Source organism: Psychrobacter aquimaris, from assembly GCF_016107525.1.
Classification (GTDB): domain Bacteria; phylum Pseudomonadota; class Gammaproteobacteria; order Pseudomonadales; family Moraxellaceae; genus Psychrobacter; species Psychrobacter aquimaris.
The window spans coordinates 346,029-403,699 of the sequence record NZ_JABASR010000001.1 but is presented as its reverse complement, the minus strand read 5'-3'; the positions used below and the strand labels follow the sequence as shown (position 1 = coordinate 403,699).

Sequence of the window (57,671 nt, the reverse complement as noted above, 5' to 3'; positions counted from 1 at the left end):
CGGCTCAGGTTGAAGTTAATGGCCGTAAAAAAGTAGTCAAGCTTGGCATGAAGACGGAAATGCGTGACGGCATTGAGTATGAATTTACCACGGTGATTGATATTGACCATGAAACCAATGGCGCGGCAGTCAGTAAGGATCGCACTCATGTTTTCAAAGGACGCGATCACTTGGTGTTAGACGAAGGTATCGGTGAGGCGTTAATGACATGGCTCATGGATGGTGTTGAAGAGGTCTTTGTCACTCCTGAACAGTTGAATACGCTTAACAATATGTTTGCCACGATAACTGACGAAAGAGCTCGCGCAAAAATTCAAAGAGAACAGCCCGATTTGTCGAGAGTCTTGTCTAAGAATTATGAGTCAGTAGCCGATAGATTGACGAAGGTTATTGACTGGCAGGCAATGCAAGCTCAACCAAGCCAGACAGTTAATAACAATCAACAGGCGGCTTAAATTAAACCAAAGAAATATATAACCATTTTCTTCTTTTCACGACGGTCGGTTTTAATCTGATCGTTCAATAAGCATGTCAACCGTAATAAAAACCCAACCCACAAGGAAATATCAAAATGACTATTCAAACGAACGTAGAAAACTTCATTGGTGAAGTAAATGCTGGCGTACTTGCCAAGCAAATTGGCCACGCATTATCTGATGTCGCTGAAAGCGTAATCGCCCATGAAGACAAAGGTGAGATCACTCTTAAGATCAAGATGGCACCTTCTAAAAACATCAGTCAGGTCGAGCTTGATTACCAACTGAGTTATAAAGCGCCAAAAGCACGCAAGGGCTTCCGCTCTGAAAGTACACCAGGTGACACATTGATGTATGTCGGTCGCGGTGGTCAGTTATCAACCTTCCCTGAACATCAAGGCGATATCTTCAAGCAGAACGCCGATAGCTAACTCAATCCATCCCTAGCAACTGTCCGGATATTCCGGACAGTTCATTTATTAGAAAAATCAAACAACCCAACCAATCAAACGGAGTATTACCCATGCCTAGTACAGATAAAAACGTTGCTCAAACCGTCGCTGAATTGGCTCGTCAAAATGACATGCAGCTAAAAAATAACAAGGCCTCATCTTTGGTGACTGTGCCAGAAGGTTATCGATTAGAAGACACTGAGAAGCATCAAGAGAACCGCAACCGCTTCCGTGGCCGCTTCAATACCAAATCAAGCGCTGCTTTTGCAGAGTACGTCGCTGATCGCAATACCGCAGATAAATGCTTTATCGATAATACCAATCAAGACTTCTTAATTTGTCAGGCTATCTTTAACTTAGGCGACGAAGAAGTCGCTGGTCACGCTGACGACACTGCCTTGCTAAAGCTACCAATCACTGATGAATTTAAAGCGCTAAGCAATCTTGGTCGTACCAGCCAGCGCAACATTGTAGATTTTATTCAAGACTACGCACATTGTCTGACTTTTAGTGATAGCGATGAAGACAGTGACGAGCTTAGTGACATGAGTTTTAGTCACGCACTAAAAGCTTTTCGTAGTGTGACAGTTAAGTCCGCAGGTGAGATGACTAGCAACGTCGGTGATCTAAGCTCCACCAAGTCTGCAATGGAAAGAATTGAAGCAGATTCATCTATTCGATTGCCACGTTTCATTCACATGGAAACATCGTTATACGAAGATCTACCAAAAGTTAAGGTGACAGCGCGTGTTGCAGTCATTGCTGACAGTGACAATTTGGGTTTTAGTCTCCGCATTATTGGCCAGACCAAGCAGCTTAATGACGCGGCTGATCGCTTTGTTGAAATGGTGAAGGCGTTATTGCCTAGTGATCTGCCTATCTACGTTGGTACCTTCACAGCTTAACGCCAATCAACCATCAATCGTTTAGGTAACTTGTATCAGCTAGTTGGTGAGGTGATGGCTCAAAAAAAGCGTGTCTGAGATCAGGCGCTCCAAGGCGACGACGCAGGGATAGTCTGCAAGAACGACTATCGACCTAAACCCCTATTTTATCTACTACGGAAGAATGATTATGAGAGATATCAGCGATGACCAATTGGCGCAATGCTCGAATTTTAATCACTTAATACTCTTCAATAAACCACCTTTTAAAAGAGGCAGCAAGTTGCTTCATATCCCAACCACTAATTATAAGTACGATCTGTACTTTCATGTCTATGACGACGCCACTGTCAGGGTTTCTTTATGGCGCTATTTTAGTAGTAGTTGGTATAGCGAAGAGCAAGAGCACTACTTGATATCAAAAAATGATTATCTTAAAAACATACATATAGTCGATAACGCCTTGTCGAAGGTTAAAGTAAACCTTCTAACCAATTGCGCATGGCTTGAACAGAGCGACTTACAGGCTATCTTCAAAACATTGAAAAAAGTTAGTCAAAACGATGTGTCAGATAATCAAATGGATATGTTCGCATAGGAGCTAATTATGGCAAAGACTAAAAACCGCGACAAGCGCAAGAAGGTGGCGCAAAAGAAAGTTAATCAAGCCAGCGCTGGCAAGCCTGAAATGTACGAAGGCTTTATGCGCGTTCCCCTCAACAACTCATTCACCAGTGATGAAGTTAGGATTCACACTGAGTACGAAGGTGATTGGGTGAGCCGCAAGATGCGCAAAAAGATCATGAATGAGCCGCGCATATTCGTTGTGACAGCGCATGTCTTTATGAATGACGGTAAACGATATTGTGCGACTATCGAATATCAAAGCTATGGTGGTCGTGAAACGATACCGGATGCCGCAAACATGGCATGTGACGCAGCACGCAATGGTAGTGGCCTTATGAATCTAAAAGAGTCCTACGTCATTATTCGAGCGCAAAAGGATATGACTAAGTTTCCAAAGGAGATTGATGTGGAAGCACTCAAGGCGAAGCAGAAAAAGAAAGTGCCAATCATGGGGTTGGTTAAGCCATTTGATTATGACTACTTATGGGAAGAGATGGTATGAGCGACCTCAAAGGAATGTCAGACTTTGCCAACGATCTAATGGAAGAGCGCCAGCAGTCATTCCTAAAGAAAAAACCTATTGTTGGCCAGCGAATGTTCCTAACAGAGCGCCAAAGAAACGCGCCGCCTATCACTAGAATTGTGACTGTTGAAAGGGTTGGTAATAGGTACTTTTTGCTGAAGGAGTTTGCCCGTAGAAGATTTTATATTGACTCAAAGCGTGAGGCAGACACCTTTAATTCCCACTTAACCTTATACGCCAGTATTGATTGTTACGAGTATGAAGAAGATAAACTAAAACTCACGTATGAAATAAAGAGCGCTATTAACCAGATTAGCCCTAACCCATTACGGTTGCTGACAATGGTAGAGCTTGGGGTTATCGCTAATCTTGTACTGAAGAATAATAAGGATGATAAAAAATGAACACGCCAGCAATGATTATAGATTTTGAAGCAACCGACGTGAGCAAAGAAGCGGAAGCGACACAGCTTGGGTATTACCACGTCAAGTTTATCGATGGCGTTATATCAACGGATGATTATTACCACTACGGCGAGACAAATATCAGCAGCCCTACTATTGATTGTAGACCTGATCGCGTTATTAGCTACGGTGCTATGGCGGTCAGTCACATCACTCCTGAAGATGTTGACGGTTATCCAAGTCACAAAGAAGTGGTGCTGCAGCACCTACCTGAAGGTGAGGCTTACATCATTGGACATAACGTAGATTTCGACATCCAAGTCGCTGCTAACGCTGGTGTCGATGTTAGTCAGTATAAGGCTATCTGTACTCAAGCGCTGGCACGTGAGTTGATACCTTGCCTAGACAGTCACTCTTTAGGTGCTTGCCTTTATTACATAGACCAAAAAGCAGCTAAGCGATATTGCCGCCATGCTCACAATGCTGGATGGGATGTCACCTTTACTTTGTGGTTGTTAGATTATCTATGCAAGGTCGGGAGCATAACTAATATGCAAGATTTGCATAATGCTAGTGAGCAAGCGCGTATTCCTAAGATTATGCCAATAGGTAATGATCATAGAGGCAAGCTAATTGCTGACATGGCAAAAGACCCTAAAGATCGCGGCTTCTTGCAGTGGGTAGTCAGAACAATAAAAGATAAGCCTTATTTAGTTGAGGCTTGTCGTCAAGCGCTAATCACTAGTATCAACCCTAATGTGTCAGGTATGGAGCGATAATCATGATTAATACAAAAGAACGTCCAATAGCTTTAACGGCGCAAGAAGTCAACGCAGTGCTGGCAGGTGATAAGACGCAGTATAGGGTGCCTTTGTCTTCACAGCCTTACATTAACTCACAAGGTTACTGGGAGTGGGAAGATAACGATGTACGTGTATCCGTCCACTCTAAATCAGACAAACCTTTCTTTGATGCGATGCAGCGGAGGGCTGTAGGTAGTAAGGTTGCACCATTCAAGGTTGGCGATAGGATTTGGGTGCAAGAAAAACACAGACCTATTAGCTGGGCTTTTGAAGATGGCGAGGTAAAGATTGAGTATAAAGACGGCTACTCTGCTTCTTACAACTATTTAACCGAAGAGGAGATGGAGACAAATCCCAATGACGATTATCCGCTTGAGGTAGCACAGGAATTGATAGATCGTGGTGTACCTTGCGTACCTGGCGCTGATCGATTCGATTTTAGCAACCCTCAAGACCTACCGTATTGGCGTAACGCTAGCGCAATGCCACGTTGGGCAAGTCGTTTGCTTTTAGAAGCAACTAATATTCGCATTGAGCGTGTGCAAAATACATCACATGCTGATGCAGTAGCAGAAGGTGTTCATCATTTTGATATTGGTGCGCGTCTACGTGACCAACCCCTATCAGTTGCCCAAATTGTATTCTCTCGTCACTGGGATGATAAACATCAAGACGACGATGTTGTTTGGGAGTATAACCCTTGGGTTTGGGTTATTGAGTTTAAAGTGGTTGAGCCAAGCGCAGTCAGTTACAAGCATGAGGCTGCGGGTAGAAATTACCAGCAGGAACTAATTACCCTACGGCAAAAGGTTCAGAACTTGGCTAGCGAAAATATCAAGTTGCGAGCTGCTATTGGTAATGCGCGTGAATGTTTAGATGAGGTGTCCAATGCGAACTAAAGAAGATATTAAAAAAGAGCTGTCCGAGGCTTTTAAAGGCAAAGAGATTGCTGTCTCTCAGGGTGAGGAGCCTTGGTTATTTACCGCTGCCGTGGCTGATATGATTTATTGTGAAGATAAATATTTCAGTGGTTGGGCGCAGATAATGGCGAAAGTTGATATTGACTTAAATGAACGTAGTCGCTTGTCATGGCACAAGCTTCAATTGGAAGTAGACTTGCGTGAAAACATGTACGAGCGACTTGGATTAAAGGAGAGTAACAATGGCTAAAAAGCTATGGAAGGACGTCACTGAAGACGAAAAAATGAAGATGAAGCAGTTTGTTATTAACAATCCACCGAACACACCGCTGACCCCTGAGTATGCAGCGAGCTATCTTGGTGTATCAACAGCAACCTTGCAAAAGATGCGCTGTGAAGATACCAATGGCATAGCATTTTTTAAACCACGCCCACGTTGCGTAGTGTATTATAAGCGCGATCTTGATGACTACCTTACCGACGAGCCAGCCTACCACTGCACGGCACAATACGCTTGATAGGTATTGGTTTGAGAATCTTTCTTAGAGTGCCGTTACCGTTTTCCTGCCTTGGATCGCGCTCAAGGCAGGGGCTGGTATACTGTCAAAACCTCGTACATGCCAGCAAGTATACTATTGATATACTTTTTAATTATCGTTACATAATTCTTATTACATTCTAATATTGTATAACTTCTCTCAAGCCCCTGATAAATATAGCTTTGTATTGTTTGATACGCTTTAATACCTTTTAATATTGTCATGTATTTCTACCGAATATAAGACTCATAATCCTTTGGTCGTAGGTTCAAGTCCTACTGGGCCCACCAAATTTAAATCCTTACAAGCCAATGCTTGTAAGGATTTTTTATTGTCTAAAATTTAATGGAAAACAATCATTGAGCTATGCTGAAGAAACGGTAAAAGCAAACTTGGTAAACTAATGGATTTAATAGAAGTAAAAAAGGTTGCCAACACTATATATAATATAGCATTAACAACCTTTTTTCATTTAGTATTTTACTTAGATTATATGCTTAATATTAGAATGTACTATATCTAATCTATAAAACTAGAAAGAAGTACGGCGATAATTACGATATTCAGGTAACCAAAAATTCGCTTTTAATCGGCGTTGTAAATTCTCTACCGTGATAGGTAGTGCCAGCTTATCTTGAACTGCTTGCAATGCCACTGCATAAGCTATTTTTTCACTAATCTCTCTGATAACTTTAATAGGCGGTAGTATGGCACCTGGTGCTTTTTCGTATTCCATTGATATATCTGCAAGGGCTTGGCTTGCCGCCATTAGCATATTATCGCTGATACCCGTCGCCCGTGCTGCTAAAACACCCAGACCGATACCGGGAAATATGTAGCTGTTATTACACTGAGAAACTTCAAAAGACTGACCGTTAAAAGTGGTATGGGGAAAAGGACTACCCGTTGCAATAATTGCCTTACCCTTACTCCAATTAGTCACTTCTTGCGGCGTTGCTTCCACACGAGAAGTTGGATTTGAAAGCGGTAGTACAATTGGGTTTTCAGTATTAACACATAATAATTCGATCACCTCTTGGGTGAACAGACCTTTTTGTCCACTGACGCCGAATAATACGGTGATTTCTGCTTGTTTGACCACTTGCGCTAAACCCAGCTTTTGACTTTTGTCCCAGTGCTCAATAGCAGATTGCTTTTGCACTAACGGTTCTTGGAATTTTTGTAGCTCTGTCATGCTATCAGTAAGCAGGCCATAACGGTCAACCATAAATACTTGACTGCGAGCCTGCTCTTCAGTCAACCCTTCACGCTGCATTTGACGAATGATATGCTCAGCAATACCACATCCTGCCGATCCTGCCCCTAAAAATGCTATTTTTTGCTGACTTAGTTTCTGACCTTTATTTAGGCACGCTGCAATCAAAGCACCGACCGAAACCGCAGCAGTCCCTTGAATATCATCATTGAAGCAGCATAACTGGTCACGATATCTGTTCAATAAAGGGGTGGCGTTTTCCTGTGCAAAATCTTCAAATTGTAATAACACCTCTGGCCAACGACGCTTAACGGCTTGAATAAATAAATCGACAAACTCATTATATTCATCACCAGAGATGCGTGGATTTCTCCAACCCATGTACATAGGATCGTCAAGTAGCTGTTGGTTATTGGTGCCGACATCCAGCAAAATAGGTAGACAATAAGCTGGGCTGATACCACCACAAGCCGTGTATAAAGCTAATTTACCAATGGGAATACCCATACCACCAATACCTTGGTCTCCTAGGCCCAATATACGTTCGCCGTCAGTGACAACGATTACTTTGACGTTTTGTTTGGTGGCATTCTGCAGCATATCATCGATTTGATGGCGCTCAGGATATGAGATAAACAAACCCCGTTTACGGCGATAAATTTGCGAGAATTTTTCACACGCTTGACCAACTGTTGGGGTATAAATAAGCGGCATGACTTCCTCAATATGCTGCTCAATTAGATGGTGAAATAAGGTTTCATTGGTATCTTGTATATTACGCAAGTAAATATGCTTATCCATATCATTAGTGAATGAGCGCAGTTGATGATAAGCACGTAATGATTGCTCCTCAATCGTCTCAATATTATGAGGTAATAGCCCGGTTAAATTAAAGCTATCACGTTCTTCTGATGAAAAAGCACTGCCTTTATTTAGTAAAGAGGTCTCTAGTAGAGCTGGTCCAGCAATGGGAATATATAAAGGACGTTTGTTTGACATAATGGAATCTTCTTATTAAGGACGTATGAGTGGAAACTATGCTAGTGCTGCATTATACATAGCATCAGCCCATATTTAACAATAGATAACAAATCATTTTGAGTAAGCATGGTTCTAAACTTGATGACACTGATACATTTACCTATAAATAATATCATTTTCTATGGAGATGCCTAAAAGGAATCAAATGCCAAGTTGATCTTAGTCAAGCACATGAAAACTCTGTATCTATCCCAACAGAGCCTAGGAAATGGTGTAGTGTATGCATGAACAGATAGGATGCTAGTACATATTGAATACAGAATAAAGCCTACTTGCTCGATTGCTACTTAGAACCAAAGCTTTATCGATTATTGCTATTTATTTTGATACTCTAAATTTATTGATAGGTATATCTACTTGTTGATAGATGTATTTAGCTTTTACCCTAAATTTTTATAAAAAGGGTTTTTTATTATCCATACAATATTTTTAATTATTCAACGTATCACTCTCAATACGACCATCAACCAAATTAATCGTTCGATCGCAGGATGCTGATAAACGTGGATCATGAGTGACCAGCAATACTGCGCAATCACGTTCCTGATTGACCTTGCGGAACAGCTCAAACACCTCGGCAGCTGTAACGGTATCAAGATTACCCGTAGGTTCATCAGCCAATAACAATGCCGGCTCAGTTATCAAGGCTCGTGCAATCGCCACACGCTGTTGCTGACCGCCTGATAGCTCGTTAGGCTTACTACCAGCGAATCGCTCTAGACCAACAGCTGCCAATAGCTCTCGCGCTTTTTGAATAGCAACCTTATTCGGACGACCCTGTGTCAACGTTAGAGGCATTAAGATATTGTCTAATGCGCTAAAAGCTTGAATCAGATGATGGAACTGAAAGACAAAGCCAATACTACTGCCACGTAACGCGGTGCGACCGGCATCACTCATAGCACTGGTTGCTTGACCCAAAAGATATAACTCACCGCTGGTTGGCTGATCCAGTAAACCTAGTATATTTAGTAGAGTGCTTTTACCCGAACCTGAAGGACCAATCAGTGCTGCAAAGTCATTAGTACTAATAGTTAAGTCAATACCGTGAAGCACTTCAATCTCATTAGGTTGACCGATGTTATAAGACTTTTTTAGTGCCTCTAAACGCAAGACTTCGTGAGATTCACTAGGCATAAGGGTTGACGTCTTATCAAAAGGACTAGCAGAATGATTATTAAAAGTGGCACTGGAATCATGATTAGACATAACGAATAGCCACCACTGGATCGAGTGCTGCTGCTCGCCGCGCTGGGATAGCTGCTGCTATAACACCTGTTAGCGTTGCTAGCGACATAGTCACTAAGATTAAGTTTATCGATATTGGAATCGTAAATATATTGGGTCCAAAAGTATTAAAAGACCAGACCAATACATAACTGACACCACTACCAACCATGGAGCCTAGCAAGCCAAATATGGCTCCTTGAATCAAGAATATTCGTAGAATTTGCTGACGGGTTGCGCCCATTGCTCGTAGAATACCGATCTCTCGCGTACGCTGTACCACGCTAACTGATAAGACACTGGCAATGCCAAAAGCCACCGAAATTGCCACAAAAACCACAATCATATTGCTAGATAAACTTTGAGCAGTGAGACCATTTAGCAGTTGGGCGTTGGTTTCAATCCAGCTTTCTGCTTGCAACGAGGTTAAGCGCCCGACTTGGGCAGCGATTTCTTCCGCCTCAAAGATATCTTCAACCGTCAAATCAATGACTGTGATACCGCCCGGTAGGTTGAGTAATGACTGCGCTTGTTTTAAGTCTAGATAAACGTAGCGCGCATCAAGCTCTCGTACGCCGAGCTCAAATATACCAGCGACATTGACGACAGCGCTGTTACTACTAAGGTTGCTACTCAGATTGTTGCTGCTATTATCACTACTGTCTTGACCCGTGTCCAAACGTAACTTACTGCCGACTTCTACTCCCAAATCTTTAGCCAGCTCACTACCAATCAACACATTATCTGCGCCCACTCGCAGCTCACCACTGATTAAGTATTCATCAAGTGGGATAATGTTCTGATAGCGCACCAAATCAGTACCCACTAATATCACCGACTCTAGTGCCTCACCACGCCTGACAAAACCTGGACCAGATACGTTTGGTGATACTGCGGTCAATAAGGGTAATTGATCTAAAGTGTCAGTGATTTGCTGCCAATTATTGATTGAACGCAAGCGTTGCGGACGCTTGTCTTCTTGTATCAGTTGCAGGGTATCAGCAGCAGGCGGTGCTATTAGGTTGACTTCGTCTGGCGGTAATAAGCGAATATGTGCCTGACTGCCGAGGGTACTATCGATAAGATTAGTCTGTAACCCTTGAATCAATGCCGTTATGAATATAATAACGGCAACACCTATCGCCACTCCCAGAGTAATCATCAGCGACTGTATGCGTCCCTCGCGTAAAAAACTGATGGCAATAGTAGCGTTAATCCAAAGTTTACCGAAAAAAGCCGTCAATTGACTGTCTCCGCTGCTTGGCTCTTATCAGGTGCCGTCGTCATCTTGTTAGCCTCAGTATCGGCAAAAGGTGCGGCTTGCAGCGTAGTTCTAACTCTTTCGCCATCAGCCAACGAGGCTGTCGCATCAACCAATATCTCATCACCTTCACTCAGTCCCGAAAGTACCTCTGATGCTGCCAACCCGCGCAACCCCAATCTTACTCGCTGGCGCTGGACTTTATCATCACGCAATAGTAAGACTTCGGCGTTGTCTTCTTTAACATTGGCCAGTGCATCATTAGGAATGACTAAGGCTTTTGCGCGTTGATCCGTTTCGATATTCACTGATACTGTCATATCTTGACGCAAAAAATCAGGTACAGGATCGACGGATAATCTCACCTCTACCGTACCGCGTTGCGGATCTATGCTTGGTGCAATAAAACTAATACGTACTGGGAACGGTTTATCCGGATAGGCATCGGCAATAGCGACAGCTGGTTGCTGCAAAGCCAGTCGAGATAAATTACGTTCATCAAGCGGTACTCTTATTTCAGTCTTACCATCGAGGGCAATAGTAAACAAGCTCTGACCTGGCTGCACCAAATCACCTATCTCAACATTACGTGTCAGGATAGTACCTGATACTTTGCTACGTACTTGCGCTTTGTTGAGCTGAGCCTGCAATGCTGCAATACGAGCACGTAATAAATCTTCTTCAACACCACCAGATGAGAGTGCATTTGCTCTCAGGCGTGCATTTTCAAGGTTATTGCGGGCTTGGGCTTGGGCTTGAATCGCCTGCTCCAGTTCTTCATCAGAAATGGCCGAGATGGCCGCCAATTCACGCCTACGCTCGACATTACGGTCAGCTTGCGCCAACGCTACTTCGGCATTGGTCAAATCCACCACTGCTTGTGGACGAGTGCTACTAATCAATTCAGCCAACTCGGCTTCTGCTTGACGCACTTGGGCTGCAACGTCATCGGAGCTCAATACCAACAATAAATCTCCTGCAGCGACTTGTTCGCCTTCTTGCACCAGCCGCTCTAATACGATACCTGATATCTCACTACCAATGTCAGTATTTGATACGGCGACGACCCGTCCAGTCGCTACTACCGTCTGCACCAAAGGCATCGAAGATATTCTATAGCTTGGTAATAGTGGTCCTTGCCACCAGCGAAAGGCAAAAAATCCCGCAACAATGATGAGCAGTAGTGCGCTAACGATAAGTTTATAAGGAATAGCGCGCAATGAGTTTCTCCAGTTCAGAACAAATACCTAGTGGTTTACAGTTTCTACTAAATCCGATCGTTATGCGAGTTTACTTCAAATATTTTACTAAAATAATAGTGGTTGGTGGATTTTTTTGGGAAAATGAGCAAATGATTTACATTAATTAACCAGATAATAAAGTGACTTTCTGACTAAAATAGAGGGTATCAACTCATAATTTTTTAGATTTAAAATTATTTTTTAACTGAAAATCATCCTATTTGTATGGTTATATTAGGAGCATTTGCTTCATTACAATAATTAAGATGTGAAAAAACCCTTCATGCTATTATTTATATAGCATGAAGGGTTTTTTATTACCGAATAAATCAGTGCGATATAAACAGAGTAAAACGCTCATGTTGTCCAACCCAAGCGATATGACCATCATTCATGACCTCGTTGATAGGCTGACCGTAAATCGTAATGTGACCATCCGTTTTAAGCGCAGTTTCTGTGTGTTGACCCAAAACTGTATGCAGCAACGTGCTTTTACCCGCGCCATTTGGTCCGATAAAGGCGACCAGCTTTTGGCTTGGCACGGTTAGCTTGTCTATTCTTAACAATGCTTTATGACCGTGCGAGATATGAATATCTTGCATCGACAGTAACTCACCTGCATCACTACTTATACGACTGTCTCGATTCGCTAGCGATGTCTTTGATGTAGCCGTAAAAAATGAATGAAACATAAATACCCTCTCCGATTAACGGCGGCTACTACGCACGAACAGCCAAATAAAGAATGGACCGCTAAGCAACGCTAAAACGATGCCAACCGGTACATCCATATGCATCGTTTAAGAGTCACGATTGCTGATCTTTACAAGAAAAATATCAATCATCGTAAGACACCAGCCCGTTTATGATTGTAAATAAATTAACCTATGGTATATTATCGTAATAAAAACCTAGGTGACATTAATAATCATTAGCATTTGAATTTGAATTTTTTTATGCATAGCAATTATTACATTTCTATCTCGCCCTTAATCAGTAGCCAATCATTCATTGATTAAAAATTTCTGCTTAACGATTATTTGAATTTTGGCTTGGATGACATTTTATGGCTCAATCACCTGCTCAGTACGATTTCGATAAAACACCGCTAGACATGGCTGACAAAGACCAGTTTATGAGTCATGTCAATGAAGAGCATCAAGATGAACTCGCTATGTTTATCAATGCCTTCACTACCACGACAGTGAGTGAGCACGAGATCGCCTCGATAAAAGAGCTGTATACTGATGGAATATTGATGGATGTCACAGCCACCAACCATGACAACGACACCTTAACAAACAGCACCATGCTTAGAAGTCAATATTTTATCGATTTTACGGCTCCTATTAGTGAATCTATGACGCTACAAGAGCAATATATAACGCTATTGCAAACATCTGCCAATAAGCTTGGCAAGCGCACTATCAAGCTTAAAGAACAGCGTTTTACGGTCATTGATGGCTATTACGCCAGCCCCAATATGTATCGACTGGTGGTAACCGCACCCGATAGTACGCCACTCACTCATCCTGGCTACGCGTATTTGTTTGAGCTGGATTCGGATGGTCTATCTGCTACAAAAAATCATTCAAAAGATAGCGACAAACCTTTACAGCGCTACTATACCTTGCGAAAAGCATGGCGAGATTCGAGCAGCTCGTCCGTCCAAGCATGGATAGACGTTTACATTCATGGCGACACGGCGGGAGGCATTTGGGCGCGTGCACTTGACTGTGGCAGTCAAATCAAAACGGTACGTGAATATCCAGAGAAAATAGAACATCTCAGCACTGGTCAGTGCTTACTCATCTGTGATGAAACCTCTTTGCCTACGGTAGCCAATCTATTGGAAAGCTGGCAGAATCCTTTACCGCCTCTTGTCATTGCCATCACTAATGATCCAGATGATATCCGTTATTTACATACGCTAACACTCAGTAATCAACTGCGCCACGATGCGCATTTTTTGCAAGATAGTTTGTGCCATCTGATTAACACCCCAACGACTGATGTTACTGAGCAAATAATGGCATTATTAAACACACAACTCGCGAGACTGCCTCTCAAGATTGGCAAAGTATGGGGTGCTCTGGAAGCAGCGGATATCAAATCATTACGACAGCAACTAAAGGCAAACCTTGGGTTATCACGTCAGGATATGGTCATTAAAGTCTATTGGCGTGCGCAATAATCATTATTTTTTATAGACAGCACCTTTTTATAAATAGCCTTTTTTTAAAACAGTAGGCATTTAATCATCAATAGAAAGTATTTAGCCATCTACCAAACACTTGTGATGGCTCATAGATTGAGCTATTCATAATCGTTGGTGCTGCCACAGCTGACTGACCAACTTTAGACGACTTATGGTGCTGTCTATCAAAAACGTACACTTAATACGATAAAATATATTGAGATTTAATCCAGTAATATATTGTAATGAAAATGATTATCATTATAATGAGCATTTAATCTATGTGCTGGAAATATTCATGCAACTGTCTCGCTTATACTCTGCGTTATTTCGCCCTAATCCTTTAAGTATATCTCGTCATCCGTTTTTACTAAAATCACTGTGCTCATCTTGTTTGTCCACATCGGTAATATTACTGGGTGCAAGCCAAGCCGTATGGGCACAAACAGATTCAAGTATCGATGCTCAATCCGGTGCCCCAAGTGTGGTCCTCGATGAAATTGTCGTGACCAGTAGCGCCGATGCTTCAGCAGACGGGCTGCCAACCGCTTATGAAGGTGGTCAAGTTGCAACTGGTAGCCGCGTGGGAATCTTGGGCAATCAAGACATTATGGATACGCCGTTCTCGACCACATCATATACCAATGAATACATCGCCAATCAGCAGGCACAAAGTGTGGGCGACCTGCTCAAAAAAGACCCGACTGTCCGTGTCGCGAGAGGTTATGGTAACTTTCAAGAAGCGTACTTTATGCGCGGCTTTGTCACGACCTCCGATGACACGATGTACAATGGTCTGTACGGTATATTACCAAGGCAGTATATCGCGACTGAACTGTTCGAGCGCGTTGAAGTTCAGCGCGGTGCTTCGACCATGCTAAATGGTGCTGCGCCCAGTGGCGGTAACGCTGGCGGTACGATTAATCTATTACCAAAACGTGCTGGCAACGAACCGCTACGTGAGCTGACCTTGGGTTATGGTCAAGACGATCAAGGCAAAGTGGCAGTAGATGTTAGTGATCGCTTCGGTACAGATGATGCCTTTGGCGTTCGTTTTAACGCTGCTTATCAAGATGGCGACAGTGCAATCGATGACGAATCTTCAACATTGGGTCTGGTAGCGTTGGGATTAGATTATAGAGGCGATCAGTATCGACTATCAGCTGATTTGGGCTGGCAAGACAACAAACTCAAAGAAACTCGTCCTAGTGTCACACTTGCTGGTGTTTCTAGAGTACCAAAAGCACCAGACGGCTCAAAGAATTGGGCACAGCCTTGGACGTACTCAAACGAAGAGGACGTATTCGGTACCATTAGAGGCGAATATGACTTAAATGACAGTATCACGGCTTATGGTGCTTATGGCGTCAGAAGTGGTGACGAAGAAAACTCGTTGGCCAATTTGACCGTTAACAACGTTGATGGTACAGGCACGACTTATCGCTTTGACAATACTAGAAAAGATCTGGTACAAAGTGCCGAACTTGGTCTGCGTGGCCAATGGCAAACGGGTAAGATTGATCATGACTGGGTAATAGCCACGAGCCTTTACGATCAAGAAGAAAAAGGCGCTTATGGTTTTGATTTTAATAATCAGTTTGCTACCAATTTGTATAACCCTACTAAGTATCGTGATAACAGCTGGTCAGATGCGGCAGTCTTTGGCGGCAATTTAGATAATCCAAAACTAACAGGTGAGACGCAGCTACAAAGCGTTGCGCTAGCGGATACTTTTTCTTTGTTCGATGACAAACTAAAAACCACCGTAGGGGTGCGTCATCAAAACATACAAACGACCAGCTATGACTATAACACTCAGGCTGAAAATGGTAGTTATGACGAAAGCAAATGGACACCAAGCATTGGGATTGTTTACCAACCGAGTCTAGATTGGTCTGTTTATGGTAATTATATCGAAAGCCTAGCTAAAGGAGACACCGCGCCTTTGGTACAGGGTGAAACAATTGTCACCAATGGTGGTCAAGATTTGGCTCCCTACGTCAGCAAACAAACGGAAGTCGGCGTAAAGTATGATAATGGTACGATTGGCAGTAGCTTAGCAATATTCCGTACAGATGAGCCACGTGCCTATGTTGATAATACCGATACCTTTGTAGCAGCTGGTGAAAACCGTCATCAAGGCGCTGAGCTGTCCGTATTCGGTAGCCCAAGTGAAAACATGCGCCTGATCGCTGGTGTCAGTTATTTAAATGCAAAACAGGACAACACCGGCGATGTGACGTTAGACGGCAATCGAGTCATTGGTGTACCCAAACTGCAAAGTAATGTGAATTTAGAATATGATCTGGCAGCAGTCGAAGGATTAACATTGACGGGCGATATTATTCATACAGGTGCGCGTTATGCCGATGCCGCTAACACCTTAAAGGTTGATGGTTATACCACGCTAGACCTTGGCGCTCGCTATAAAACGATGCTGGCAGGACAAAATGTCACATTGAAAGGCATGGTAACAAACGTGACTGGTGAAGATTACTGGCAGTCAGTGGGTGGTCTTCCAACCTACGGTTATTTGAATGCCGGCGACCCTACTGCCCTAAAAGTATCAGCGACTTTCGACTTTTAAGACCTGCGGATTAAACTACGTTTATAAGACTTGATAAAAGGGATTAGGCATAACCTACTCCCTTTTATGCCATCAAAAATACGCAAAAAACCATTCTATTATTGAGCCATTATGTCCTCTCACGCCACCGTTTCTTTATATCATATGATTTGGGCACACTATCGTCTGCCTTTTCTTAAAGTCATTTTACTTAATTTGGTGAATGCCGCGGTCAGTGTGGGCATCATCGCTTATATCAATCATACCTTTATCAGCCAACCTGTATTCAATACCTTATCGTGGTTGAGCTTAGGGCAGTTTGCTATGCTCGTGCTGCTATTGTTGGTGACCACCTTTGTGTCGCAATATGCACTCACACGCTTGGGGCATCAGTTTGTCTACGAGCTCAGAAACAAGCTGGTCAAACAAATCATTGACACGGCCGTCCCTCAAATAGATCATTTGGGTAGTGCGCGGTTACTCGCCAGTCTATCCTCAGACATCCAGTCCATTACCGTCGCCTTTGTGCGTATGCCAGAACTGGTGCAAGGCGTTATTTTGTCTGTTGGTGTCGCTATGTATTTGGGCTGGCTATCGCTGCCATTATTACTGATTGTCATGTTTTGGATTGCAATGACGATTTGGATCAGCACCATTTTAGTCAAGCATGTGTATCATCACCTAAGAGCCATCAGAGAAATTGACGATGCACTGTATCAAGATTATCAATCAATCATAGATGGTCGCAAAGAGCTGGCGTTGAACCATCACCGCGCCGAACAGATATACACGCATGATTTTTTAGATCATGCAAAATCGTACAAAGAGCGCGTGATTAAATCGGATACTTATCATTTATCAGCCGTGAACTGGTCTAACATTATGATGTTCGCCGCGATTGGTGTGGTATTCGCCGTGTCAAATTATCTCGGCATATCTATGGGCATCGCCACCACTTTTTCTTTAACGATTCTATTTATGCAGTCACCGCTGCTCCATGCCGTCGGTGCCTATCCAACATTGCAAACGGCTCAAGTCGCCCTAGACAAAATACAATCGTTAGAATTGGCTGATTATCAACCAGCATTTAGAACTGGCAACACCAGCCAACACTGGCAAACCATCTCGCTGACTGATGTTAACTATCGCTATAATGTTTCCAATAACAGTGGTGACAACAATGCCAATGATGTCGATGATGTCGATGCTCAGACATTAACAGCCAAAGACAGCGGCCGCTCTAGTGATATTTTAAAAAACGTCAATTTAACGCTACAACGAGGCGATGTGGTGTTTTTGATCGGGGCCAATGGTAGCGGCAAGTCTACGCTGGCCAAGATTATCACAGGCATTTTCACGCCTACCACGGGTACAGTAAATATCAACAAACAACCCGTTGATTCACAGAATAATGCTGATTATAGACAACTGTATTCTGCTATTTTTAGCGATCAGCATATTTTTAAGCAATTGATTGGCAAACAAGGACAGCAGCCGGACGAATCACTGGTAAATGCGTGGCTGCATAAATTGAACTTGCAAGATAAAATAAGTGTGGCTGACAACCAGCTGTCTACCGATAAGCTATCGCAAGGGCAACGCAAACGCTTGGCTATGCTTATCGCGGTCGCTGAACAAAAAGATATCTTGCTACTCGATGAATGGGCTGCCGATCAAGACCCTGCTTTTCGCCGAGTGTTCTATCAGACATTGATACCTGAACTAAAAGCATTGGGTAAAACGCTCTTTATTATCAGTCATGATGATGGTTACTTTGAACATGCTGATCGGTTATTACTAATGAAAGAAGGTCGCCTCATTGAGCTTAATGCTGAAGAACGACAGCGTGCCAGTGCCGATGCAATCTCAATGTTGAAGTAGTACCAGTTCCAAAAACAAAGCAACAATGATAACAAAAAAGGGGCATCTGTTAGACAGACACCCCTTTTTATACTCAAAAACAAAATACTTATTCAATGTACTCTTTTATTTTAATAATTTCTGTAAAAAACCAACCCGTGAAATCACTAAAAAGTCCAATAGCGCAATAACCACAATCGCAATGATGGCGGTTGGGAATATGATAGCCACTGCCAACAAAGGAATAGCGAGCGGCCACCAAACTGTAAAACGCTGCCCACGAGCTGGCGGATTGAGTCCATAATTTTCCTCACTGGCATGACGCGGACGACGCTGCCACCACATGACATAGCCACTCACACACATGGCAATCACCGATAGACAAAACAGTACATTGGCCAGTAAGCTCCACCAGCCGAGCGTGCCCATGTGCAGCGCGAGACCTGCCGCCATAAATTTACCAAAAGCATTGTAATCATCAAAACGTATATCCGCCAAGATATTGCCCGAATAGCGGTCGATATGTACCGTGCGATCAGCTGTTGGGCTATTCATATCATAACTCATGGAGTCTTGGCTAATCGTCCAGACGCCAGTACTTCCTTGAGGTAGATTTAATTGATAACGCCCGTTAAAACCAATTTCACGAGCAAATCGATCTACCGTATCGATCATAATGGGTATATTAGGCGCAATACCATTTTTCCCCATAGTCGTTCCAGATACAGGCATCGGTGTCAATTCGAGCACCCAAGGCACTTCTTTGGCTTTGCCTGAATTTAGGACACTGCCATGCGTAGGTACGACAGCGGGCGTCGACCCATGAACGTGCGGCGCGGCGTCGACGTTATCCATATCCATACCAGCATGGTGCTGACTGTGGTCAATAGACATGGGAACTGGTGCCACGCCCCACTTCCCTGCAGGAAACTGACTCCATGCTTGCACGACTCTCTCGCCCCATACACCTGCCCATGCCATTCCTGATATACAAAAAAACAGCAGCAACACAGATATCCAACTGCCCAAGGTCGCATGAATGGTACGGATAAATGAGCGTTTTTTCTTATTGCTCACCATATCGTTAGGGATAAGCATGGCTTTGATTGATCTGCATTTTTGCCACCATAGATACCAGCCAGACAAGATCAGCAAAATGGTTAATGAGGCAGCGGTTTCTAGAAGATAATCACCAAATTTACCTAATAGCAAATCACTATGGATACTGTCAAAGGTATAGTACAAATTGCTATTCGCAGGACTACTATCAACGATATCGGCTGTGTAAGGGTTCACTGCCACCATATTGTCATGATCTGCTGACTTGATCTGGAATAAGGCAACCGTATCCGTATCGCGTGGTGCAATATATTTTATCAGTGTACTGTCAGGTAGCGTACTTAGCGCATTCTTTGCTTGCGTCGCGATAGGAGCCTGAACCGTCGATTCTGGAATAGCGACAGTTAAACGGTCATTATCACGGCCTGCGGTGTTGGACATAAACAGCATACCGAGTGCGGTACACGCTAGGATAACTAAAAAAGGCGCGACAAACATCCCTGCATAAAAATGCCAGCGCCATACCGTAAAATAGCGTTGGTTGTTAGTAGATTGACGTATGGGTTCGTTCATAAATATGACCTTTAACAACTCTGATTGCTCGATAAACAACATGGATCTATCAATAGCGGTACTTAACAATACTCACTTGTTTACTTACGCTCAGATATACGCGTGCATCATACGAGAAAAGTCATTTAAACACCATCGGTTATGACAATAACTATCATTTAATATAGCTTCATTAGTCTTAAGATATTGTTTTTATAAATATTAATTATCCCAACCGTCTGCTATCTCCAACCGTTCAATGCAGCACTCCCTAAGCAGCAGTCTCTCTAAAAGTGCTTTATTTGTAAAATTTAAATGATAATAATAATCATTAATGATATTATTACTTCTATTTTACTTTCGGCATTTAGTCATCATTTATAAGAAAATGTGATTCTGAACGAGATGAGAGCATCAAATCAGTTTGCTCGCCTTGTTAACAAACCGTTAGATGATAATAGACAATACTTTGAGCACTATCGTTAAATGCTACAAAAGAAGGAACGTATTAACATGGCAAAACCTACCCCTAGATTACTTGATGTTATTGACAGAAAATACCTCACCCCCAACATGTGCCGCGTCACGCTTGGCGGGGCTGAACTGATTGATTTTCCAGCAGATCAAGAAAGCGCCTATATCAAACTGATGTTCCCTCAAGGCCAAGGCGAAGATGCTAGACCTCTAGTACGCACCTATACCGTCAGCATTCAGCGTGATGATGAGATAGATGTTGATTTTGCTTTGCACGAGACAGAAGGTCCTGCCTCAACATGGGCACGTAATGCCCAAGTGGGTGATCAAGTATTAGTAGGCGGCCCTGGACCAAAGAAGCTCATCAACAATGAGGCGGACTGGTTTTTATTGGTCGGTGATATGACCGCGCTGCCAGCGATTACCGTCAATCTTGCCCAACTGCCTGATGATGCCCGCGGCTATGCGGTCATTGAGGTGACCACTGAAGCAGATAAGCAACCTCTCAAAAAGCCAGACAACGTTGACATTCATTGGGTGATAAATGCACATCCAAATGCAGAAAGCAGCCCGTTACTAGAATGTGTTAAAGCGCTTAATTGGCTAGCAGGACAACCTGCGGTCTGGGCGGCTTGCGAGTTCCATAGTATGCGAGCATTACGTCAGTACTTCAAAGTTGAGCGCGCAGTACCAAAAACGCATTTATACATATCCAGTTATTGGAAATTCGATAGCACAGAAGATCAGCATAAAATTGTAAAACAAGAGGATGCACAAAGTATAGAATGATCAGCAATGACGGTTTATGTTTTTGAACTGTTTTAAACGCTATCTGAGTAATGATTGATAAATTTTGCATTATTAATCATTACTCCAATGCTTATCTACCTTTATTGGCTAAATAACAGCATAGTGAAATTGTAAAATCTGAGCAGCTGACTGCTTATAATCAGTTATTGCTAAGTTCCTTACAACCCTATCACTTGCATTAGATGTCCTGTTTTGAGATACACCGTTGCCCCTTCTGACCCTGCCTGTATTTGCGCATGCTCACCTGCTGGCAGACGTATCCAGCCACCGCGCTGATAAACGTTACCCTCATCTATATCTATCAACTCGCCTACTAAGACCAGTATTTCTGCACCGCCATAGACTGCCTCATTAAACAGTAACTCGCCTGCCTTGATACGTTGCAAACTCACCTGTTCATTATCACCTGAGAATAGAGGACAAACATCACGGCTGCCCTGCTTTTGCCAATGAGCCTTATCTTTAGTATCGATAGCCACATAACGAGATTCATCAAATGGCATTTGACGTAGCTTGACGAAAATTACTGCTCCTTCATCACTATAAGGCTTGTGTCCTGAGGTCGGTGGATTACGCAAATACCAACCTGCTGGATAATGTTTGTCATCTGCAGAAAAAGTACCCGACAATACTAAAATCTCTTCACCACCTGGATGTAGGTGATGCGGAAAATAAGAATTGGGCGCATAGCGTACAAGGCTAGTGGCACGTGCTTTTTCTGCACCCACACGGTCAAGCATCACGCGCTCTACCCCATTTTGTGGTGACTTAATCCACTGGTATTGTTCAGATGTAAGGGCAGCGCGGTGAGTAAAGTCTGCGTTAATAAGCATAAAACCATGTCCAGAAACAGTATGATGAGATGACCCTTTAGCAAACGTCAGTGATGATCATTGAACGTTATCGACAGCTGAAGGCGCAATGATTGCACCTCGCTATTATAAACCTTACTAGGTTTTCAACGTACTAAAATCACAGGAGATAGCGTACTAGCGATAATTTCTGTCGTGGTACTACCAAGAAATAATTGTTGCAATTTCGAGTGCCCGTAAGCACCCACTACCATCATATCAATGTTGTTTTCTACCTGAAATCTTAACAAGCCGTCAACGGCATCGGAGGCAGATAAATGATGTGCCGCTACGCTAAAACCTGCGTCCTCCAATTGTGCAGCTGCGGCGCTTAAGCTTTGTTTTGACGCGTCGTTATGATTGCCTATCATGACAATATGACCTTGCAATCCTTTTAATACAGGACTTCTTGCAACCATCCATGCTGCTTTAATAGCGGTTTTGCTACCATCAAAAGCTATCATATATGAGCTGGGTTCTTTGAACGTCTCTGAGCAAATCAATATAGGAACGTCAGATGCGCGGGCAACGGTTTCGATTTGGCTACCGATATTAATACGGCTGCTTTTGTGATCTTCACCTCGGCGTCCCATGACGATGGCACGATTTTCTGCTTTAAAATGTTCAATGGCAGGTAACAGCTTGCCGCGACGTTGGTAGATACGAATATCGACCTGAGTAAAGTTACCTTGGATATGGCTTTTTGCGTCTTGTACCAAAGCATTGCTATAATTGTTCACCACCTTCGCTCTTTGCTCGTCTAACTGCGTCAACTCTTCCAATAAAAACTGGCGGCTATTGACTCCTATTGCACCTGACAAATCGCGTCTGGTCGAGGCTGGAACCTCACTCACATGCAACAACGCTACGGGTAAATTTAACTTACTGGCATACCATGCTGCATAGTCACAAACCGATTCAGTCACTGCCGAGCCGTCTATACAGGCTAAAATGTGCTGTGATGTTGTCATATTTCATCCTTAAATTTAACAATTTAATCCTATACAGCTTTCTATGCCCACTCTAAGCATGGTCACCGAAAAACATGGTTACCAAAAAACATAGTGGCAAAAAAAAGCGTATCCACTGCCTTGATAATAACCAATTTAAACGGCTTCAGCCAGCGATGTGTGTCTGCTTCTAGCATAATAGTAAGTTTATTATCATCCTCATTTCTCAAGGTTTTAAAAAGCCTTTAGAAGCATCGTCTTAAAGCACTACATTCAAACATTGTTTTGATAGACTGCCTTGATACACTAAAAAAGTCTTGTCATCGTCTAACAACATGCCGTAGCAAATTTTGCTACAATGGCTTTTTAGCATTTATGATTTAAGTGTCCTTATCTAGGTGATGGAATTATGGCAAAAAACGCCCTACAGGCTCAGTTATTAAAAGCAGGATTGGTGGATAGCAAAAAAGCCAAGAAAATCAGCAAGCAGACTCAGCATGCCAAGCGTACTGGTGACTCAGAAAGCATGGAAGCAAAAAAAGCGTTGGCAGAAGCCCAAGCGAAAAAACTAGAGAAAGATCAAAAGCTCAATCAAGAAAAACAACGTGTTTTAGAAGAGAAGATGCTCAAGGCCAATATCGTACAAATGATTAAGCAGCATCAGATTGCTGATACCAATGGCGAGGTTAATTATCAATTTGTCGATAATGCTAAGGTTAAAAAAATCTCTGTCACTCAAAAACTATATGACCAAATCGTCGCCGGTCATGTGGTGATTGCACGCTTAGAAGAAGGCTATGCCCTCCTTCCTCGTCCGTTGGCAGATCGCATCGATGCGAAAATGGATGGCTTCATGGTCGTGTCTAACGATACATCAGAAGAAGTACTGGCAGAAGATGATCCTTATGCCGCCTATGTGATTCCCGATGACTTGATGTGGTAACTGTTCAATGTCTTGATGCTTATGATGTAAGCGAAAAGCCTTTCATGGACTATATCAGTCTATGAAGGGCTTTTTATTGTGTAACAAACGAGCATCTTTAAGCGAGTCTCGCTGCTTTGGTTGAAAAACGTAACAATGCTCTATAACCGTAGCATGCTTGATGCTTTTCTTAATGAGAACGTTGTATCCCTTAACTTTGGGAAAAAAAGTTTCTTTAGCATAAACATCAGTCATATTTATCGTTAGATTGAACATGCATAAATATAAATACTAGCCTACGAAACTTAAGCCCTATATTATGAAGACCCCTGATTTAGTTAGCTGTTTTATTATAAATAAATGAACAAACCATGTAAAAAACTTAACGTAATTATTATTACCACTAACTTTTCATTATCACTAACACGGTCAAGGTTCTTAATCATAAAAGAATGACGATGACTTTAGCCTTCGCTCTACTACTTAGCCGGATATTTTATGATTAAAAGAATATTGTTGATACTGTTAATATTAATATTGGCAGCAAGCTTTTTCTACTTTGACCTCAATCAATTACTAACGCTTGACGGCTTAAAAGGCTCAATGGCGCAATTTAATGACTATAAAATGCAATCACCATTATTAATTATCGGTGGATTCTTTTTACTCTATGTCGTCGTCACCTCCCTATCCTTACCGGGCGCCGCTATTTTAACATTGGCAGCTGGCGCATTATTTGGTTTATGGCAAGGCTTACTGGTTGCCTCCTTTGCCTCCAGTATTGGTGCGACACTCGCCTTTTTAACCTCACGTTATTTACTACGTGATACGATTAAGCAGCGCTTTCCTGAGCGTCTTGCGGCTATAGATGCTGGCGTTGAAAAAGAAGGCGGATTTTACTTATTCACCCTACGCTTAGTGCCGATATTTCCCTTCTTTTTAATCAACCTATTGATGGGTGTCACCGCGATTAAAGCAAGGACATTCTACTGGGTAAGCCAAATCGGTATGCTAGCGGGTACTTTTGTATTCGTTAATGCCGGTACGCAACTGGCGCAAATTGACAGTTTGTCTGGGATTTTATCGTTTAATTTGATTGTCTCATTTGCGTTGTTAGGTTTCTTCCCATTAATCGCAAAAGGCATATTAAATATGCTAAAAAAACGCCGCGTCTATAAACACTATACCAAGCCTAAAAAATTCGATCGTAATATGATTGTGATTGGCGCTGGTGCTGGCGGACTAGTCACCAGCTACATCGCGGCGACCGTCCGAGCAAAAGTAACCTTAATCGAAGCAGGTGAGATGGGCGGTGACTGCTTAAACTATGGCTGTGTACCCAGTAAAGCCCTCATTAAAAGCGCAAAAGTGGCAGAACAAATGCGCCATGCTGAGCGTTACGGCTTGGAAAATACCCCACCAGAGTTTTCATTTAAAAACGTCATGACCCGCATCCATAAAATCATCGCTGACATCGCCCCAAATGACAGCGTCGAGCGTTATACGGACTTGGGTGTCGAAGTGCTAAAAGGCTATGCCAAATTCATCGACCCGTGGACAGTAGAGATTGCGCTAAACGATGGCGGCACGCAAACACTCACCGCACGTTCCATTGTTATCGCTACTGGCGCGCGCCCATTTATCCCAGATTTGCCGGGTTTGGAAGAAACGGGTTATGTGACCAGCGATACTATATGGAAGAAATTTACCGAATTAGAAGCAGCACCGAAACAACTGGTCGTCCTTGGCGGCGGACCAATCGGCTCTGAGCTAGCGCAAGCCTTTGCACGCTTAGGCTCCAATGTGACCCAAATCGAAAGAGGCGCGCGTCTCATGAAAAAAGAAGACGTGGAAGTCTCAGAGTTTGCGCAGAAAGTGCTCGTGGAGAGTGGTGTGAATATCTTAACCTCGCATCAAGCGATGCGCTGTGAAACTCGCAATGGTAAAAAGTTCATTATCGTTGAGCCGCAAGGCGATAATATAGATAAGCAAGAAATCGCGATTGAATATGATGAGTTGCTTTGTGCCGTTGGACGTAGTGCCCGCTTAGAAGGTTATGGTCTTGAAGATTTGGGCATCGAAACGAAACGTACCATTACTACCGATGATTATCTAGAAACCCTCTACCCCAATATATACGCTGCTGGTGATGTCGTTGGCCCTTATCAATTTACCCATGTGGCCTCCCATCAGGCATGGTACGCCGCCGTAAACGGTTTGTTTGGACATTTAAAGAAGTTTAAAGTCGATTACCGCGTCATTCCGTGGACGACTTTTATAGACCCAGAAGTCGCACGCGTTGGCTTAAATGAGCAGGAAGCTATTGAAAAAGGTATCGACTTTGAGATTACCCGCTACGACTTTAAAGATTTGGATCGCGCGGTGACGGAAAGTGCCAATCATGGTTTTATCAAAGTCATTACCCCTAAAGGCAAAGATAAAATACTTGGCGTGACCATCGTCGCTGAACATGCTGGGGACTTAATGCCAGAATTCATACTGGCGATGAAGCACGGTTTAGGGCTGAATAAAATACTCGGCACTATCCATATGTATCCAACGTGGGCAGAGGCTAATAAGTACGCTGCTGGTGAATGGAAACGCAATCATGCGCCTGAAACGCTATTAAACTGGCTTGAGAAATACCATACATGGCGTCGAGGTTAGGTGAATTTTTATCAACTACGCTGAAAACATATCATCATAACGGAAACTTAAATGTACGTTATTAAATCTCTGCCCGCTTTGACCACGTTAAAAAACCTAAGCCGCTATAGCGCCTATGCTATGGTGCTTAGCATTTGTGTTGGTATATCAGCAAGCACTGCCTCACCCACTACTGGTAACCTTAATCAAAATTTATCATCTTGGCAGCAAATAGAGGCGCAAGGTAAAAACCAAGATGTCTACTTTTATGCATGGGGCGGTGACCCGCAGATAAATGCCTATCTACAATGGGCCGCCAAGCAAGTCGATGATAAATATAATATTAACTTAGTTCATGTCAAATTGAGCGACACCAGTGAAGCCGTCAGTCGCGTACTCGCGGAAAAGTCTGCCAATAACAACGATGAAGGCAGCGTGGATCTCATCTGGATAAATGGTGCCAACTTTGCCACCATGAGTGAGAATTCATTATTACTGAAACAATGGGCAAATAAGCTCCCTAACTTTGCCTTGACCGATCCAGAGAATAATCCTGCCGTTAACTTTGATTTTGGTGTGCCGACCAATGGCATGGAAGCGCCATGGGGACAAGCCTCGCTGACTTTTTATTACGACAGCTTATCGACTAATAATCCACCAACTACCTTGAATGAACTGGTCAATTGGACAGCGCGAAATCCTGGACGCTTTAGCTACCCAAAGCCGCCTGACTTTTTAGGCATGAGCTTTTTAAAATACGCGTTAGTCATGCTGCACGAAAATCAGGATGCGAAAACAGGCGAAAACACCAAAGCACAGCTCAACCTGCCAGCCACTGAGCAAAATACAGATATTGTATTAGCTCCTTTATGGAAATTTTTAGATGATTTGCATCCCACTCTATGGCGTAAGGGTAAGCAGTTTGTACAAACGGGCGCGCAAATGCGGCGCTTGGTTGATGATACCGAGCTGAGCTTAGCTTTTACATTTTCCGCGCCTGAAGTGCCAGCGGCAGTGCAGCGTTATGATTTACCCCAGAGCATTCGTAGCTATGCAATGAGTGATGGCAGCTTAAGTAACACGCATTTTGTGGCCATTCCTTATAACGCCAGCCATCCGCAAGCCGCGCAGCTGGTCGCCAACTTTTTGCTGAGCCCAGAAGCACAGGCAAAAAAGCAAACCCCTACTATATGGGGTGATAAAACCGTACTTGTTCCCTCTACGCTCAACCCTGAGCAACAAGCGCTATTTAAAGACAATAAACCACATCCTAGCGCCCTGCCCTTTGATAGCATCAAACGTACCGTGAGTGAACCACATCCAAGCTGGGTTGATGCCATTATGCAAGGCTGGCAGACACGCTATGGGGTCAGCCCATGAGTAGAGATACTAATCATAAAACGGCAAAGGAAAATGTCCATTTTGCAACAATCACTGGCATAACTGCGCCTTATAAAACAGATCTATTTACGCGTATCGTCTCCTTGAGTCCGACATTTTTACTGCTGCTACTGATATTACCGGTACTTGGTGGTTTGGTTTGCGTGCTGTTACCTGCCTTTAGCTGGGTGCCTGCACTTGAGCAAACGACGGTTAGTCTACAAGGCTTTAACGATCTTTGGCAGACGCCTGGTCTTAGCAAAATGGTAGCGTTAAGCATCGCTACTGGATTAATCAGCACGCTATTCGCTTTTGTCATTACCTTAATGATCTTGGCGGCATTTTTTAATAGCGTTTGGCTGACTCGTATTGAGCATTTGCTGAGCCCAATCTTGGTCATTCCTCATGCAGCGGCAGCCATTGCGGTTGGTTTTTTAATTGCGCCTTCTGGTATGTTTTCACGCCTCATCTCACCATGGCTAAGTGGTTGGGAATTGGCTCCAGACGGTATTTTTCCACATGATCCCTACGGCATCAGTATTATCTTGGGTTTAACCTTAAAAGAGCTACCGTTTTTATTACTCATGGCGCTAGGCGCTTTGGCACAACCAGAGCTTGGTAAAAAGCTACGTCAGCAGTATAAAGTCGCGCTAAATCTCGGCTATTACCCCATTACTGCCTTTTTTAAAGCGGTACTTCCTGTCCTCTATCCTTTTTTACGTTTGCCTATCTTAGCCGTGCTTGCCTATGCCAGTGCCAGTGTCGAGATGCCATTGATATTGGGTCCGAACACGCCGCCAACGCTGGCGGTCACTATCATGCAATGGTTCAACGATGTTGATTTAAACTTACGCATAAAAGCCTCGGCAGGCGCGTTATTACAGCTGGCTTTGACGGGTGGTTTAATCGCCTTGTGGCTTGGTGCTGAGAGAGCGATAAAAGCTTGCTTTAATGGCACGTTGGTCAATGGCAAGCGCAACTATGCCGATGCATTATGGCAAAAAATCACCGCAGCGTTGACCACTGTGGTGATTGGCTTTATCTTGCTGGCGCTCATTGGTCTGGTAATGTGGTCAGTGGCTGGTTTTTGGCGCTTTCCCGCCGTATTGCCAGAGCAATTGGTGTTATTACATTTTCAAAGTGCCTTTACGCAAATGGGTACGCCGTTATTTAATACCATTACAATCGGTATCGTGAGTACCGTATTTGCCATTGTGCTGACTTTATTGTGTTTAGAAGCGGAGCAATTAAGTAAAAAACCACTCTCAACATTTACCAGTTTTATTATCTATTTGCCGCTGTTAGTGCCGAGCATTGCTTTTTTATTTGGCTTAGTATGGCTACAGCAACTGGTGAATAATCAAACAGCGTTTTTTAATGTGGCATTTACCCATCTGCTCTTTGTGCTGCCCTATGTGTTTTTATCGCTTGCTAGCAGTTATCGACGTCTAGACCCTCGTTTTGCTCATGTAGCGGCAAGCCTTGGTGCGACGCCAGCCAAAGTATTTTTGCAGGTCAAATTACCACAACTGTTTGCGCCGATTTTGATAGCCATTGCTCTTGGTTTGGCGATTAGCTTCGGTCAATATTTGCCGACATTATTAGCAGGCGGTGGACGTATCGCTACCATTACCACAGAAGCGGTGACCCTCGCCAATGGTGCCAGTAGGCGCACCAGTGCGGTGTATGCCATCATCCAAATGGCGCTACCATTAGTTGGGTTTATATTGGCGTGGATATTACCAAAGTATTTCTTTAAAAGTGGTAAAAACAGCAACCGTTAAAACGTTTTTTGAAATACATTCATTTTGAAGAGCACTGATTCTAAATAGCACTGATTTTGAAAAACAACTAACAATAAAAATGTAAATAAAAGGTCCTTGATGCAATCCTCTTTACAGATAAAAAACTTGCAGTTATATCGACAAGGCGAGCTATTACTGAGCCTAGATGAGCAGATTACTGGTGGTGAAATACTAACCGTCATGGGGCCGTCTGGCAGTGGTAAATCAAGCTTATTGAATTGGCTCACAGGTACCTTACCAAATACTTTTACCGCTACTGGTGACATCTGGTTAAATGATAAAAACCTGAGTCATCTGCCGACGCACCTGCGGCAGATTGGGGTGCTGTACCAAGATGCCCTCCTGTTTTCGCATTTATCAGTCGCGGGTAATATCGCTTTTGCGATGCCTCAAGACAATAAGAAAGGCTATAAGAAGCTCAATAACAAACAGCGCCGTGAAAAAATAGAGCAGGCACTTGAACAAGTTGGCTTAGCAGGTATGGGAAATCGCCATCCTGACAATTTATCAGGCGGACAACAAGCACGCGTGGCGCTACTGCGAACCTTGCTCAGCGCACCAAAAGCGATACTACTCGATGAGCCTTTTAGCAAACTCGATACCCAGCTTCGGGTAGATACGCGGCAACTGGTATTTGAGCAAATTCGCACTCATAAGCTCCCTGCTATCATGGTCACGCACGATCATAGCGATGCCGAGGCCGCAAACGGTAAAATCATTCATTTAGACCTGTAGTTTCAGAATTGTAGTTCTATACATAGAGTCTTAAACGTCAAAGTGAAATACAAAAGGCAAGCGCATGCTAGACAAATTTCTTACGCCCATGATTAAGCCGATACTAAGCCCTGTCGTCGTTGTCTTGCACAAAAGCGGTATTACGGCTGATCAACTCACGGTGGCAGGCTTTTCAATCGGCATGTTAGCCTTGCCATTACTCGCGTTTGAGCTATGGTATGGTGCACTGGCAGCCATTGCATTGAATCGTATCTTTGATGGTCTCGATGGTGCGCTAGCTCGCCATGCCAATCAAAGCTCAAGTGCAGGCGGCTACTTAGATATTACGCTCGACTTTCTCTTTTATGCAGCAGTTCCGCTGGGTTTTATCTTGGCAAACCCTGAACAAAATGCCATTGCCGGCGCTTTATTACTCGCTACCTTTATCGGCACAGGCTCTAGCTTCTTAGCGTTTGCCATCGCGGCAGAAAAGTTTACACTGGATAAACCACAGTTTAAATATAAGAGCTTTTACTATTTAAATGGTTTGACGGAAGGTACCGAAACCATCGCGCTGTTTGTCGCCTTTTGCATTTGGCCACAGCACTTTGTATTACTCGCCAGTATTTTTGCCACTGCCTGCGCGATTACGATTTTTACCCGTATCCATGGCGGCTACCACACCCTTAGGCAGCTAGAAGGAAATATCGATAAAAACAGTAGATAAATAGGATAAGTAAAGAGGCAGCTAATGACTAACGAAGTATGGTGGCGGCTTGGGTTCTTTTTGAGCATTTTAGTGATTATGATGCTGATTGAATGGCGCATGCCTGCACGTAAAACACCGATCAAAAGTAGTAAACGCTGGTTCGCTAACTTTGGCTTGGTTTTTATCTCATCCGTTATTGCTCGTCTAGCGGTGCCTGTCGGTCTAACGGCTGTGGCGCTGTATAATCAGCAGCATGGGATTGGTCTATTTAATATCATCAATTTGCCAAGCATCCTAGTCATCATACTAAGCTTAATATTGCTCGACATCATCATTTACTGGCAACATCGATTATTTCACCGCGTGCCTATGCTATGGTGTTTGCATAAAGTCCATCATGCTGATGCACATGTCGATGCCAGCACAGGGCTTAGGTTTCATCCCATCGAAATCATTTTAAGCATTCTAGTGAAGCTCGTTGCCATCAGCTTGTTGGGTATCCCTGCCATCGCCGTGCTGATATTTGAGATTGCCCTAAATGGCTTAGCGATATTTAACCATGCCAATATTCGCCTGCCGCCTGCGATTGAAAAACCTGTACGCTTAATATTAATGACGCAGATTTTGCACCGTATTCACCATAGCCAGCGCGTCAGTGAGACCAACTCAAACTATGGATTTAGCGTCATCTGGTGGGATTGGATTTTTGGTAGTTATAAGGGGGAAGCACAGCAGTCTGATAATGAGCTAGATATTGGGCTAAAAGAATATCCAGCAGCCAAACAAAATGCCTCGCTATGGGGATTATTGGCAATGCCATTTAGCAATGACTTGGTTAAGAAAAATAAATAACTGTCTCGATGCTGCCTACTTTTGAATGTAAATCAAAGTTACAAATAATTTGAGTGTTCATTCAAATATAATTTGAGCGGTTACTCAAAATGATTTATAGTGGCTGCAGCTGTCGAGCTATTTGAGAAAATATCATCTGTTAAATTGAGCAATCACTCAAATATATATATCAGTTATTTTCCAGTAGATCGCCACACCTGATTTTTACAACCATTTATCAACCACTATCAGAAGGATTTTCACATGACTGAATTTACCCTATACGACAAAAACACAGCCCCAGCAGAAAGCAAAGACTTGCTTGATGTATCTATCAAGGCGTTTGGCAGAGTCCCAGGTCTACATGCCGTCATGGCTGAAGCGCCTGGACTGTTAGAAGGCTATCAACGTCTGCATCAGTTGTTTTTAGACAGCAGTTTCGATGATGAGGAAGTCACGGTCGTCTGGCAAACCATCAACGTCGAACATGATTGTCATTACTGCGTTCCTGCCCATACAGGCATCGCCAAAAGCATGAAAGTAGATGATGCCATTACCGAAGCATTGCGTAACGAGACACCATTACCGACTGAAAAATTAGAAGCGTTACGCGACTTTACACTATCGGTCATTCGTGATCGTGGTAACGTTAATGACGACGCGGTGCAAGCATTCTTAGATGCGGGCTTTACTAAGCGTCAGATTTTAGAAGTGGTACTTGCAGCGGCGCAAAAAGTCATGAGCAACTATACCAATCATCTGGCCAACACACCTATAGATAGTATTTTCCAAAAGTATGAATGGCACAAAGTTGATTAATGCGTTATTGACGGAATAAGGGGTCACTATGAATAAGTCAGAGAAACCATTACGCATAGACATCGTATAAGACGTGGTTTATCGTGGTGCGTCGTCGGCTATAGACAATTGGCAGCGGCATTAAAACAAACCAACACCGCCCATGAAATTCATTGGCATCCATTTGAGCTGAACACCAAAGAAATACGCGCAGCCGAGCAATACTGTCAGCAACAAGGCATCCAAAGTGTGCCGTCCATAATTTTCAATGAGCGTCACTTAATCAGCGGTGCTCAAGGCGTTAACAATTATGAAAGCATCTTACAGCAGTTGGCGGAGATGCCAGACTAAATCATTTTTTATTGATGATTAGGTCTTTAATATAAAGGGTTGTAGAAGCGTTATTAGTCTTAGACTATGTAATGCCTCTACAACCCTTTTTCATGACCTTTTTTTATGATACGAATACTAAACCTTGGCAGGCACATCAATACGCAGCGCTTCTATAGAGAGCGCCATATCTTCAGCCAACGCTTGCACTGCTGCACTCTCAACATCACGCTGCGCAAAAGCACGCAGCCCCATGATTTCCGCCTGTAGTCGTCGTCCAAGCCTAGTCGCGTCAAGCTCAGTATCAAGCTCACCCAGCCGCTGTGCTTCGGTAAAGTAATTTATAAAATGCAGCTCCATATCTGCCAGCAGCATTTCAACTTTTTGTAGCGCTGTCTGCTCACGAGCACCAAGCTCTAGTAAGCTTTTGACCAGCATACAAGCCTGACTCGGCAACCCTTTATCACGAATACCGCCCAGCTGACGTACAAAAGCGGCCAACCCCAGCAACGGTGATTGATAAGCGTCCATTACCCGCTCAAGCTCACTCAAACCTAGGCGAGCATAGTAATCTAACGCTTCTTGAAATAATCCATCTTTACTGCCAAACGCAGCATAAATGCTTCCCGGACGCATATCGAGCGCCTCTTCTATATCTTTTAAAGAAGTAGCATGAAAGCCTTTTTGCCAAAAAAGCTGTAACGCGCGTTCTAAGGCATCCTGACGGTTATAAAGTGCGGTACGTGACATAGTTTTTCCATCTCAAAAGCCGTAACCTCATGTAAAAATAAGCACAGCGATAAAATTTGAATGATTGCTCAATTTTATCTTGAATGGCATTCTTAGTCCAGTAAAGTTAATTTACAAAGCAAATATCTCATTTAGCGATTGGTAGCAATATCAATGGCTAAATGAGATATGAAAGCGCCCAACGTTTAATCCGTCAATAGCACATGCTTGCTTTTTTGATACGCAGACAAGCCATCTACACCCAGCTCACGACCGATACCGCTTTGCTTAAACCCGCCCCACCCTGACTCTGGCAATACAATCTGTTGTTCATTGATCCAAATATGACCCGCTTGTATCTGTAGCGCCATCTCTATTGCCGCCGTTTCATCAGCGCTAACAATGCTCGCCGCCAACGCATACTTACTATCATTGGCTAAAGCAATTGCCTCTGCATGGTCTGTAAACGTTTGACTCACTAGTACTGGCCCAAAAACCTCTTCTGTCCATAATTGGCTGGTCACTGGGACGTTGGTATAAATGGTCGGCATCGCAAAATACCCTTGCCGATTTAAGACCTCACCACCAGTGAGACAAATTAGGCTTTCGGCAGCAGCAATGTCAAAATATTTTTTTACTTGATTCAGTTGCTGCTCACTAACCAGTGGACCCATTTGCGTGTCAGTGTCAAAGCCATCACCGATTTTCAGACTTTCTGTCTTAACTTTTAATGTCTCGAACAACGACTGAGCAATGCTTTCATGAACAAGCAGCCTTGAGGTGGCTGAACAGATCTGACCAGCATTGGTAAATATACCACCGATGATTAAATCACAAGCGTCGTCGATATCAGCATCTGCACATACGACGATGGCTGACTTACCGCCCAGCTCTAGACTGATATCCTTGATACCTTTTGCCGCTTGGCTCATTACCTTTTCACCAACAGCGTTGCTACCGGTAAAAGAAACTTTGTCAATCAAAGGATGGCAGGTCATGGCAGCGCCCACTTCGGCTGCACCCGGTAAAATATTAACGACTCCTTTCGGTAGTTTAATATCAGACAATATATTGCCCAGCATTACCTCTGGCAATAATGTCACCTCAGAGGGTTTTAATAGCACCGTACAGCCTGCAGCCAATGCAGGAGCTAACTTCCAAGCAGTGGTCACCATCGGAAAATTCCATGGGACAATAAGGGCGCAAATACCAACAGGTGCATACGTTTTTAGCAAACGTATGCCTGACTCGCTGGTGGATACCTCCGACCAAGTCGCTTGTTCTATGATGAGATTGGCATAATAGCGATAGCAGGCAATGGCATCGCTCACGTCTATTTTTGCCTCTTCAATGGGCTTACCATTATTTAACACAGACAATCCAACCAATTTGTCAAACTGCTGCTCCATCTTATCGGCAATGGCATTGAGATACGATGCACGCATGCTTACGGTGGTTTGCGACCAAGATGGATACGCGGTAGCAGCCGCTTTGACTGCCATTTCTACCTGTGCTTTGGTACAAAATCTAGTTGTAGCGATGATTTCTCCCGAATTTGAATCATATAAATCATAGTTTGCATCATAGCTATCTGCGTCAGCAATATCGGTAGCAGGCGCTTCAATAGTCATCCATTTGCCATCTATATACGCTGCATTTAACATCACTTCATCTTGAACCGTTTGGCTGGCGCTTTCTCTCGTTAAACTGCTAGTATTCGTCATTTCCATGATGGTCAATTGCCTTATATGGTTTGATATAATTATCTTTATACGTATTGTCTTTATAAGTATCGCTATAAATTATTCGCTAAATAATCGGTTTACCTGACTAAAGAATAAACCGACTATTTAGCACATTATCGTTACACTAGAGGCTTGGTTGATATTGGCTGCATGGCTAATAAAGTAGATGCGCCACTGAGGTAATCACCACCAAACTGATAAGAGTACGAAGAATAAAAATCATAAATAGCTCTAACACATTGAGCTTAATATTTGATTTCAAAATCAGCGCGCCCACTTCAGACATATAGATAATCTGAGTAATAGAACATGCACCAACGATGAATCTTGTCATCTCACTCTCAATGCTTTTGCCGACCAAGGCTGGCAAGTACATATCCGCAAAGCCCATAATCATGGCAGGTGCAGCTTTTGCCGCTTCTGGAATCTGCAACCATTCAAGCAGCGGTACTAGCGGTGTAGCCAACCAGTTGAAGACAGGCGTGTACTCTGCTAAGCCAAGGCCAATGGTACCAATCGCAAAGATAACAGGGATCAGTCCAAAGTAGATGTCGAACAGATTGTTTAGGCTGCGTTTGAACACGTGACCCAAGCTAGGCATAGAATGTGCGCGAGTAACTGCACGATTGATTGCCCACTGATAAGTGGTGTACTCAGCAGGAATACCTTCGTCCAGCATACTTTTACCGGAGTGATAAGTATCAGGCTTAAGTGATAATGGTGGTATACGCGGCATAATAATCGCAGCGATAAAACCTGTCAGCGCAATCGTCAGATAAAAATAGACAAAGTTATTGTCCACACCGATAGTTTTGGCAACCACATAAGTGAAAGCGATAGAAGTCACTGAAAAGGTGGTTGCAATGATGGCCGCTTCACGCTGACTGTAGAAACTCTTATCATACTCTTGCATGGTGACTAGCAAGCCGATAGAAGCCGCGCCAAACCAAGAAGACATCGCATCAACCGCTGAGCGTCCTGGCAACTTAAAAAGCTTGACAAATATCTTACTGGACAATGTGCCCAAGAACTCCATGAGGCCAAAGTCAGTCAAAAATGGCAGCGATAAAATAGCAAAGAAAAACAACGGAATCAGAATGGGGATCAAGTCTTCGAAAATGACGCCGCCCGTATTGCGATTAATAATAAACTCAGGGCCGACTTGCAGATAAATCATCCAAACAAACACCATACCTAACAAACGCGTAGTGAGCCAAAACCAATCAACATCAAAAAGATTTTTTATTAGTGAACCTTCCTGCAAATTGGGTTTTAAAGCCTTTACTGCTAGTGCCCCGAGACAGGATATTGTCACTATCGCCATGGCGATATAGACCACAAAACCACCCAAAAATGCTTGCAAAGTATCGGTCAACACGCCCAATAAAATTGTGACCTTGCCGTCCCATTGAAACGGAATGATAAATAGTGCAACACCCAATGCTGAAAATAGTAAGAACTTCCACATTGACGCACGCCACTGCTCTGCTTGCGGCGTTTCTGAATCGAAAGCAGCGTTTCCTAAGATCGGTTGCTGCGACTTATCGAGATAATTCGTCATTTAATTCCTCCTTGATGGGCGATAATCGCCAATTTTTCCATTTTGCTGTCTGACCAATGCCTGGGTTTAGCGAATTGGTCGGATCTAGTTTTTTATAAAAATTATGTAGTGCAGGTTTTGCGGTATATACATGACCGACATTGTGTTCAGCAGGGTACTCTATACGACGTTGATCGTAGAACGCCAACAACTCATCCTTGAATTTTTTTGCATCCACTTCAGGGTATAACAGATAGTCTTGATGCATGACATGACAGAAAAAATGCCCCAAATAAAAGGTTTCACTTACCTGCTTTTGTAAATTAATAGGTAGCACCTCATCCCAATCTACGGCATTCCTTGGTAAGGCAATATCAGTAGACAACAGCTCTCCAAACTTTGTGTGGTTAAGGTTGTGATAACGAAACATGGCAGCGGTTGCGGCACTGCGAAACACCAATAATGCTTGCGACTCTTCTGCTGTACAGAGATTTACGACGCCTTGATGCTGCTGCATATGGGACTGTAGAAATGCTTGAGCGGCGGCAATATGATGATTACTACCATTATCACTACCATTATCATCGTCACTACTATGATCACTGTCATTCGCGACTTTAATGATTAAATGATAACGATAGGAGCGCGCCTGCTCAGCCAAAGAGTCTGGTAATGACGGCGGCATGAAAACACCAGCTATTTGTAGCATTCGGTCTGGTAAAGTCTGAGGCAGTCGCCATTTAGCCAAATAATAACCAATCTTGGCTTGTAACCGATACAACACTCCTATCTTACTGGCAGGCAGTTTTCGCATACTTAAACAAGTATCACGGCCATGGCGCATGGTAATATCGTTATAATTTTTGTGCATATATTCTGCCAAAATAGGCAGGTTCAGCGCACTTTTTAACCACTGTTGCCTGAGTGTGGTCAAAGTATTGGCATCATTGGTCGAGATATAGAATGTTTGCTCTTGCGTCGGTTTGGCAAATGTCGCGACTCGAACCGCAAAGACGATGACTTTGCCTGCTGAACCAGAAGCTTCATATAATCTGTTAGGGTCATTATTAAATCTGGCAGGCGTGTCTGCCTCGCAATCGCGCACTTTGTGTTGATAATAGTGGTTTGTACAGGACTTACTGTTGGCACTCTCTGGATTTTTATTGAACGTGCCAGTTTGTAGGTTTCCAAGCATCTCTTCTGGATCTACACCTAAATCAATGCCTAAGTGATTGATTAATTCAAACTCACCCATAGTATTACGTTTGGCAAATAGCGACATCTCGGTATACGCCGGACCACGCTGCACCAACATACCGCCAGAGCTGTTGCAGATACCACCAATCACCGAAGCACCAACACAACTAGAGCCCAGCACTGAATGTGGCTCACGCCCTAATGGCGCAAGCTGAGACTCCAACTGCTGAAGGCTAGCTGCTGGCAATGCAATAAGCTCTGCTGCGTCATTGAGGAGATGAACACCGCCCAATAGTTGCATAGAAATCATGACGACTGCTCGATCGTACTCTCCATACGGTGTGGAGCCTCCGGTCAGCCCTGTGTTAGCGGCCTGCGCAATAATAATCACATCAACCGCTGCACAGAGGTTAATGACGCGCCATAGTGCCACAAGCGAGTCTGGTATCACCACTGCCACGACAGCATTCGTGATAGCCGCAATCGCCCCTTGTGCATACGACTGCTGCTGACTGGGCTTGGTCAATACATTGGTCGGACCAACAACGGCAGATAAATCCATTAATAAGCTTGCCAGCAAATTACTTAAGCGACCAGACGAGCGGTTAGAATGTGGCATCATAGACGTTCTTCCTTGAGCGACCAGTCTTTAGTATGCTTAGTATTGGTATTGTTAGCTAAAGCAGGTAAACGTCTTACCCATTTCAATCAGAAAGTCATCGGCTTCATCAATTTCATAAATGATGGGTTGCTTGCCTTTGATGTCTTCTTTTAAAGCGTCGAGCAGTTGCTGTTTTGCTGTAATTCTGCGATAGCCTGCGCCAAAGCCTGCTGCTAATGGCTCAAAATGCGGCGTCTTAATATTAACCCCGATCAGTGGCAACCCACCCTCCTCCATGTAACGACGAATTTCACCATAGCCTTGATTGTTCCAAAGCAGGACAATCAATGGCAGCTCAAGCTCGGCGGCACAAATGAGTTCCGCAATCGTAAACTGAATCCCACCATCGCCAATCAAGCTGACAACCGGATTTTTTGAGCCAATCATGGCCCCAATGGCGGCAGGCAAACCATAGCCTAACGTGCCAAACCCTGTTGACGAGTTAAACCATCGACGCGTCGCTAATGCCTCAAAACCAAGATTGCCGCTATAGACAGGCTGCGTCGAGTCGCCAACGAAGATGACGTCTTTCACTTCATCTCGAATCAACTGAAGTAGCGCATTTTGCCCAGAAAAATCTGGTGTCACATCATTTATTAGTGCTTGTTTTGCCTCGTTCACTCGTGATATCGCTTGATGATTTAACGCCTGACCCTCTAAGCGTTTGCAGAGACCACTGACAGCCATTTGTGCATCAGACAATACCGCAATATCAGCTCTAAAAGGACGCTGCAATTGCTGAGCATCGCAGTCAATGCGAATCAACATACCGTTGATTTTAAACTCGCCATTAAAGAACACGTCATAATCAGTCTCACCCAGCTCAGTACCAATCGCCAACACCCAATCAGCCTCTGTAATCACGGCTCGGCCTGCATCTAATGACTGATTGCTACCCAAACTCAACGGATGACCCGGTGGCAGTAGCCCTTTGGCATTGATGGTCAAAAACGTCGGTGCATCGATAAGCTCTGCCAGTGTTTGCGCATCATGATCGACATCGACGCAGCCACCGCCATACAGCAATACTGGGGTTTTTGCGGTTTTTAATGACTCGATAATCAAATCCAATTGTGCTGGATTTGGTAGTGGTCTCATTACCTGCGGTAGCGTTAAACCATGTGCATCAGCTGAATTGTTTGCAAAGTTATTTAAATAAGGTGTTAAATTAGATGGCTTGGCGACATGACTGGCATCGGCGGTAATCACATCAATGGGAATCTGGATATGCACTGGCCCTGGACGCGCACCGTTAAATAAGGCAAAGGCTTCGGCGATGATCTTGGGTAACGATTCAGGCTGCCAGATGGTTTTGCTAGTGAGCGCTACCTTGCTGACCATGCCTTGTTGGTCATGCAATTCATGTAAGTGCCCTTCGCCACTACCCGTATCTTTCACTTTGTTGACACTAGAAATGACCAGCATCGGTATAGAGTCAGCCAAAGCTTGTGCCATGGCAGTCATGATGTTCGTCATACCCGGACCCGTGATGATAAAACATACGCCGATCTTGCCAGAGGCGCGATAATAACCATCAGCCATGAACCCAGCGCCTTGCTCGTGACGCGGAGTCACGTGGCGAATACTGGTATTGGGTAGACCGCGATATAGCTCTACGGTATGGACCCCCGGTATGCCAAAGACAGTCTCCACCCCATAATATTCTAGCCACTGGACGAGCAACTCACCGCAGGTCAGAGGCTGGGTGTCAAATGATGAAAGAGGTTTCTGTGTCAATTGGGTCATGGGGTAATCCTCCTAAAAATTTTAATCAGTGTTGGGTTAGATGTTTTATTTGAAATAGCTTTTTATTTAACGTCGTTATTTTTTAAGTAGCTATTTATTTAGAGTAATGATTGAGTGTGACAAATCACAAATCATGACGCCTTAACCAGTTATCAATCATCACATGCAAACGCTTGCCTGAAAAACTAGGAAAGTGACCGCCATGGACGACACGCACAGGCAATGCATTCAGACGGCGCATACTCTTGGCATAGTCAGTCATGTCGCTGTGCCATGTATCTTCGATCAATGGGCCGTCATAGATGAGATCACCCGAGATCAGCGTTTCGCTCGCCGCCTCCCACAAGGCAATGCCACCTGGTGAATGACCAGGTGTATGAATGACCTCAAATTGACGATTACCTAAATCGATCATGTCACCATCTTCTAATTGCATAATTTTTGCGGGTGCAATGATTTTATAACCGCAATGGGCATAAGGCTCAGGCGGTAGCGCGTCAAACATCTCGTCATTGACAAACATATCTGCCAACGTACGAGCATTGTCTGGTTCAACGAGAATATGGGCTTCAGCAGAATGTACGTGACAGCAGTCAAACTCGCTCGCAGCGCCGATGTGATCAAAGTGCGTATGACTGGCAACGCCCACGATATCGCGATCCGTGAGCAAAGCAACATGACGACGCAGCGGTACAGCACCTAATCCGAAATCTACTAATAAATCGCGCTGGCTGCCGCGCACGTGCCACAGATTGCAGCGAAAAAACGGCTTGATCCATGGCTCATCGATGAGCGTAATACCATCGCTATGGGCTGTGGTACGGTACCAGTTTTCTGGTTTGATACGCGCTAGTGATTGTTCGCTCATAAATCAGCTCCATCAGAAATTTGTAGATCTTTGAGATAATCTTGGTGCGTACGGCTCTCATCAATACGGGCAAGATCAATATCTACTATCATGGTGCCAGCTGCTAAGCCAAGTCTACCGAGCACCTCACCATCGGGGCCAGCGACGATGCTATTGCCACAATAATGAAGTTTTTCTTCTATCCCCGAGCGGTTGATACAAGCGACAAAGCATTGATTGTCCATGGCTCGAGCGCGTATTTGAAGTACTTGACGCTCTGCATTTGGCAGCATGTTTGCTGTCGGTGACAGGATGATTTGTGCCCCTGCTTGCGCTAGCTCTCTTGCTACTTCTGGAAACTCATTGTCATAACAAATCATCAATCCCAGTTTGCCAAATCGCGTATCGACGACGCAGGACTTTTTACCTGCTGTAAAGCACTGGTGCTCGCGATCCCACAAGTAACGCTTATCATAAGTCGCAAGGTGCTGCCCGTTGTCGTCTATTAGGATGGCAACATTACTCAGCTCGCCATTGGGTCGGCGCTCAGCGAGACCAAATAACACATGTAAATTGTACTGATTAGCCAGCTTCGCCACTTGGGTCACAATTGGACCGTCGATGGCTTCCGCTAAACGATCAAGATGCTCGAAGATGTTGTAGCCTGTGAAAGCCAACTCCGGCAGTGCGAGCAGATCTACTTTTGCCTCCACGGCTAGGCGGCAAAGCGACTCTAATGTTTCTAGATTGGTCGTAGGTTCAGCCAATAAAGGATTGGTTTGGGCTATCATCAATTTCATAATGACCGCTCCTCTTGAGCTGAAGTGATGGCATCACTAGGACGAGTAAACAAAATAGCGCCTAACCAGTAGAAACCGCCCGTGATGATAAAGACAGGCAACGATGCACCGAACGACGGCGGCGCAATCAAGGTCCAGTAAGCTGCCAATGCCGCACCAATTATATAAGCGCCGATAGCAATCTTTGCTGTAGGACGTCCCAATTGATGCGTGGCGTCAAGCAATTTTGCGGTATAGCCTTCTTTGCTGACAAGGTAATAATCAACAATCATGACTGAGAATGCGGGGATGAATAGTGCACCTACGACCAATAGGAAGTTTTGGAATTGATCTAAAATACCCGGAATTAGCGCACCAAAAATAGTCACCAGACCAATGATTAAGGCCGGTTTCCAAAAGCTCATATTGGGTTTGATGTTCATGCAGGATAGCGTGGCACTATAGACTGCCATGACATTGGTGGTCATGACCGAGAAGAAAATGACCAGTGCTGCTGGCAAACCAAAACCAAAGTCAGCAAGCAAACGCGTCGGATCATAAGTCTGCTCCATGCCATACATAATAGATAATCCTGAGATGGTAGCGCCCAAGCCCATCGCAACGATGGCTGCCGTGATGTAACCAAAATAAGTGCCCCATATGGCAACTTTTGGGGATTTGCAATTGCGATTGTAATCAGCGGCCGAAGACATCCACGAAAAGGCAGTAGCGATGACGATATCGAAGGCGATACCTAATGTAATGCCATTACGCGATTCAACGGGCATCTCAAACAGTGTTGAGACATCATAATGTTGATTTAACTGATAGAGGACTATAACGGTGAGCGCAGCCATTGCCAATGCGGCCCAGCGCTCAACAAGCTCAATACCGAGGTGACCACGTAGCACAATAAGCACTACCACTGTCTCGCATAAAATAACAAACAGCGGCAGGTTGCTATAACCCGTGGTAGCTTCTATTGCATAGTCAAGACTCATGCCAGCCAGCAGCGCCTGAATACAGCTCCACGCAATCAGCACACCCATATTCACTAATGAGATCAGCTGACTACCAACTGGGCCATAAGCTCTGCGTGTCAACGCCATCGAAGGCAACCCTGTGCGTTGACCCATTAAACCGACCAAAAGCAGTGGAATTGCCCCGATTAATGAACCAATGAGCACGGTGGTGATAGCGGTAGTAAACCGTAAATCAGGTACGAGTAGCATGCCCGTTAAGATAGTCGTCACCACGATATTGGCACCGAACCATAGCGCAAACGTACCAATCGAACCTAAACTATGACCAACATCATTTGGAGAGAGCGTGTCTTGACCAAAAAATGAAGAGGATTTACTCATTGGGGTCTTCCTTAACCGAATTATATTCATACCAGTAACTCAATACACTGGTCACCATCTCATCAGGCTGCTATCCCCTGATGTAACGCATTGAGATAACCGCCCTATGCGCCAACCCTAGCCAATAAGCGCCTGCTATTAGTAGACAGCTTTGACCTTATCGTCATAGCGCACACCCGGTAGGATACACAGCATCTCAAACAGTAAGTTTGCCGCCAGTACAGATGTGTTACCAAATGGATCATATGGTGGTGATACTTCGACCAAGTCACCACCGACCACATCAAGACCGCGCATGCCGCGAATAATTTCGATACCTTGAGTAGATGTCAGACCACCGATTTCAGCCGTACCCGTACCAGGCGCAAACGCAGGGTCAATCCCATCGATATCGAAACTTAAGTAAACAGGGCCATCGCCTAGCTTTTCGCGTACTTCTGCCATGAGTGGCGTCAGCGATTTATACCAGCACTCTTCTGCCGGTACCACGCGGAACCCTTGCTGGGTTGACCAGTCAAACTCTTCGGCGCTATAGCCTGTACCACGCAGACCAATCTGTACCACGCGATTACCATCGATGAGGTTTTCTTCGACAGCACGGCGGAACGGGGTACCATGGGCGATTTTTTCACCAAACATGTCGTCGTTGATATCAGCGTGAGCATCGATATGCACCATACCGACAGGGCCATGTTTTTTGGCAAGTGCTCGTAGGATAGGCAGTGCGATGGTATGATCGCCGCCCAACGTTAAAGGAATTGCGCCATGTTTAACGACTTTTTCTGTATAGAATTTTTCGATGATATCGACGCTTTTTAGTAGGTTAAACGTATTGATAGGCACATCACCGATATCAGCCACTTGCAATGACTCAAATGGTGCGGCACGCGTCGCCACATTGTAAGGACGAATCATTCTTGACTCATCACGAATCTGTCTAGGCCCCAATCTGGCACCGCTACGGTTTGAGGCGCCAATATCTAAAGGCACACCAACAAATGCCACATCTAACCCTTCGGCATCGGCCTGCGTTGGCAAACGCATCATAGAAGCGAAGCCACCAAATCTTGGCATGTCGTTGCCGCTTAATGGTTGATTGAATTTCATAAATCACATCCTTGTTTCAGTTTGGTTAGAATAGGCAATTTTTTATATGCTTTGACAATACCTAAATATTAGGAGGCAGACCATGGTAAAATTTAGAAGTAAACTTCTGATTTTCCGTAGTAAACCGGTTTTATCAGTTATTACCAGAAGTTTAAGAAAGATACCATTGCTTGATAAAATAGGTTTAATTGACAAAGTAAGTTGATGCCGCAGCACGTTATTGCGAAAGTAAGGAGTCGGGTGTGATATTAGATGAATTGATAAAAATAGATATCAAAACGCTACGTAGCTTTATGGCTATCGTGGAGTGTCAAGGCGTGACTGCTGCTCAGTCGCGCTTAAATGTCACGACCTCGGTGATTAGTGGACATTTGACTCATCTAGAAGACCGCTTGGGCATGACACTCTGCCACCGCGGTCGAGCAGGATTTAAGCTGACAGAGGATGGTGCGGCTATCTACGAGGCATGTTTGGGCTTTACCGAATCGGTCGCGAGTTTTCAACATCAGCTGCACTATATTAAGCAACTAGACTCAGTACACGGTGGCCATATCAGGCTTTGCTTGATTGATCAGATGCCTAAGTTTTTTTATGATGCGCTTAGACAACGTCTTGCTAGTAGCTACCGAGAAAACCCACTGATACACTTTTCTATCGATGTACAAAACCCTGAGAGCATGTTAGAAAAGCTCTTAAGTAATGAGAGTGACATCGGTGTGGGTTATTTTGGCAGCTTTCCGCCGTTACTCACATTTAAGCCAGCATTTGTCGAAAAACAAGTGGTCTGCTGCGGACGTGAGCATAAGCTATTTTATAATTCAGAAGGATTGACTTTTGAAGATTTAGAGCAGAATTATCCATGGATAAAAAGGGGCTATGTGGTCGAGCATCATATCAATCATATCCGTCCAAAAACCTTGAGCGCCACCACTTATCATATGGAAGCGACCGCGCAGCTTATCCTTGCAGGCCACCATGTGGGGTACCTACCGCGTGATCTTGCGAGACGTTACGAGGGCATGGGACTTATGAAAATACTCCTGCCCAATGAAGCAAGCTACGACGTCGAGCACCATTGGGCATATCGGGAAAATCAGCATAAACAGGCCGCTGACTTTTTAAATAAGATGATGAACTTGCTATAAAGAGAATACGAATATCACTGCACTACTACGGACGGTTGTTGATGCTTCAGACCAATGGTTCTTAGCTTACCTTTATCATCAACTTCTTTTATCACCAATGACCACTCATCGTTAATGGCAACGGTATCGCCCGATACTGGCTTCATATCTAAGCTGTCTTTGATATATTCAGCAACTGTTTGTTCCCACATGGTTTTTACGCTGTTCTCTGATTTAGACTTTAGGCTGTCTACCAGTGATTCCGATTTCATGACGCCCGTAAAGAATGGTAAGTCGCCAAGCTTGACGCTGGGCGAGAGCAACCAATCGCCATAAAAATCATCGATGGCTTTACGGTCCAACGTCGTGTCATTGAATATTTTAGCAATCTGGCTAGCATAATCGCCGCGCATGGCGTACCAGACACTGTCCCCAAATTTCAGCTTGGTATTTTCATCAACAGTCACAATCTGCTGCCCACGTACCAAGGCAAAAACACTAATTTCATCAGGATTGATGCGATTAGAGATGTCTCTCGGATGACGACCAATCGCAAACGCGCCTGACTTTACTTGGAACTGATATAAAGTAATACTCGCTTTGTCTGATACCCAAACCTCATGCTTTTCTTCTGGGTCTTTATTATTTGGAATACGCACTTTAAATAAATTTGCCATCAAAGGAATGGTTGTGCCTTGTAAAATCAAAGATAAAACCACCACGCCAAAGGCAATATCAAACAGCATAAAGGCGCCATCTATCCCTGCCATGACCGGTAAAATCGCAAGAGTAATTGGCACCGCACCGCGTAAGCCAACCCAAGAAATAAAGCCAATTTCCCTGTCTTTAAATTTAAAGGGTTTAACACTGGTATAGACGGCGATAGGACGGGCAACCAAAATCATAAAGGCGGCAATCGCGACTGAATAATGCCAGACATCAATAACATGCGATGGCGTTACCAATAACCCCAATACCACGAACAACACCGCTTGTGACAACCACGCAAAGCTATCCATCACCCGCATGACATGCTCAGTTGAGCGTACTTTATGGTTACCAATCAGCACGCCGGTAAGGTAAATTGCCAAAAATCCACTGCCTCCAATCAGGTTGGTCGCAGCAAAAACAGCCAAGCCAGCAGACATAATCAAAATGGCATACATACCTTCTGCCAAGTGTAATTTGGGTAATAGTCTTGCCAATAAATAACCAAATAACAAACCCATGCCCAGACCGAAGCTGAGCTGCTGTAATAGCAACCCTAAAAATCCCAGTACCGTCTGTCCATCGGGATCAACATTTAAGGCAATCAAACCCGTGACTAATAAAATGGCTAACGGGTCGTTGGCTCCAGATTCCAATTCAAGCGTGGCCTGCACGCGATCGTTGAGCTTCACACCACCATTACGTAGTAGCGAAAACACCGCTGCGGCATCGGTCGAACCCACGATAGCCGCCATCAATAAACCAAAACGCCAATCGACATCCAGTAGCCAAGTGACGAATACCCCCAGTATCATTACCGTCGCAAGTACGCCCCAAGTAGCAAGAGTGATTGCTGGTTTTAAGCCGACTCGGAACGACTTAAAAGAGGTACGCAGACCACCATCCAACAAGATACAAGCTAGCGCTGCTTGCCCGACAAAATTAGCAAGCCCGTATTGAGAAAACTCAATACCTAATATACCATCTTCACCAGCGAGCATTCCTACCACTAAAAATAACAATAGCAGAGGAACGCCCAAACGCGCGGATAACGTACTTGCCATGATACTGGCGAAAATTAATACTGCCCCTATTAGATACAGGATATTTAAGGTATCCATCTTTTTTTAAGCCCTATTTTTATAAATTATGACGAATGAAGTGATCGCGATAGTATGGATCTAATTTTGCTACAGTAGCACTATACGATTGCCCTTAAGAATAACATCTACGACCGAATCTATAGAAAATATCTGTATAAATATGTACCAAATTTCATATATTCCGTAGATATATTGCGCTTTTACAAGATTTAAGTTATTTTTTTAACTAGGGCATCTCCTCATTTTGAAAATGTTGATGAAAATGAGATAAATTGCAGCCAAAAAAGGAAAGTAGCGCAGATAATATCTGGGTATTAACCAGCTAGTTGATGCAGTTTGGCAAAGTTTAGCCATTTTTAGCTCATTTAGGTGCTTTCGTTCAGATTGAACACATGCCCTAGGACTATGCCTGAATGTATTGCCAAGTAAGCACTAAAATGGCCGCTGCCACTGTCCAAGCGACAACGCCTAGCAGCAAGGCCTTATATAAGCTAACATAGCCGATGCTAAAAAACACCACCAAGGTATAAATAAGGTGCGGTATGACCCCGAGCATACTAAATATCAATGCGACTTTTAAATCAGCGGGACTGCGCTCCGTGCCAACAATAAAGTGACTGATCAACGTAAATGTGGGGAACAGTGGCGCAAGTGCTGCCAAATAAAAAAATCTGGTTTGCGCGAATAACTGAATCACTAACACCATCAGAGCACCAATAAGCATTTTTAACCAAATCACGACGGGGTCATCTCCTATTGAGTGTTAAGGGCTGAAAATAACCCAATCCGCTATCATACTAAAGTCTATAGACAGACATAAGAGGAATATTTACTTAGTTGACGTCTCTCACAAAAATGCACGAAAAAAACCCATCTAACAATTATGCTAAATGGGGCTATTCACTTTTGTTATCTGTACTGCATACGAATTATTTAATCGACTTTTTCGAGCGCGGATTTTAATTCACCAGCTGTTTCTACTTTCAAAACCAAGCTATTTCCTTCTGTCGCGCCAAAGGCTTGCGGCATAATCTGCCAGTCACATTTGGGAATATCGTTGTAGCATTGGTTCTCACCATGAATCGCTCGCCTTCTGTGTTATAACCAAAGGCATAATCCTCCATTTTATCTACAGGAATACAGATGGCTGAGTTAATAGAAAATTTGGGCTGCCAAGATTTATAGTATTGCAGCCGTTCTTTATTACTCTCAATCTCTTCAGGTGCTTGTAGTGGAAACCCACCTACACTATAAGTACCTAAGCTGATGCGTTTCGTGCTGCCAATGGCACTATTTTTCAGATATAGAAGGAATAGGTCTATCCATGATTGCTCTCATTGAACAACACCCTCAGCTACTCGCCTTGGGTATAGTGCTTATTTTAACGATGGCATTGTTATGGTTGATACAGCACCTCATGATTCGCTATGGTAAGCGCATATTGGTATTGATTTCTCGTATCGATTTTTGGCTGCGCGGACATATCGCACGCCTACCACTGATGGTACGTCTACAGCATAAATACCCAGCAATGTTTGGATTTATTACCAAGCGCTTTGCCCGTGGTCATTTTTCTGGTCTAATCCTCACCATTTTGACACTCTTGAATATATATATTTTGGCGCTGTTTGCAGGCTTGGTCGAGGATATAGTGGAGGCCGACTCTATTGTGACCACGGATTTGTTTGTGTCGCAGCATATGAGCGTGCTACAAGATTCGAGCATCGTGCCTGCATTTGTTTTTATCACCAGCTTAGGCTCTACACCGATTACCTGTTTGGTTATTCTGCTGACGGCTATCCTCTGCGCAGTGGTACGTCAGCCTTATATTTTAGTCGGTCTGCTAATCTCAACCATCGGTAGTACCGCCTTTACGTTTTTGAGTAAGATGGCTTTTCATCGGGCGCGACCGATTGATATTTTATTGCAAGAGCACACCTATTCGTTCCCAAGTGGTCATGCCACTATCAGTATCGCGCTCTATGGATTTCTCGCTTATATGGCGATTCGTTTTAGCCAAAGCTTTATTCACCAAGTACGGATATTATCGCTCGCGCTTTTATTATGTCTGCTCATAGGGTTAAGCCGAATCGTGCTAAATGAGCATTATCTGAGCGATGTGATGGGTGGGTTTTTGGTGGGTACATTATGGCTAACGATTGCCATTAGTATGATGGAATGGCTGACCGCACGGGGCAAAATCAATTGGCGCATTGTATGGTCAGCGCCGCAGCGATATATAGCATGGTTCAGTGTCGTCGCTGTGCTGATTGCGACTTTTATATATGCTACTTTTTATCAGTTTCCTTTGCTTGGGTAAAGGTGGGAATTAGGTTTTAAGATTTATTATTAATCGTAGAGTATATTAAAGTTTTTATCTTTTCTTTTTTTTCTTCAGAATCAGTGATATCACAAACTTTTTCAAGACCGCGCTTCAGTGCTTTTAAGGCACTAGATTCATCGTATGAATAATCAACAGACTCTTTCAAATTAAAATCTGTATTACTTGCAACGTAGCTAGTATGTAATGCATCTTTCGGTTGATTGTATTTAATATTCTCTTCGAGGAACTGCAACCTTGGCGCCATGTAATCTATACATTGTTGAGATACCATCAACATATAATCTGTAATTTCCTTAAAGTCAGGAGGATAAACAAAATCTATAACATTTGAAAATACCTTGTGCCCACCTAATTCATCCACATATGAATTAATAGCTAATTCCAATATTGCAATGTTGGCATATATAGAGCTTGGAATAACTTCCCCTTTCATACTTTCACTAAATAAAGTTGGTTGCCATTGAATAATTTTTTCCAAAAGCTTAGCATCAAGATGCCCAACGCCCTTATTCCTAATATGTTTAATAAAATTAAGACTTTTTCTTAATTCAGGAATTTTTGAGCTATCGTAATTTAGAGTACTAAGTGTCTTTTCTATATGACTCAAATTATCATGTAGGTTGTTAATTGAAATCACAAGAAATCTAAAGCTCCTAAAGTAATCTAATAGTGATTTTTGATCTTGTTTTATACTTGTCATTATATTTGTAGAGGCATCTATATCATCTAAAGTAATCAGCATTGCAAGATAAGCTTTATTTGCTTCTACTTGTTCTAAGCTAAACATTGAAGATCCATTATTATTGAATATCGACTAAAGATCTAATATATTAGCCTATTACAATGCCTCAAAACAATCTTTCGTAAGCTTATCGGAAAAATCATAACCGCTCTTTATTCACAAAGTACACCTTTGATCACATTCATATAAAATCACAATTAACGCGTATTATCCAATCTCACCACAGCAAGCGCTGCTGCCAACACCTCAAAGATGAACGGATCAGTGACTTGGGCAACATTAAAGCGTATAAAATACTCAGCGCTTTGCGACTGACTAAACACGTTAAAAAAAATATTAAGCTTAGGCTATTTTTTTCATAACTTACATAAAATTTCAACATAAGATATCAACAGAAAAACCAAAGTTCGGATGACAATGCTATATCATTCTAGCTACTGAGTATCAGGAAAAATCACCACATCATCCCCTTCTTGCCACGGTTTAAACTTAGTCATGACTTGCAAAAATAACGGATGGTCAAGCCATTTTTGTAGCCACTGCTGCAATTTAGGATAAGGCAAACTATAAAAAACCTCACGATCCACGTGCGCAAACTGACGGACAAAAGGCATGATACCGATATCGGCGATGGTAATACGCTCTCCCAGTAAATAGGTATTATTGGTTAACAGCTCTTCTAGTCTTTGCAAAAACACTTCGCCTCGCTGTCGATACTCGGTCTGAGTCATCTCTACATGCCGATCGGCATATTTGTAACGATCTAACCAATGCTTAAATTCATTGTCATTTTGTGCAATTAGGGCATCCGCTTGCGGTGAAGTTTTTTCATCAAGCAGCCCTTGTGGGTCATTCTGCTCAAGCGCCCATGTCATTATCTCGACACTTTCTTCAATGACGGTTCCATCCGCCAACTGTAAAACTGGCACCGTACCTTTTGGACTAATCGCTAGCATTTGCTCAGGTTTATTCTTCAACGTAATCTCCCTCAGCTCTACGGACAACTCGGCAAATAGGATGCCGAGACGAGCGCGCATGGCATAAGGACAGCGACGAAAAGAATACAAGCGATGAAGCGGTGAAGTCATAGTTATTTTCCACAATTGAATAGGAATTAAATATTAGGTCAACAAGAGCCAGTGGGCTCAAACCCCTTGGTATCGATGTTCATAAAGAATTTTTTGAATACTCTATCGATTTATAATTTGCCATGGCTTCTACCAACGACTGCGGTAGATAGGCACCTTTCAGATGTGCGTACGGGTAATGCTGCTCAAGCCACGATTGATAGTTATAGAGGGTTAACGTACCACAATATAGCAAATTTGACTTCCTTCCCTCCCTAAAGTGAGGGGATTCCTTCTGCAAGACGGTCAAGCCCGACCGCAAGAATGTTTTTTGCTGCATTGATATCTCTATCATGCCATGTGCCACACTTTGCACAAGTCCATTCTCTTATTCCGAGACCCACTCTACCTTTCGGACTACTGTCACTTATTTTAAGGCAGCACGAGCAGGTCTGGGTAGTGTAACTCTCATTTACGATCTCAAAACGACAACCTGCATGCTTGCATTTATACTCCAGTTGTCGTTTAAGCTCAAACCAACCTGCATCGTAAACCGATTTGGCTAGTTTTCCTTTTTTGCTGTTAAATTGATTGGTTTTAACATCGCCAACCACGATTAGGGCGTTGTCTTTGATTAATTGAGTAGTGAATTTATGAATTAAGTCTTGGCGTGTGTTTTTAATTTTGGCATGGATAGCCTTTACACGTTGCTTATTTTTGGCTCTTTGGGCAACCGCCAACTTCTTTGCCCATTTTTGCGTTTGTTTGATTTGTAGCTTATCACCGCTTGAGGTTGTGGCAGACTCTTTTAGTCCTAAGTCAACGCCCACGCTACCCTTACCACCTACTTGTTTTGGAAACTCTTTAACGGTAATACAGGCATACCATCTACCTCTTGCATCTTGGGCTAGCTCGCAAGTATTGATTTGATACAGACTTAGGTTGTAGCTGTCCCAAACCTCAATGATTAGCTTTTGGCCTTTGGCTAAACTAAATTGTAGCGTGGATTTGAGGGACTTTTTACCGCTTTGCCGTATGGTTAGGTGTTTGATGGCAGATTTTTTAAAGGGTATCCAACCAAGTGATTTGCGTTTTGCTTTTGGGTTATTGGTTCGCCAGTTCAGCTTGGCTTTTTTGAATTGTTTGCGGTTTTTGGCGTGAACTTCACCGATGGCTTGTAGTGTTTGGCTGTGTAAGTCTAAATATTCGCCAGCACCCTTAGTGTAAGCGGCTAAGTCATAGGCTGAAAAAAACTTACCAGTGCGCTGTAAGTACTTAAAACTTAACTCATTGACATAGTTCCAGACAAAGTTAACCGCACTGCTTATAGTATTAAGCTGCTGGCTATGCTTATCTTTGACTCTGAGTTTAAGCGTTTTCATGGTTTGATGATGATTGTTTTGATGGTATATTACAAGCTAAATACAGGAGTAAACGTCAATTGATGTCGCCTGATATCCACGCCCTAAACGGCATGGTTTTACGGCGAGTTATGATAAATAAGATCAACGACCAGCTGTAAGGAACAATCATAGCGGAAATAAAAGGAATAACACTATCGAACGGCGTGGCTAGATTATGAATCTTTCGATGGATACAGCTCATATGATGGATACAGCTCATATAAGGAGACACCATAAAAAGTCGTCAAATTATAGAGCAGATAAAATATCGCTAACGCAAGACCTAGGTGTCTAAAGCGTGTTGATAGATTTAGCAGCACCTAATACCTCGTTTAACTATTGAATAAAAATCACTTTCTACGTCTAACCTCTCTCAAATCACCGACCCATCTCATCTCCAAATTTAGCCAAGGGGATTGGCTATAGGATTACTGACTCCAGTAATTGCTAAATGCTAAGCTTAATGCCTGTTTCTAACTATGTTGATCGTTAGAGGCGATACTATCTTAAGGTTCAGTTAAGGTTGCTCCTTTATGATGTTTTCATGATGTTAATCGTGCTAAAAGCTTTTAACCATTTGGAGACAGCTGATGTCATTATCTATTGATAGCACTCATACCTTGCAGAATGTTCTAAATACGACCTTTTATATTGAATCCGTTAAGCCAATGTCAATATTGGAGGTGCAAGGAATACCCTCATCCCTTTATATTCGTGCCAGTACGCAAATGCCAATAGCGACATCGCCTACTTCATATGCCCAAAATCAAGATGCCCAAGCATTCATCAAACGTATCTATGAGTATATCCATCACGCCCGATTAAGCTACTTTATGCCTGTTTTGTTTTCAGGTTTTGCCGATATGCCATCCTATGGCGATTGGTTATCCGCTGATGACAATACGTTGCCCGCGTTTAAAGGTACGAGCGTTGCTATCGGTCTAAAGCCTATCTGTGAAGATAAGATATTTTTAGAGCAGTATTTAAACACGCCAATACAAAACGAGATCAGTAGAGTGGCAGGCGAGCCAGTCAGTCGTCAGCGCATTTTTGAGATTGGCAATTTGGCATCAGGTTGTGCTGGTAGCGCGCGGCTTATGATCGCATTTTTGGTGTTTTATTTATCCACCCCCACCCTGAACCCTACGACTCATGAAAACCAAACCAAAGCAGACTGGGTAGTGTGTACTGGCACCGATGCTGTGCGACACATATTGGCACATATGGGCATTCGCAGTCATGTCATTGCTAAAGCCACTGCAGAAGCGCTAGAAGATCCTGAGCAAGTATCATCATGGGGTCATTACTATCAGCACAATCCCTTGGTGGTTGCCATCAATGTGGCAGATGCTAAGCGGGTATGCGCCCCTCATTATCGCTATACCGAAACGTTAGAGATGAATTCTGCCACTCGTTTGACGCTAAATAAGATAGCCGTTTGATACTCGTTCATTAGCTTAGCACTAACCAATAACACTGCACGACCACAAGACAGTGAGAATAATATGAAGCCCATTTATACCGCGATATGTCAGCATGCCCGCCAAACTCCCAAGCAGGTAGCGATACAAACGATAGATAACCATAACACGATCAGTCTGACTTATGGCCAGCTTCAACGCACGTTGTCAGCGCTTCATCAAACATTAGAGACATGGCAAGGCAAGCGTATCGCCTTATATGCACATAATGATATAGATTGGGTCATACTCGACTTAGTATTAAGCACCGTCGGCGCGGTCGTTGTGCCAATACCCTTATTTTTTAGTGCATCACAAATTGCTCACTTACTACAAGATGCGCAGATAGAGACGGTATATGTTGGGTCGGGTTTGACACTACCGGTCGTAGATAATATGGATAACTGGGTGATTGCTGATACACCAGAGACAAAAGCCATCAAGTCTGAGCAGGCGACTCATATCACAGGCAGTTTTTATCAACTTGCTGACACTATCATTGACCCTAGCCTTACCTCTCAAAATTCCTCTACTGCCAGCGATTTTTGCAAAGTAACTTATACCTCGGGCAGTACTGGTATGCCAAAAGGCGTGTGTTTGGGGCAAGATACATTGATGCGTATTGTCGAGTCTTTATCAGAGGCACTCGCTGACACCTTAAAAAATAAAGATGCTAACACTTTAGAAGTTACCGATATCACAAGCAATTTTAGTCATTTGAGCGTTTTGCCTTTTGCCACTTTATTAGAAAACGTGGCAGGCGTCTACGTGAGCCTATACATGGGCCGTACTTTGGTGACAGGGCAAATTGATCAATTTGGTTTGTTATCCAATCAAGCATTTGATGCCAAACGCCTGATAACAACGGTGCAAACATACCATATCGCTAGTGTTATTTTATTACCGCAAATGCTAAAAGCCATTTGTGAGTATATGGCAGCCAATGAAACAACCAAATCTAGCGCAAATGCTGCTTTGCCATCATTAAAGTTTATGGCAGTCGGTGGCGGCAAAGTCTCCCCTCAATTACTACAAGACGCCAATGCCCTAAGCTTGCCTGTCTATGAAGGCTATGGCCTGTCTGAATGCGGCTCGGTGGTCAGTCTCAATACGCCAAAAGCAAAGCGCGAAGGCAGTGTGGGCAAACCGATGCCTCACGCCTCAGTCAGTATCGCAGATAGTGGTGAGGTGATGGTTAAAGGTAATGCGATGCAAGGCTACTTAAACCATGACGATAGTAACGATGATGATGGCATCATTGCCACAGGGGATATTGGTCATTTAGATGATGACGGCTATTTACACATCACGGGTCGACGCAAAAACGTGCTCATCAGTAGTTTTGGCCGTAATATCTCGCCTGAATGGGTAGAAGCGCAGCTCTCAACGCAGCCTATTATTTATCAGGTAGCGGTACTCGGAGATGGTGAGCCTCATTTATCTGCGGTGATAGTCGCCAATCCTAACATGATCGCAACGAGCATTGACCCACAATCTGCGATTGAGCAGGCGATATATGTCGTCAACCAAACCTTGCCTGACTATGCTCGTATCAAACAGTGGCATCTCGCCGAGCAACCTTTTAGCACTGACAATGAATTATTAACCGATAACGGTAAGCTGCGACGAGCGCACATTTTTACGGCTTATCAATCGGCACTCGGCTTATAACGGATACTTTCACCAGTACCACAACGGACTCTATTATTAAGTTTTTAATAAAACGTAGTAAGAAAGATGCCGTTGATTGCTTAGATAATACATAAATAGATCAAAGCTAAATATACCAAAGCTAGCCGTTAGCTCGCATGAATTTTTACCACTTATCGTTATAGGACAGTATTATGCAAACCACTCTGATGCCAAATGATTTGACAGAAAGCGACTTGATGCAAAGTGACTTGATAAAAAGTGACGTTATCGAACTTGACACTCCTGAGATACTACCCGCTCAAGCGTCTACTAACGTATCCCTGCCTAGAACCGCTGATATTTTAACGGACTTAAAAAACCATGGTTGGACGTTACTTAGGGGTTATCAATACAATGTGGAAACGTTTAGCCAGTTGATGAGTCAACTATGCCAAACGCTAACCTACGACCCTGCTCGTCAAAACATCACTTCTGAAGCGCAAAAAGTGGATGCAGGTACGCATGCTATTGGCCTACATATCGAAAATGGCAATACGCCGATGCCGCCTGACGTCATTGCTTTTTTTAGTGAATTGAGCGCCAAAAAAGGCTCACAGACAACGATATGTGATGGACATGCTGTGTATCAAGCGCTATCACCTGAGCTAAAGGCTACCTTTAGTCAGCCGATGCGGATCAGTCGCTATTTGCCTCAGGCAATATGGAAAAATTACGTGGCGACTGCGATAGGTAGAGCAGACGCCGATCAAATAAGCTTGAATGATTTAGATACATTTATCACTGCGACGACAAACAAGACATTAACGCATCATGTAGAGCCTCAGGCAGATGGGGGCGTTCGGTACGTATTACAGATACCTGCTATCCGAGAGGACAACTTAAGCGGGCAACTGGCTTTTGCAAATACCTTACTTGGGCCATCATTTAACTATGAAAAACCTGAGTTCACCCTAGCAAATGGTCAAAGTGTTGATGATGCGCTCATAGATGAGCTGACACAGGTTTGTGAAGCGCATACTCAAGACATTGCTTGGCAAAATGGCGATGTGGTTATACTAGATAACAAACGCATCATGCATGGTCGTCGACAAATTGACGTACCTTTAACAGAGCGTAAGCTATATATTGCGATGGGACTTGGAATTAGGCATGGCATTAATCACTCAGACGATTAGCAACAGCGCATATCACTACAATCCGTGCTTTAATAATCCATACTTTAATAATAAATCTTCAACAAGGATGCCATATCATGACACCACCTAACGGCCGATCAGACCTAAC

The 57,671-nt window shown here is 43.5% G+C and carries 51 protein-coding genes (2 of these 51 cut by a window edge); 29 read left to right on the top strand and 22 right to left on the bottom strand.

The genetic code is table 11. The features are described from left to right. The 10 genes from JFC10_RS01775 to JFC10_RS01730 all read left to right on the top strand — a co-directional run. Positions 1-455: the 3' portion of an ATP-binding protein gene (locus JFC10_RS01775; RefSeq protein WP_198331382.1), read on the top strand. It extends 451 nt beyond the left edge of the window; 455 of the gene's 906 nt are visible here — the last part of the coding sequence; the start codon falls outside the window, past its left edge; the stop codon is at positions 453-455. A 116-nt stretch (positions 456-571) separates the two neighbouring features. Next, complete coding sequence (locus JFC10_RS01770) at positions 572-907, top strand: hypothetical protein (protein ID WP_198331381.1); 336 nt, start codon at positions 572-574, stop codon at positions 905-907. A gap of 92 nt (positions 908-999) precedes the next feature. Next, positions 1,000-1,833 carry a DUF2303 family protein gene (locus JFC10_RS01765; protein WP_198331380.1) on the top strand — a complete coding sequence of 278 codons (834 nt, stop codon included), beginning with the start codon at positions 1,000-1,002 and terminating at the stop codon, positions 1,831-1,833. 169 nt (positions 1,834-2,002) lie between these two features. Next, on the top strand, positions 2,003-2,410 hold the full coding sequence (locus tag JFC10_RS01760) for a hypothetical protein (RefSeq protein ID WP_198331379.1): 408 nt from the start codon (positions 2,003-2,005) through the stop codon (positions 2,408-2,410). 9 nt (positions 2,411-2,419) lie between these two features. Beyond that, positions 2,420-2,941, top strand: a complete 522-nt coding sequence (locus tag JFC10_RS01755; protein ID WP_198331378.1) for a hypothetical protein — start codon at positions 2,420-2,422, stop codon at positions 2,939-2,941. Further along, positions 2,938-3,366: a beta barrel domain-containing protein gene (locus JFC10_RS01750; RefSeq protein WP_198331377.1), complete on the top strand. Its 429-nt coding sequence runs from the start codon at positions 2,938-2,940 to the stop codon at positions 3,364-3,366. The genes JFC10_RS01755 and JFC10_RS01750 overlap by 4 nt, the downstream gene beginning before the upstream one ends. Further along, positions 3,363-4,145, top strand: a complete 783-nt coding sequence (locus tag JFC10_RS01745; RefSeq protein ID WP_198331376.1) for a 3'-5' exonuclease — start codon at positions 3,363-3,365, stop codon at positions 4,143-4,145. The genes JFC10_RS01750 and JFC10_RS01745 overlap by 4 nt, the downstream gene beginning before the upstream one ends. A 2-nt stretch (positions 4,146-4,147) precedes the next feature. Next, positions 4,148-5,068, top strand: a complete 921-nt coding sequence (locus JFC10_RS01740; RefSeq protein WP_198331375.1) for a hypothetical protein — start codon at positions 4,148-4,150, stop codon at positions 5,066-5,068. Continuing rightward, positions 5,058-5,339: a hypothetical protein gene (locus JFC10_RS01735; protein ID WP_198331374.1), complete on the top strand. Its 282-nt coding sequence runs from the start codon at positions 5,058-5,060 to the stop codon at positions 5,337-5,339. Before JFC10_RS01740 ends, JFC10_RS01735 begins: the two co-directional genes overlap by 11 nt. Then, on the top strand, positions 5,332-5,607 hold the full coding sequence (locus JFC10_RS01730) for a helix-turn-helix domain-containing protein (RefSeq protein ID WP_198331373.1): 276 nt from the start codon (positions 5,332-5,334) through the stop codon (positions 5,605-5,607). Before JFC10_RS01735 ends, JFC10_RS01730 begins: the two co-directional genes overlap by 8 nt. 553 nt (positions 5,608-6,160) lie before the next feature. On the opposite strand, the gene JFC10_RS01725 is transcribed toward JFC10_RS01730, so the two are convergent. The 5 genes from JFC10_RS01725 to JFC10_RS01705 all read right to left on the bottom strand — a co-directional run bounded on the left by JFC10_RS01725 (position 6,161) and on the right by JFC10_RS01705 (position 12,306). Then, positions 6,161-7,843 (bottom strand): NAD-dependent malic enzyme, encoded by a 1,683-nt coding sequence (locus JFC10_RS01725; RefSeq protein ID WP_198331372.1) that lies wholly within the window; start codon positions 7,841-7,843, stop codon positions 6,161-6,163. 471 nt (positions 7,844-8,314) lie between these two features. Further along, complete coding sequence (locus tag JFC10_RS01720; protein ID WP_193013523.1) at positions 8,315-9,022, bottom strand: ABC transporter ATP-binding protein; 708 nt, start codon at positions 9,020-9,022, stop codon at positions 8,315-8,317. A gap of 64 nt (positions 9,023-9,086) precedes the next feature. Beyond that, positions 9,087-10,274, bottom strand: a complete 1,188-nt coding sequence (locus JFC10_RS01715) for an ABC transporter permease (protein ID WP_406947323.1) — start codon at positions 10,272-10,274, stop codon at positions 9,087-9,089. Positions 10,275-10,351: 77 nt separating this feature from the next. After that, positions 10,352-11,593 (bottom strand): efflux RND transporter periplasmic adaptor subunit, encoded by a 1,242-nt coding sequence (locus tag JFC10_RS01710; RefSeq protein WP_198331370.1) that lies wholly within the window; start codon positions 11,591-11,593, stop codon positions 10,352-10,354. Positions 11,594-11,943: 350 nt separating this feature from the next. Then, positions 11,944-12,306, bottom strand: coding sequence for an ATP-binding cassette domain-containing protein (locus JFC10_RS01705; RefSeq protein WP_227685861.1), 363 nt, complete (start codon positions 12,304-12,306; stop codon positions 11,944-11,946). A gap of 374 nt (positions 12,307-12,680) precedes the next feature. On the opposite strand from JFC10_RS01705, the gene JFC10_RS01700 reads away from it, so the two are divergent. The 3 genes from JFC10_RS01700 (at position 12,681) to JFC10_RS01690 (ending at position 18,258) form a co-directional block, all read left to right on the top strand. Further along, positions 12,681-13,808, top strand: coding sequence for a siderophore-interacting protein (locus JFC10_RS01700; RefSeq protein WP_198331369.1), 1,128 nt, complete (start codon positions 12,681-12,683; stop codon positions 13,806-13,808). A 301-nt stretch (positions 13,809-14,109) separates the two neighbouring features. Further along, positions 14,110-16,398, top strand: a complete 2,289-nt coding sequence (locus JFC10_RS01695; protein ID WP_198331368.1) for a TonB-dependent receptor — start codon at positions 14,110-14,112, stop codon at positions 16,396-16,398. Between the two features lie 111 nt (positions 16,399-16,509). Further along, positions 16,510-18,258 carry a multidrug ABC transporter permease/ATP-binding protein gene (locus JFC10_RS01690; protein ID WP_198331367.1) on the top strand — a complete coding sequence of 583 codons (1,749 nt, stop codon included), beginning with the start codon at positions 16,510-16,512 and terminating at the stop codon, positions 18,256-18,258. Between the two features lie 105 nt (positions 18,259-18,363). Here the strand turns inward: JFC10_RS01690 and JFC10_RS01685 are convergent, their stop codons facing one another. Continuing rightward, on the bottom strand, positions 18,364-19,869 hold the full coding sequence (locus JFC10_RS01685; protein WP_198331366.1) for a PepSY-associated TM helix domain-containing protein: 1,506 nt from the start codon (positions 19,867-19,869) through the stop codon (positions 18,364-18,366). 492 nt (positions 19,870-20,361) lie between these two features. On the opposite strand from JFC10_RS01685, the gene JFC10_RS01680 reads away from it, so the two are divergent. Then, positions 20,362-21,111 (top strand): siderophore-interacting protein, encoded by a 750-nt coding sequence (locus JFC10_RS01680; RefSeq protein ID WP_198331365.1) that lies wholly within the window; start codon positions 20,362-20,364, stop codon positions 21,109-21,111. Between the two features lie 179 nt (positions 21,112-21,290). Here the strand turns inward: JFC10_RS01680 and JFC10_RS01675 are convergent, their stop codons facing one another. Further along, on the bottom strand, positions 21,291-21,965 hold the full coding sequence (locus JFC10_RS01675; RefSeq protein WP_198331364.1) for a cupin domain-containing protein: 675 nt from the start codon (positions 21,963-21,965) through the stop codon (positions 21,291-21,293). Between the two features lie 125 nt (positions 21,966-22,090). Continuing rightward, positions 22,091-22,954: a universal stress protein gene (locus JFC10_RS01670; protein WP_198331363.1), complete on the bottom strand. Its 864-nt coding sequence runs from the start codon at positions 22,952-22,954 to the stop codon at positions 22,091-22,093. 388 nt (positions 22,955-23,342) lie between these two features. Here JFC10_RS01670 and JFC10_RS01665 point away from each other — a divergent pair, with 388 nt between their 5' ends. From JFC10_RS01665 to JFC10_RS01625, 9 genes are all read left to right on the top strand, one after another. Continuing rightward, on the top strand, positions 23,343-23,876 hold the full coding sequence (locus JFC10_RS01665) for a DUF2058 domain-containing protein (protein WP_198331362.1): 534 nt from the start codon (positions 23,343-23,345) through the stop codon (positions 23,874-23,876). Positions 23,877-24,353: 477 nt separating this feature from the next. After that, a complete protein-coding gene (locus tag JFC10_RS01660) occupies positions 24,354-26,522 on the top strand; it encodes an FAD-dependent oxidoreductase (RefSeq protein WP_198331361.1) in 2,169 nt (722 codons plus the stop codon). 51 nt (positions 26,523-26,573) lie between these two features. Then, the gene (locus tag JFC10_RS01655; protein WP_198331360.1) at positions 26,574-27,881 is read left to right on the top strand and encodes an ABC transporter substrate-binding protein; all 1,308 of its coding nucleotides are present in this window, start codon (positions 26,574-26,576) and stop codon (positions 27,879-27,881) included. Beyond that, the gene (locus tag JFC10_RS01650; protein ID WP_227685863.1) at positions 27,878-29,665 is read left to right on the top strand and encodes an ABC transporter permease; all 1,788 of its coding nucleotides are present in this window, start codon (positions 27,878-27,880) and stop codon (positions 29,663-29,665) included. The genes JFC10_RS01655 and JFC10_RS01650 overlap by 4 nt, the downstream gene beginning before the upstream one ends. 99 nt (positions 29,666-29,764) lie before the next feature. Continuing rightward, the gene (locus JFC10_RS01645) at positions 29,765-30,421 is read left to right on the top strand and encodes an ATP-binding cassette domain-containing protein (RefSeq protein WP_198331359.1); all 657 of its coding nucleotides are present in this window, start codon (positions 29,765-29,767) and stop codon (positions 30,419-30,421) included. Positions 30,422-30,485: 64 nt separating this feature from the next. Continuing rightward, entirely contained in the window at positions 30,486-31,127 is a 642-nt protein-coding gene (locus tag JFC10_RS01640) for a CDP-alcohol phosphatidyltransferase family protein (protein ID WP_198331358.1), read from the top strand. Between the two features lie 24 nt (positions 31,128-31,151). Then, entirely contained in the window at positions 31,152-31,961 is an 810-nt protein-coding gene (locus JFC10_RS01635) for a sterol desaturase family protein (protein ID WP_198331357.1), read from the top strand. A gap of 243 nt (positions 31,962-32,204) precedes the next feature. Continuing rightward, complete coding sequence (locus tag JFC10_RS01630) at positions 32,205-32,759, top strand: carboxymuconolactone decarboxylase family protein (RefSeq protein WP_198331356.1); 555 nt, start codon at positions 32,205-32,207, stop codon at positions 32,757-32,759. Positions 32,760-32,867: 108 nt separating this feature from the next. Continuing rightward, entirely contained in the window at positions 32,868-33,089 is a 222-nt protein-coding gene (locus JFC10_RS01625; RefSeq protein ID WP_406947317.1) for a DsbA family oxidoreductase, read from the top strand. A gap of 117 nt (positions 33,090-33,206) precedes the next feature. Here the strand turns inward: JFC10_RS01625 and JFC10_RS01620 are convergent, their stop codons facing one another. The 9 genes from JFC10_RS01620 to speB all read right to left on the bottom strand — a co-directional run bounded on the left by JFC10_RS01620 (position 33,207) and on the right by speB (position 44,783). After that, positions 33,207-33,818 carry a TetR/AcrR family transcriptional regulator gene (locus JFC10_RS01620; RefSeq protein ID WP_198331355.1) on the bottom strand — a complete coding sequence of 204 codons (612 nt, stop codon included), beginning with the start codon at positions 33,816-33,818 and terminating at the stop codon, positions 33,207-33,209. A gap of 185 nt (positions 33,819-34,003) precedes the next feature. Next, positions 34,004-35,527 (bottom strand): aldehyde dehydrogenase family protein, encoded by a 1,524-nt coding sequence (locus JFC10_RS01615; protein WP_227685864.1) that lies wholly within the window; start codon positions 35,525-35,527, stop codon positions 34,004-34,006. A 169-nt stretch (positions 35,528-35,696) separates the two neighbouring features. Beyond that, a complete protein-coding gene (locus tag JFC10_RS01610) occupies positions 35,697-37,103 on the bottom strand; it encodes a YjiH family protein (protein WP_198331354.1) in 1,407 nt (468 codons plus the stop codon). Further along, positions 37,084-38,901: a D-lactate dehydrogenase gene (dld, locus tag JFC10_RS01605; RefSeq protein WP_198331353.1), complete on the bottom strand. Its 1,818-nt coding sequence runs from the start codon at positions 38,899-38,901 to the stop codon at positions 37,084-37,086. Before dld ends, JFC10_RS01610 begins: the two co-directional genes overlap by 20 nt. Positions 38,902-38,952: 51 nt before the next feature. After that, positions 38,953-40,686 (bottom strand): 5-guanidino-2-oxopentanoate decarboxylase, encoded by a 1,734-nt coding sequence (locus JFC10_RS01600; RefSeq protein ID WP_198331352.1) that lies wholly within the window; start codon positions 40,684-40,686, stop codon positions 38,953-38,955. Positions 40,687-40,810: 124 nt separating this feature from the next. Then, positions 40,811-41,554: an MBL fold metallo-hydrolase gene (locus JFC10_RS01595; RefSeq protein WP_198331351.1), complete on the bottom strand. Its 744-nt coding sequence runs from the start codon at positions 41,552-41,554 to the stop codon at positions 40,811-40,813. Beyond that, positions 41,551-42,333 (bottom strand): carbon-nitrogen hydrolase family protein, encoded by a 783-nt coding sequence (locus JFC10_RS01590; RefSeq protein ID WP_198331350.1) that lies wholly within the window; start codon positions 42,331-42,333, stop codon positions 41,551-41,553. Before JFC10_RS01590 ends, JFC10_RS01595 begins: the two co-directional genes overlap by 4 nt. Then, positions 42,330-43,676, bottom strand: coding sequence for a purine-cytosine permease family protein (locus JFC10_RS01585; protein WP_198331349.1), 1,347 nt, complete (start codon positions 43,674-43,676; stop codon positions 42,330-42,332). Before JFC10_RS01585 ends, JFC10_RS01590 begins: the two co-directional genes overlap by 4 nt. Before the next feature lie 138 nt (positions 43,677-43,814). Next, complete coding sequence (gene speB, locus JFC10_RS01580; RefSeq protein ID WP_198331348.1) at positions 43,815-44,783, bottom strand: agmatinase; 969 nt, start codon at positions 44,781-44,783, stop codon at positions 43,815-43,817. A gap of 242 nt (positions 44,784-45,025) precedes the next feature. Between speB and JFC10_RS01575 the strand changes: the two genes are divergently transcribed. After that, complete coding sequence (locus JFC10_RS01575) at positions 45,026-45,928, top strand: LysR family transcriptional regulator (protein ID WP_227685865.1); 903 nt, start codon at positions 45,026-45,028, stop codon at positions 45,926-45,928. Between the two features lie 14 nt (positions 45,929-45,942). Here JFC10_RS01575 and JFC10_RS01570 read toward each other — a convergent pair whose 3' ends face one another. Both JFC10_RS01570 and JFC10_RS01565 read right to left on the bottom strand, forming a co-directional pair. Further along, positions 45,943-47,736 carry a potassium/proton antiporter gene (locus JFC10_RS01570; protein ID WP_198331347.1) on the bottom strand — a complete coding sequence of 598 codons (1,794 nt, stop codon included), beginning with the start codon at positions 47,734-47,736 and terminating at the stop codon, positions 45,943-45,945. A 385-nt stretch (positions 47,737-48,121) separates the two neighbouring features. After that, entirely contained in the window at positions 48,122-48,457 is a 336-nt protein-coding gene (locus JFC10_RS01565) for a GlpM family protein (RefSeq protein ID WP_227685866.1), read from the bottom strand. A gap of 585 nt (positions 48,458-49,042) precedes the next feature. Between JFC10_RS01565 and JFC10_RS01560 the strand changes: the two genes are divergently transcribed. Further along, positions 49,043-50,038 carry a phosphatase PAP2 family protein gene (locus JFC10_RS01560; RefSeq protein WP_198331346.1) on the top strand — a complete coding sequence of 332 codons (996 nt, stop codon included), beginning with the start codon at positions 49,043-49,045 and terminating at the stop codon, positions 50,036-50,038. Positions 50,039-50,054: 16 nt separating this feature from the next. Here the strand turns inward: JFC10_RS01560 and JFC10_RS01555 are convergent, their stop codons facing one another. The 3 genes from JFC10_RS01555 to JFC10_RS01545 form a co-directional block, all read right to left on the bottom strand. Next, complete coding sequence (locus JFC10_RS01555) at positions 50,055-50,849, bottom strand: hypothetical protein (RefSeq protein ID WP_198331345.1); 795 nt, start codon at positions 50,847-50,849, stop codon at positions 50,055-50,057. A 389-nt stretch (positions 50,850-51,238) separates the two neighbouring features. Next, complete coding sequence (locus JFC10_RS01550; RefSeq protein ID WP_198331344.1) at positions 51,239-51,892, bottom strand: glutathione S-transferase; 654 nt, start codon at positions 51,890-51,892, stop codon at positions 51,239-51,241. A gap of 254 nt (positions 51,893-52,146) precedes the next feature. Beyond that, positions 52,147-53,253, bottom strand: a complete 1,107-nt coding sequence (locus JFC10_RS01545; RefSeq protein WP_198331343.1) for an RNA-guided endonuclease InsQ/TnpB family protein — start codon at positions 53,251-53,253, stop codon at positions 52,147-52,149. Between the two features lie 611 nt (positions 53,254-53,864). On the opposite strand from JFC10_RS01545, the gene JFC10_RS01540 reads away from it, so the two are divergent. The 4 genes from JFC10_RS01540 to JFC10_RS01525 all read left to right on the top strand — a co-directional run. Then, on the top strand, positions 53,865-54,716 hold the full coding sequence (locus JFC10_RS01540) for a thermostable hemolysin (RefSeq protein ID WP_198331342.1): 852 nt from the start codon (positions 53,865-53,867) through the stop codon (positions 54,714-54,716). 63 nt (positions 54,717-54,779) lie between these two features. Continuing rightward, complete coding sequence (locus tag JFC10_RS01535) at positions 54,780-56,405, top strand: AMP-binding protein (RefSeq protein WP_198331341.1); 1,626 nt, start codon at positions 54,780-54,782, stop codon at positions 56,403-56,405. 173 nt (positions 56,406-56,578) lie between these two features. Continuing rightward, positions 56,579-57,562 carry a TauD/TfdA family dioxygenase gene (locus JFC10_RS01530; RefSeq protein ID WP_227685867.1) on the top strand — a complete coding sequence of 328 codons (984 nt, stop codon included), beginning with the start codon at positions 56,579-56,581 and terminating at the stop codon, positions 57,560-57,562. Between the two features lie 77 nt (positions 57,563-57,639). Next, positions 57,640-57,671, top strand: partial view of an SDR family oxidoreductase gene (locus JFC10_RS01525; RefSeq protein ID WP_227685868.1) — the 5' portion only. It continues 820 nt past the right edge of the window; only the first 32 of its 852 coding nucleotides appear in the window; the start codon lies at positions 57,640-57,642; the stop codon falls past the right edge of the window.

Excerpts from the sequence above, each read along its gene's own strand:
- JFC10_RS01675 (WP_198331364.1), bottom strand. The coding sequence starts at position 21,965 with ATGCTTATTAACGCAGACTTTACTCACCGCGCTGCCCTTACATCTGAA.
- JFC10_RS01665 (WP_198331362.1), top strand. The coding sequence starts at position 23,343 with ATGGCAAAAAACGCCCTACAGGCTCAGTTATTAAAAGCAGGATTGGTG.
- JFC10_RS01610 (WP_198331354.1), bottom strand. The coding sequence starts at position 37,103 with ATGACGAATTATCTCGATAAGTCGCAGCAACCGATCTTAGGAAACGCT.
- JFC10_RS01555 (WP_198331345.1), bottom strand. The coding sequence starts at position 50,849 with ATGTTTAGCTTAGAACAAGTAGAAGCAAATAAAGCTTATCTTGCAATG.
- JFC10_RS01740 (WP_198331375.1), top strand. The coding sequence starts at position 4,148 with ATGATTAATACAAAAGAACGTCCAATAGCTTTAACGGCGCAAGAAGTC.
- JFC10_RS01595 (WP_198331351.1), bottom strand. The coding sequence starts at position 41,554 with ATGAGCGAACAATCACTAGCGCGTATCAAACCAGAAAACTGGTACCGT.
- JFC10_RS01540 (WP_198331342.1), top strand. The coding sequence starts at position 53,865 with ATGTCATTATCTATTGATAGCACTCATACCTTGCAGAATGTTCTAAAT.
- JFC10_RS01545 (WP_198331343.1), bottom strand. The coding sequence starts at position 53,253 with ATGAAAACGCTTAAACTCAGAGTCAAAGATAAGCATAGCCAGCAGCTT.
- JFC10_RS01535 (WP_198331341.1), top strand. The coding sequence starts at position 54,780 with ATGAAGCCCATTTATACCGCGATATGTCAGCATGCCCGCCAAACTCCC.
- JFC10_RS01745 (WP_198331376.1), top strand. The coding sequence starts at position 3,363 with ATGAACACGCCAGCAATGATTATAGATTTTGAAGCAACCGACGTGAGC.
- JFC10_RS01705 (WP_227685861.1), bottom strand. The coding sequence starts at position 12,306 with ATGTTTCATTCATTTTTTACGGCTACATCAAAGACATCGCTAGCGAAT.
- JFC10_RS01635 (WP_198331357.1), top strand. The coding sequence starts at position 31,152 with ATGACTAACGAAGTATGGTGGCGGCTTGGGTTCTTTTTGAGCATTTTA.
- JFC10_RS01620 (WP_198331355.1), bottom strand. The coding sequence starts at position 33,818 with ATGTCACGTACCGCACTTTATAACCGTCAGGATGCCTTAGAACGCGCG.
- JFC10_RS01755 (WP_198331378.1), top strand. The coding sequence starts at position 2,420 with ATGGCAAAGACTAAAAACCGCGACAAGCGCAAGAAGGTGGCGCAAAAG.
- JFC10_RS01570 (WP_198331347.1), bottom strand. The coding sequence starts at position 47,736 with ATGGATACCTTAAATATCCTGTATCTAATAGGGGCAGTATTAATTTTC.
- JFC10_RS01655 (WP_198331360.1), top strand. The coding sequence starts at position 26,574 with ATGTACGTTATTAAATCTCTGCCCGCTTTGACCACGTTAAAAAACCTA.
- JFC10_RS01690 (WP_198331367.1), top strand. The coding sequence starts at position 16,510 with ATGTCCTCTCACGCCACCGTTTCTTTATATCATATGATTTGGGCACAC.
- JFC10_RS01695 (WP_198331368.1), top strand. The coding sequence starts at position 14,110 with ATGCAACTGTCTCGCTTATACTCTGCGTTATTTCGCCCTAATCCTTTA.
- dld (WP_198331353.1), bottom strand. The coding sequence starts at position 38,901 with ATGATGCCACATTCTAACCGCTCGTCTGGTCGCTTAAGTAATTTGCTG.
- JFC10_RS01630 (WP_198331356.1), top strand. The coding sequence starts at position 32,205 with ATGACTGAATTTACCCTATACGACAAAAACACAGCCCCAGCAGAAAGC.
- JFC10_RS01765 (WP_198331380.1), top strand. The coding sequence starts at position 1,000 with ATGCCTAGTACAGATAAAAACGTTGCTCAAACCGTCGCTGAATTGGCT.
- JFC10_RS01645 (WP_198331359.1), top strand. The coding sequence starts at position 29,765 with ATGCAATCCTCTTTACAGATAAAAAACTTGCAGTTATATCGACAAGGC.
- JFC10_RS01650 (WP_227685863.1), top strand. The coding sequence starts at position 27,878 with ATGAGTAGAGATACTAATCATAAAACGGCAAAGGAAAATGTCCATTTT.
- JFC10_RS01590 (WP_198331350.1), bottom strand. The coding sequence starts at position 42,333 with ATGAAATTGATGATAGCCCAAACCAATCCTTTATTGGCTGAACCTACG.
- JFC10_RS01600 (WP_198331352.1), bottom strand. The coding sequence starts at position 40,686 with ATGACCCAATTGACACAGAAACCTCTTTCATCATTTGACACCCAGCCT.
- JFC10_RS01725 (WP_198331372.1), bottom strand. The coding sequence starts at position 7,843 with ATGTCAAACAAACGTCCTTTATATATTCCCATTGCTGGACCAGCTCTA.
- JFC10_RS01530 (WP_227685867.1), top strand. The coding sequence starts at position 56,579 with ATGCAAACCACTCTGATGCCAAATGATTTGACAGAAAGCGACTTGATG.
- JFC10_RS01660 (WP_198331361.1), top strand. The coding sequence starts at position 24,354 with ATGATTAAAAGAATATTGTTGATACTGTTAATATTAATATTGGCAGCA.
- JFC10_RS01560 (WP_198331346.1), top strand. The coding sequence starts at position 49,043 with ATGATTGCTCTCATTGAACAACACCCTCAGCTACTCGCCTTGGGTATA.
- JFC10_RS01685 (WP_198331366.1), bottom strand. The coding sequence starts at position 19,869 with ATGAACGAACCCATACGTCAATCTACTAACAACCAACGCTATTTTACG.
- JFC10_RS01735 (WP_198331374.1), top strand. The coding sequence starts at position 5,058 with ATGCGAACTAAAGAAGATATTAAAAAAGAGCTGTCCGAGGCTTTTAAA.
- JFC10_RS01640 (WP_198331358.1), top strand. The coding sequence starts at position 30,486 with ATGCTAGACAAATTTCTTACGCCCATGATTAAGCCGATACTAAGCCCT.
- JFC10_RS01730 (WP_198331373.1), top strand. The coding sequence starts at position 5,332 with ATGGCTAAAAAGCTATGGAAGGACGTCACTGAAGACGAAAAAATGAAG.
- JFC10_RS01615 (WP_227685864.1), bottom strand. The coding sequence starts at position 35,527 with ATGGAAATGACGAATACTAGCAGTTTAACGAGAGAAAGCGCCAGCCAA.
- JFC10_RS01715 (WP_406947323.1), bottom strand. The coding sequence starts at position 10,274 with ATGATTACTCTGGGAGTGGCGATAGGTGTTGCCGTTATTATATTCATA.
- JFC10_RS01680 (WP_198331365.1), top strand. The coding sequence starts at position 20,362 with ATGGCAAAACCTACCCCTAGATTACTTGATGTTATTGACAGAAAATAC.
- JFC10_RS01770 (WP_198331381.1), top strand. The coding sequence starts at position 572 with ATGACTATTCAAACGAACGTAGAAAACTTCATTGGTGAAGTAAATGCT.
- JFC10_RS01760 (WP_198331379.1), top strand. The coding sequence starts at position 2,003 with ATGAGAGATATCAGCGATGACCAATTGGCGCAATGCTCGAATTTTAAT.
- JFC10_RS01585 (WP_198331349.1), bottom strand. The coding sequence starts at position 43,676 with ATGAGTAAATCCTCTTCATTTTTTGGTCAAGACACGCTCTCTCCAAAT.
- JFC10_RS01720 (WP_193013523.1), bottom strand. The coding sequence starts at position 9,022 with ATGCCTAGTGAATCTCACGAAGTCTTGCGTTTAGAGGCACTAAAAAAG.
- JFC10_RS01750 (WP_198331377.1), top strand. The coding sequence starts at position 2,938 with ATGAGCGACCTCAAAGGAATGTCAGACTTTGCCAACGATCTAATGGAA.
- speB (WP_198331348.1), bottom strand. The coding sequence starts at position 44,783 with ATGAAATTCAATCAACCATTAAGCGGCAACGACATGCCAAGATTTGGT.
- JFC10_RS01670 (WP_198331363.1), bottom strand. The coding sequence starts at position 22,954 with ATGACAACATCACAGCACATTTTAGCCTGTATAGACGGCTCGGCAGTG.
- JFC10_RS01550 (WP_198331344.1), bottom strand. The coding sequence starts at position 51,892 with ATGACTTCACCGCTTCATCGCTTGTATTCTTTTCGTCGCTGTCCTTAT.
- JFC10_RS01700 (WP_198331369.1), top strand. The coding sequence starts at position 12,681 with ATGGCTCAATCACCTGCTCAGTACGATTTCGATAAAACACCGCTAGAC.